This window comes from Lysobacter humi (ex Lee et al. 2017), assembly GCF_054781815.1.
On record NZ_BAAGTR010000012.1, the window covers coordinates 334,838 to 391,982 of the forward strand.

Here is a 57,145-nt window from a genome sequence, read left to right on the forward strand (position 1 = left end):
CGTACGCCCGGTAGCCCGATGTAGGGATGGAAGCCGAAGCACACGGGCACCCGCGCGCCGGCGCTCGCCAGAACGGCCGTCTCGATGGTGAGGCCGAGGCCGTCGAGCGATGCGGTCATCTCGACCTCGTGCTCGAACGGGAATACCCGCAGCAGGTCCTCGCGGTTCCAGGCGAGGCGGCTGCGCAACCGGCGCTCGCTCGCCTCGAGCACGCGCCATTCGAGCTTCGGCCACGGCACGCCGTGGATGATGATGTCGTTCCAGTCCTTCATGATCCACGGCGAGGCCGGATCGAGCGTGACCTCCTTGCCATCGAAGTCGTACTGGTCGCTGCGCAGGCGGTTGGCCCACGGGTAGTTGATCGGGATGCCGATCGACATGCCGGTGGCGAGCGCCTCGTCCATCTCGTCGAGACGCCGCAGGATCTCCTCGCCGCGATGCTTGAGCGACGTGCCGAGCATGCCCTGCTCGGGGCGGAAGACCGCGACGAGATCACCCGCGGCCATCGTGTGCGTGCGCACCCGCGATGCGCTTCGGTCGGCGCCGGCATGCGTCGCCGGTGAGCCGTGGGGCGCACTCATGCGTGGTGCTCCGCCGGCACCAGCACGCGGCCGGCGTGGCCGGAGGAACCGTACTTCGCCACGACGTCCCGACCGACGCGGCGCGCCGTGCCCGCACGGCACAGCGCCACGCAGGCGCCGCCGAAGCCCGCTCCCGTGAGCCGCGCGCCGTGCACGTCCGCATGCGCCTGCAACAGCGCGACCAGCGCATCGAGCGCGGGCACCGAGACTTCGTAGTCGTCGCGCAGGCTCGCGTGCGAGGCATTCATCAGCTCGCCGAACCGCGCGGCATCCGCGCCGTCGATCGCCTCCAGCACGCGCGCGTTCTCGCTGACGACGTGTCGCGCGCGGCGTCGCTGCGGCTCCGGCAGGCCCTCCACGTCGCCGACCGCCGTGACGTCGCGCAATGCCGGCACCCCGAGCGCACGGGCCGCGGCCTCGCATTCGGACCGTCGCACGTTGTAGGCGCTCGCCGCGAGCGAGCGGCTCAGGCCGGAGTCGATCACGAGCAGTTCGGTCGACGCGGGCATCGGCACGATCCGCCGCTCCAGCGTGCGCGTGTCGAGGAAAAGCATGCGGCTCTCGTCGGCCAGGCTCGAGGCCATCTGGTCCATGATCCCGCAGTTCACGCCGGCAAAGTCGATCTCCGCGCGCTGCGCCATCTGCGCGATGCGCACGTCGTCGATATCGAGGCCCAGCAGCTCGCGCAGCGCACGCAGCGTGGCGACCTCGAGCGCCGCGCTCGACGACAGGCCGACGCCCATGGGCACGTCCGACACCACGTGGATATCGAGCACCGGCACTTCGACGCCCAATGCCTCGACGCCCCGGACGCAGCCGTAGACGTAGCTCGCGAAATGATCGCCGGGCACCTCGTCGCGGTGGAATCGCGCCTCGCTCGCGAGCTTCTCGGCATGCACGATGAACTCACCGCCCCGGCTGGGCCGCATGGCGACGGTCGTGCGCTGCGGAATGGCGGTCGGCAGCACGAAGCCGTCGTTGTAGTCGGTGTGCTCGCCGAGCAGGTTCACGCGCCCGGGCGCGGAGGCGGTGACGGCCGGCTCGTGGCCGAAGATTTCGCGAAAGCTCATGGGGCGTCGATGTCCACGTCGATGTGCTGAAGCTCGCGCGCCTTGTCCTCCGGCAGCGCGTCCATGGCGAACCAGCCTGCGGCCAGCTCCGTGCCCGCGAGGTACTTCAGGCGGTCGCGGGTGCGGTACGGGGGATAGAACTCGGCATGCAGGTGCGATTCGGGATGCGGGCGCCCGTCGGTCGGGGCCTGGTACCAGGCCATGAGGTACGGGAACGGGCGCTCCCAGAGCGCGTCGTACTTCATCAGCACGGTCTTCAATGCACGCGCGAGGTCCGCACGCTGCGCGTCGGACAGGTCGCAGAAGGTCGCGACGGGCTCGATCGGGGCAAGCCACACTTCGTACGGGTAGCGCGCGCAGGCGGGTACGAAGGCCGCCGCATGCTCGCCCCGGTAGATCACGCGCTCCCCGGCCTCGAGTTCGGCGCGGATGTGGTCCTGCAGGACGCCACGCCCGTGCGCCTGGTAATACGTCTCGGCGACGCGCTGCATCCGCGCGGGCACCGGCGGCACCTCGGGGTAGGCATAGATCTGGCCGTGCGGATGGTGCAGCGTCACGCCGACCTCCGCACCGCGATTCTCGAACGGCAGCACGTAGTCGATCCCGTCGACAGCGGTGAGCGCAGCCGTGCGATCGGCCCAGACCTGCAGCAGCAGTTCGATGTGCGACAGCGGCAGCCGGCCGAGCGCGGACTCGCGATCCTGCGTGAACACCACGACCTCGCATTTCCCTGTGCCCGGCGCGGTATCGACGATCGACATCGGCACCTCGCCGGATTGCAGGCTGAGCGAAGGAAAGCGGTTATCGAAGACCGCGACGTCCCAGTTGCCGACTGGCAACTCGGTCGGCGCCGCGGGGTCGATCGTCACCGCGAGCGGGTTGTATTCCGGCGGCGGCAGGAAGGTGCGGTCCTGCCGGTGCGCGGCGTAGGTGATCCATTCGTCGCGCAGCGGGTGACGGCGCAGGTGCGGAGTGCGGCCGAGCGGCTCGCGGAAGGGGCTCGGGGCCTCGCCGATGCCCGACATCGGCTCGCGCGCATACAGCGTGAGTGCGCGGCCGTCGGGCTTGGTGAGCTCGAGCCGGTGCATCAGGCCGCTCCCTGGATGTGCGTGCGGGACATGCTGACCGCCTTGCGGATGGCCTCGATGGGGATCTTGGGCTGGCGGTCCTCCGTCAGCAGGCCGTTGGCTTCCTGGAAGGTGTCCGCGAACTGCGTGTAGCAGTAGCCGCTGAAGAGCGCGGTGAACGTCACCGCCTCGATAAGGTCGTGGAACTTGCGTGCGAACTCGTCGCCGGCCTCGGCGATCGAATAGCCCCAGATCTCGGCGGTATCGCCATCGACGTCGCTCGGCTTGCGCGGCCGTGTATCGAACGCGATGCCGCCGAATTCGGTGAGCATGACGGGCTGCCCGCGGTGCGGATAGCCGTCGAGCGTAAGCACGCGCCCGCCCGGACGTCGCCGGTCGAACAGCTGCTCGGTGGTGACCTCCGGCCCGTAGCGCTGCCGGATGTGCTCGATGTTCGCGTCGTAGTCGTGGATGCCGATGATGTCGGTGTCGCTGCTCTCCCAGCCGTCGTTGCCGATGACGGGGCGCGTGGGGTCGAGCGTCTTGGTGAGATGGTAGAGCGCGGCGACGGCATGCTGGTGCGCACCCACCGAGGTGAGCTCCGGTACGCCCCAGGATTCGTTGAACGGCACCCACGTGATGATGCAGGGGTGCGAGTAGTCGCGCTCGATCGCCTCGCCCCATTCCTTCACGAGCCGCTTGATCGCGGTGCGGGTGAAGCGGTAGGCCGACGGCATCTCCTCCCAGACGAGCAGGCCGAGCCGATCGGCCCAGTAGAGGTACCGCGGGCTCTCGACCTTCTGGTGCTTGCGCACGCCGTTGAAGCCCATGGCCTTCGCGAGCTCGACGTCGCGGCGCAATGCCTCGTCGTTGGGCGCCGCCAGCAACGTGTCCGGCCAGTAGCCCTGGTCGAGCACGAGCTTGAGCAGGTATGGGCGCCCGTTGAGCATGAAGCGATCACGCAGCACGCCGACCGACCGCAGCGCGGTGTACGAGTCGAACTCGTCGACCACGCGGTCGCCGTCCATGAGCCGCACGCGCACGTCGAGCAGTTGCGGCTTCTCCGGGCTCCAGAGCAATTCATTGCGGAAGTCGTCGATCCCGGGGTCCGACAGGATGATCCGGCGGTCGACCTCGTTGTCGATGACGAGGTAGCGGTCGTCTGCAAGCAGGCGCTCGCCGTGGCTGATGCGCACCTCCATCGACAGGCCCGGGCGGACGTCGCCGACGACGCGCGCCTCGAACGTGAAGGCGAAGCCTTCCACGTGCGGCGTCCAGCGGATCTTCTGGATGTAGGTCCGCGGCACGCGCTCGAGCCAGACGGTTTGCCAGATGCCGGTGGTACGCGGGTACCAGATCGAATGCGGTTCGAGTTGCCAGTCCTGCTTGCCGCGCGGTTTGTTCAGCTCGTGCGGATCGTCCTCGACATAGACGGTGACGGTCTGTGGGCCTGAAGGGTTCAGGGCATCGGTGATGTCCGCGGAAAACGGCGTGTGGCCGCCTTCGTGCGCGACAACGAATGCTCCGTTGACCCAGACGCGCGCGCTGTAGTCGACGGCGCCGAAGTGGAGGATGACGCGGCCGCCGTCCGCGTCCACATCGAAATCACGTTGGTACCAGCAAGCTTTGTGAAAGCCGCGGTCGCCGATGCCACTGGCCTGCGATTCGATCGGATACGGGACGACGATGCGATGCGTCCACTGATCGATCTGCTGCGGATGCGTGTACTGCTTCTCGTCGTCGAAGACGAAGCGCCAATCCCCGTCGAGTGAAACCCAGTGCGCACGGCGCAGCTGCGGTCGGGGATAGAACGCGTCCGCGGGATGCGGCTGGAAGGTGACAGCGTTTTTCGTCATCGAATCATGTCCGGATTTCACCCGATCGGGATGTCGTTCATTCAAGACTCATGTTTAACCAATTCAGTGAGAGCGCCATGTCAAAGGAAACCGATGCACCGAGTGCCTCCAATGCGGCTGCAGCCGCCGCGGTCGAGCCTGCGTTCGACGCCGCCGCGCTGATGGGCGTGGAGACGCTCGAGCCGACCCGGGTCGCCACGGCCGGCGATGGACGCGACGACTTCCCCATCATCGTCCACTGCCACCTGCGCTGGGACTTCGTCTGGCAGCGGCCGCAGCAGATCTTTTCGCGCCTGGCGCAGCAGCACCGCATCCTCTTCATCGAGGACCCGATCATCGCCGAGGGCGAGCCGCGCCTCGACATCAGCGAGCCGTACCCGAACATCGTCCGCATCATTCCGCAGATCCCGCAGCACCTCGCGGTCAACGCGGACAAGGACGCCGAGATCTTCCTGCCGCAGATCCGCCAGGCGCTGCGCGAGCACCCGCTGCTCGCCGGCCAGTTCGAGGATGCGATCCAGTGGTTCTACTCGCCCATGCCGGGGCCGGGCTACATGGGCCAGTTCGGCGGGCCGGGCGTGGTCTACGACTGCATGGACGAGCTCGCGAACTTCCGCTTCGCGCCGCCCGACATCGCCGACCGCGAGCGTTTCGTGATGTCGAAGGCGGACGTCGTCTTCACCGGCGGCTACCAGCTGTTCGAGTCGAAGTCGAAGCACCACGCGAACGTGCACTTCTACGGCTGCGGCGTCGATGTCGAGCACTACGGCAAGGCGCGCGCCGAGGCCACCGTCGTGCCCGAGCCCCTCGCCTCGCTGCCGCGCCCGGTGTTCGGCTACTTCGGCGTGATCGACGAGCGCCTGGACTACGAGCTGATCGCCGCGCTCGCCGAGCGCTTTCCCGAAGCGTCGGTCGCCATGGCCGGCCCGTTCGCGAAGATCGACCCGAACGACCTGCCGAAGCATATGAACATCCACTGGCTCGGCCAGCAGAAGTACGAGGACCTGCCATCGCTGGTGAAGGGCTTCGACGTCTGCCTGATGCCCTTCGCGCTCAACGAGGCGACCAAGTACATCAACCCGACGAAGACGCTCGAATACATGGCCGGCGGCAAGCCGGTGGTGTCGACGGCGATCGCCGACGTGGTGCGCAACTTCACCCCGATCGTGCAGGTCGCGAACTCGCCGCAGGAATTCGTCGACGCGGTCGAACGCGCCTGGCGGAGCCCCGATGCCGCACTGATCGCCGAAGGTATCGAGCGCGCCGAAGGCTCCTCGTGGGACGCCACGGTCGCCTCGATGCGCCGTGACATCCAGCAGGCCGTCTGGTCCCGCTCGCTCGCCCGCTCCGCCGCCAACGCCTGAAAGGACTCCCCATGAAGACTGACGTATTGATCGTAGGTGCCGGCTTCTCCGGCGCGGTCGTCGCCCAGCAGCTCGCCGATCGCGGTTACGAGGTGCTGGTGATCGACAAGCGCGAGCACATCGGCGGCAATGCCTTCGACCGCACCGACGCCCACGGCGTGCTGATCCACCCCTACGGCCCGCACATCTTCCACACCAACAGCGAGCGGATCGCGGACTACCTCTCGCAGTTCACCGAGTGGCGCCCGTACGAGCACCGCGTGCTCGCGAAGGTCGGCGAGAAGCTGGTGCCGATCCCCATCAACATCGACACCGTGAACGCGCTCTACGGCATGGACCTCGACGAGGACACCATCCAGGGCTTCTACGACTCCGTGCGCGAGCCGCGCGAGCGCATCCGCACCAGCGAGGACGTGGTCGTCAACGCCGTGGGCCAGGACCTCTACGAGAAGTTCTTCCGCGGCTATACCCGCAAGCAGTGGGGCCTGGATCCGTCCGAGCTCAATGCGTCCGTCGCCGCGCGCGTGCCGACCCGCACGAACCGCGACGACCGCTACTTCACCGACAAGTTCCAGAAGATGCCCGCCGAGGGCTACACCAAGATGTTCGAGCGCATGCTCGACCATCCGAACATCAAGGTGGACCTGGGCGTCGACTTCTTCGAGATGCGCGACCGCATCGACGCCAAGCACGTGGTCTACACGGGCCCGATCGACACGTTCTACGCGCACTGCTACGGCAAGCTGCCCTACCGCTCGCTGCGCTTCGAGCACCAGCACCTGGCGGACACCGAGTGGTACCAGTCGGTCGGCACCGTCAACTTCCCGAACGACTACGACTACACCCGCACCACCGAGTTCAAGCACCTCACGGGCCAGCGGCACCGCGGCACGTCGCTGGTGCGCGAATTCCCCACGGCAGAAGGCGACCCCTACTACCCCGTGCCGCGGCCCGAGAACGAAGCGCTGTTCAAGCGCTACGAGCGCCTCGCGGAGCAGGAGCAGGGCGTCACGTTCGTCGGCCGCCTCGCGCAGTACCGCTACTACAACATGGACCAGTGCGTGGGCGCGGCGCTGAAGTCGGTCGAGTACATCCTCGAGAAGATGGGCGCCGATGCGGAAACGGCGCCGGCCGAGCTCGTCGGCGCACAGGTGATGGGCGACGCACGCGCGCCGTTGATCGCGAAGCACTGAGCGGCGTGACGGGCGGCGGAATGATGTCAGGCAACGGAAAGCTCGAGCTCTGGGGCGGGATCGAATGCACGGTCAACCGTGTCGGTGACCAGTACATCCGGCAGCTCGAGCGCAATGCGCACGCGACGCGGATCGAGGATCTCGACCGCTTCGCGGCGCTGGGCCTGCGCGCGATGCGCTACCCGGTGCTCTGGGAACAGGTCGCGCCCGACGGCCTCGAGTCCGCCGACTGGAGCTGGCCCGACGAGCGCCTGGCGCGGCTTCGCGAACTCGCGATCCGCCCCATCGTCGGGCTGGTGCACCACGGCAGCGGCCCGATCGATACGAGCCTCGTCGACCCCGCCTTCCCGGAGAAGCTCGCGGCCTATGCGGGCGCGGTCGCCGAGCGGTACCCGTGGGTCGAGGATTACACGCCGATCAACGAGCCGCTCACGACTGCACGTTTCAGCGGCCTGTACGGCCTCTGGTATCCGCACGGCCGCGATGCGCCTACGTTCAAGGATTGCCTCTTCAACGAATGCCGCGGCGTCGTGCTGGCGATGCGCGCCATCCGTGCGGTCAACCCGGCCGCGCGTCTCGTGCAGACGGACGACCTCGGTAAGACATACAGCACGCCACGGCTGGCCTACCAGGCCGAGTTCAACAACGAGCTGCGCTGGCTCGCCTGGGACCTCGTGGCCGGCCGCGTCGGGCCCGACCACTTCCTGTGGGAATGGCTCACGGTGCACTGCCGCGCCACGCCCGCCGAGATCCTGTGGTTCCAGGACAATCCCTGTCCACCCGACCTGATCGGCGTCAACCACTACATCACCAGCGAGCGCTTCCTCGACGACGAGCCCGGGCGTTATCCGGAGCACCATCGCGGAGGCAACGGCCGGCACCGGTATGCCGACGTCGAGGCGGCGCGAGTGCTCAGCCAGCCGACCGGGGGCATCCGCCCGCTGCTGCTGGAAGCCTGGGCGCGCTACCGCATCCCGATCGCCGTCACCGAGGCACACATCGATGCCCGCCGCGAGGACCAGTTGCGCTGGCTCGCCGAGATCTGGCGCGGCGCCGAGGAAGCCGTCGCCGCGGGTGCCGATGTCCGCGCGGTCACGATCTGGGGCATGCTCGGGCTGTACGACTGGAACTGCCTGCTCACCGAGGTCCGCGACTACTACGAGTCCGGTGCCTTCGACATCCGCGGTGGCGAGCCCCGCCCCACCGCCGTCGCGCACTTCATGCGCGACCTCGCGGACGGCGGCGTGCCCGACCACCCCGTCCTGTCCGGCGCCGGCTGGTGGAAGCGGCCCGACCGCTTCTTCTCCGAGCCGGTCACCGTGCCCGGCCTCGACTTTCCCACCCGCCCGATCACCGGCATGAACGACGCGCCCATCCTCATTACCGGGGCGACCGGCACGCTGGGCCGCGCCTTCGCACGCATCTGCGCCGACCGCCAGCTCAACTGCCGCGTGCTGACCCGCGCGGAGATGGACATCGCGGATGCCGATTCGATCGAGCGCGCCCTCGAGGCGCACCGCCCATGGGCGGTGATCAACACGGCCGGCTACGTGCGCGTCGACGACGCCGAGACCGACGCCGAGCGGTGCTTCCGCGAGAACACCACCGGCCCGGCCACGCTCGCCGCCGTCTGCGCGCGCCATGCGCTGCCGCTCGTGACGTTCTCGACCGACCTCGTCTTCGACGGCGAGAACGATGCGCCGTATGTCGAGACCGACTCGACCCGCCCGCTCAACGTCTACGGCGAGAGCAAGGCGCGCGCCGAGAAACTGGTGCTCGATCGCCATCCGCAGGCGCTCGTGGTGCGCACCAGCTCGTTCTTCGGGCCGTGGGACGAGCACAACTTCATCACCCTGGCACTACGGACGCTCCGCAACGGCGAGCCCTTCCTCGCCGCGCGCGACATGACGGTCTCGCCCACCTACGTGCCCGACCTCGTCAACGCCTGCCTCGACCTGCTGATCGATCGCGAAGCCGGAATCTGGCACCTCACGAACGGTGGCGAGGTGACCTGGGCCGACCTCGCGCGTCGCGCGGCGGAGCTCGCGAGCGTCGACGTGAGCCGCCTACAGGTCTGCACCGATCACCGCCGGCACCTCGCGGCGAAGCGCCCACGCTACAGCGCGATGACCAGCCGCCGGGCCTTCCCGATGCCGTCGCTGGAGGACGCGCTCGGGCGCTACATCCGACAGGCTCCGCTGCACTAGACCGGGCGCGACGCGGAAACAAAAAGCCCCGGCAGTGCCGGGGCTTTCCGTCGACCGGAAGGGCTTGCGGGCCTTCGGTCATGGCATCAGGGCGGTTCAGTCGCCATGGGCCTACGTGGTGCCGGAAATAGGAATCGAACCTACGACCTACGCATTACGAATGCGCCGCTTCGGGCCAGCGCGAGCAATCACGATAGGCGCGCAAACGCAAAACTGGAGCGCGGTTCAGGCAGTCTATGTGTAACAGTTGCGTCCACTGGGTAACACGGGATAACGTCCCCAGCGTTACCCCGTTCGTTACCCAGGTCCCCGCCCATGCCGGTGCAGAAGTTCACGCAAAGGTGGATCGAGGCCGAGGTCCTCAAGCGGCGGGCTCGTCGAGTCGACTACTTCGACGCGACGTATCCCGGCCTATGCCTGCGACTCGGGCCGAGAGCGTCGTGCTGGTACTACTTCACACGCGTCGACGGAAAGCAGCACCGAATCAAACTCGGAGAATGGGGCGCTACTGGAATCGCAGAGGCCAGGCGACTGGCAGCCACCGTTGAAACGCAAAAGGCTCGCGGAGTTCACCCGATCGCCGAGCAGGCAAGGGAGAGAGCTGCGACGGCCGAAGCGCGCACCCTCGATCGCGCCCGCATCGTGGAGAACGTTGCTTCGTTGTGGAGTCGGACGCACCTGCCTGGTCTTGCACCCTCGACGGTTGCGGACTATCGACGGTGCTTAGCCGAATTTGTCGCCGAATTCGGGCTCGAAGACATCGGGCGAGTTCGTCGGGGCCAACTCGTCCGATTCTTGGACAGAGTGCGCGCTCGATCCCCGACCGCGGCGAATCGCACTGCCGTCGTCATCCGCCTGGTCTTCGCATTTGCCCGCGATCACCTCGATCTCGAAGTCAATGCCGCCGCGGACATCAAAAACCCGGCAAAGCAGGTGAAACGGAAACGCACTCTCGACCGCACCGAAATATGCGTGCTGTGGCACGCGTGCGAGCTCGCTGGGTACCCTTACGGCCACGCACTACGTTTCGCACTCTGTACTGGTCAGCGAATTGGCGAAGTGAGTGCCGTCAAGCGTTCTGACATCGACTCGACCGGCCACTATTGGAAACAGGAGACCAATAAGTCGGGGCGGCGCATCGATATATACCTGGCTGACCTTGCTCGCTCGGTGCTCGACGAATGCCCCGACTTAGGAAGGACTGCACCGTTCTTCAGCGCGAGCATCGATGTGCATGGACGTCCACGTCCACTCCGCTCTGATGGCTGGAACAACGCTATTCGCAGACATATCACGCCACGAATCGAGCAAGCCGCGCTCTCACTTCAACTAGACCCAATCACGCACCCATGGACGCCCCACGACCTTAGGCGAACAGTGCGCACTGCGCTTACGGGGTGGTGTGGCGTTTCGCCCGACGCGGCCGAACGAGTGCTCAATCACGCGCTCACGGGACTCCGTGAAGTCTATGACCACGCGGACTATCGTCCGCATGTCGCCGACGCGTTGGCGCGCTGGGACGCCGAGCTGAGGAGGATAACACAGCCAAAAGGCAGGCTTGAGCCTTTGCCGAGCAGGTAAGACATTCTGAGTATTAGCCGGCTTGACACGACTGTCCTCGCAAAAACCAAGGACAGATGAAACTTGCTCGAGCATCGAATGCGAGTCGCGCGCCTAGTAGAAGCGCACCGCGCCTCGCCTCGCTGTGACATCGACCATTCCGGGAAACCGCTGAGTCCTCGTATGACCGACACAGAATCAGCAGGCCGTCGCAAGCGTCCACATAAATATGATCCTTACCCCAACCTTTTGGATGGCCGCATTGGGGATGCTGCCGCGCGAATTGAGCGCCAGGAGACCTATGAAGAGTATTTACACCTGTTTGGCGAGGACCCGTGGGAAAACCCGGAGTGCATCGCACTGATGGAAGAAGACAAACGTCTATTTTGGGCGAGCATTCTGAAGGTCTTTGTTGACGCCGTTAACTCAGGGCGCACGCCCCCGAAGTCAATTCTGCGTTACCTATCGCTTCCACTCGGCCAGGTACTAGCAGGATGGCCATGGGAGCTCGCAATTCGCTTACCTGAAAGAGACACGGATCCGAGACGCCTCCCCCAGTCCGAACGCGAAATGCGGGACCGCTTGATAAGCGAACTAGTGTCCCGGAAGCGCTTCCTCTTTAGGCATCGACGAAACGCTGCGATCGAGGATGTCGCAGATGAATTTCACGTATCGGTTAAGGCGACTGAGGCCGCCTACGATAAATATCGCGACCGGGCACTCGAGTCGAAGTTGATCGCGATCCGTACCCCACCGCGTAGCGAACCCGACGATCCCAAGGGAGGGACCACCTAAAAATATGCCAAAGATTTAGGGTGACCGCGTCTGTGGATGTTCATAGCTTGGTGGTTCATTGGACCACAGGAGGCATCGAGATGAACAATTCTACACACGCTCTATTGAACGCGACTGCTGTGCGAAAGCTATTTGGCGGCATCTCGCACATGACTCTTGGCCGGTGGGTGGCGACCGGGGTTCTTCCACCACCGGTCTATATCGGCCGTTATCGATTCTGGAAATCTTCCGAGATCGAGGAAGTTGTTCGCAGCGGTTCACAGCCCCGATCGCCAGCGAACGCCCGCTAAGGGTGAGTCGTGGATGCGCAACTTCAGGCCGTTCGGCTGCCCCGGCGGCGGCGTGTAAAACACAAGGGGCGCTCGGAAGGCCGCTTCATCCGGCTCTATGCCGAACTCTTAGACTCCGACGAGTTCGGCTCGTTATCTGCGGCGGCAGTAAAGCTATTCATGGAGCTCGCTCGGCAGTACCGAGGCAAGAACAATGGCGATCTTCAAGCTGCTTGGAAGCTGATGAGGACGCGCGGCTGGCGGAGCCCCGGCACTCTCGACCGAGCCAAAAAGGAGCTAGTCGAGAGCGGCTTCGCAATTGTCACTCGTCAGGGTGGCAAGAACCGATGCTCCTTATATGCACTGACGTTTTGGCCGGTGGACGCGTGTAATGGGAAGCACGCGGAGCCACCAGGTGTTGTGCCCCTCCATTTGTGGAAAAGGCAGGCTCGTACTCCGTGATTCCTGTAGTCCAGGTTCGTATCTATTTAGTCCTCATACGTACTAGTCCGCCTGCTTTACCAGACTCCGCGCCGTGAATAGTCCAGGTTCGTACTTGTGAGACCACACCTCGGGCGCCAATTAGTCCGTATTCGTACGCCTTCTTAGATCTACATGCTGTCCGGCCTACGGCGCACCAAAGCAGCGCAGGTCGAGTAAGGAGAAAGACATGGGAACGCTCTTACGAGTTGACTATCGTCCGTCGCCAGAAGCGCAGTCCGTCCTTGAGGCATGGCATCGAAAGGGGTTCGGCTTTCACACTATGAAAGCCACGCTGGACACGATTGTGCTGGAGTGGTCGCGGCATCGAGACGCCGCAGATGAGGTGGCGCCCGGTCGAGCAACCATTTCCGGAAACGTGTCATCCCGGAAGGGGGTCTCGCATAACTTCGGTGCCAAGGATGACATCGGCCGGTACAACGGCGCTCCCACGACCGAACCCATTCGGAAGCGATGTGGGGCTAAACGACGACGGGACGGTCGACGCTGCGCTGCTCACCCGGAACCAGGACGCCGGCGGTGCCGATGGCACGGCGGGTGCTCGACCGGACCGCAAACTCCTGAAGGTCGCGCGATTGCGTTGGCGAACTTGAAGCAGAATCGTCGAAAGGACACAGCGCCGCCTACAGAGCCGCCGGCTAATTAAAGCGGTAGTCTCCGCCCTGTCAGCTCGCCTATCGGCCAGCGGTTGTGACAACTGCTTTGCAGACAGATGTCGGCGTACGCCAGGCTCGTACCCCGCCCTGCTACTGGATCGGAGCAGTCGAACTCCTCGGCCGGATACGCTACCGGGCTCGACTAGGGCCGCCCGGCGCACATCCAAAAACTCGCCCTCGGTACCACCGGACCGTCTCCCCGTTCGGAGCCGGGGGCGGTAGGAAAAGTCCTACACCCCGCGCCTTGCGTCGCCGACAGACGCCGCGGCCTCAGCCCCCGATGCTGTCCCGATGCGACAGCAACAACGTCATCTGAAGAACGCCAGAGCCGCGCTCATTGCACTCGGCATCCTGTGGGGCATCTCCAATCTGGTCGGCGCCTTTATCGTGGCAGTGACGTAGCCCTCCCCTTCCCTACCTAGGCGCCCCATGAGTAGCGTCCCCGCCGCGTTCAATGAGTTCGTCGGATCCTTCCAAGCCAGCGTTGCCTTGGCGGCAGGACTGGTCGCGCTCCTCGTAGCTGCATACAAGTTCCACCACGAGCAGATGCGTAAATTTCCCCTTGAGCACCTCAAGGCGCTTCAGGAGGCAGCCCAGGGCGACGAGCTCATAGTCCAGGGCGTGAAGTCGGCGACACACCTCGAGGTGTACCGCCAGACCTTTAAGAGGCCCGGAAGTTTGCGAGCGGCCAAGCTCATGTTCGCGCTTTTAAACAGTGGGGAGTTCTCCCTCCCGCGCCTTCGGGCCGCGGCCGCATACATCGTCGATGACGATCAAGGCGTCCGGATCTCACCGGGGGCCACCCCCAAAGTCCTCATGGGTGCATACCTGGTCGGCTTCGGTTTGACGCTCTATATGACCGCGAGCTTGGTCTTCAGGCTGTTCGAGACCGCAACCGCTGCCGGAGCACTGTGGGGGCTAGGCGTTGAAGTCATTGGACTCCTCATTGCCGGCGTGCTGATGCGCCTTGCGGCCGTCGAGTGGTGGGCTTTGGACTGCGCCGGGCGTGCCTCCAGGGTGCTCGAAACGATGGCCACCGATTCCGAAAAAAATTCCGCGGGGGTCTCGATAGAGCGACCTGACGCAACTCCCCGCATGGGGGTGGTCGAACTACTCGAACGCGAGGCCACCTCGACGGACGGGGCACTTAGCGAGACCGCGCCGACCCGTGCGGTTAACACCATTCCTTGAGATTCCGTATCGGGCGCACCGGTCGCTTCAAGCGGCCCGATGTCCGCTTCCGGCCAAAAGCGGCCGTGACAAGTCAATAAAACGCGTGTCGCTCCGATCGCCACTTCACCGCACTCGACACCGCCCACGTACCACTCCAGCTCCGTGGAGCGGCGCCGACGTGGGGGACAGCCGGGGCTAGTCGATGTTCGCTGAACGGCAGTCAAGGATTAGAGTCACCTTGATCTCGATCAAGCGACGACCGATGCCCTGCCCCTATCGTGGCATCCATGCCGCACTCTACCGCCCTCGTCGACCGGTCGCTGCTCGAGCGCTACAACCGCCCCGGGCCGCGCTACACCTCGTATCCCACCGCGCCCCAGTTCCGCGAGGCCTTCGGCGAGGCGGCACTGCGCGCGGCGATCGCCGCCAGCAATGGCGACCCGATCCCGCGGCGCCTGTCGCTTTACGTGCACGTGCCCTTTTGCGCGAGCCCGTGCTTCTACTGCGGCTGCAACCGGGTGATCACCCGCGACGCGTCGCGCGGCGAGGTCTACCTCGCGCGCCTCTACCGCGAGATCGCGCTCGTCTCCCAGTTGTTCGACCGCGACCGCGAGGTGATCCAACTGCATTTCGGCGGCGGCACCCCGAACTTCCTATCGCCCGCGCAGCTCGCTGAGTGCGTGCAGACGCTGCGTAGCCATTTCCACTTTTCCGACGACCGCGCGCGCGACATTTCGATCGAGCTCGATCCGCGCTTCGTGAGCCCAGCCGACGTCGCCGAGCTCGGCCGAATCGGCTTCAACCGCGCGAGCCTGGGGGTCCAGGATTTCGACCCCGAGGTGCAGCGCGCCGTCAACCGCATCCAGAGCGTCGAGGACACGCGCGCGGTGGTGGACGCCTGCCGCGCCGCCGGGTTCGGCTCGGTCAACCTTGACCTGATCTACGGCCTGCCCAAGCAGACGCTCGAAGGCTTTTCGCGCACGCTCGAGCAGGTGCTCGCCATGCGCCCGGACCGCCTCGCGGTCTACAGCTACGCGCACATGCCGACGCTGTTCAAGCCGCAGCGGCAGATCCAGGAGGCCGACCTGCCCACGCCGGAGGTCAAGCTCGGGCTGCTCGGCATGGCGATCACGCGCCTGACCCAGGCGGGCTACGTCTACGTCGGCATGGACCACTTCGCCCTGCCCGACGACGAGCTCGCCACCGCCCAGGCGCGCGGCGGCCTGCACCGCAACTTTATGGGCTACACCACGCATGCCGACAGCGACCTCATCGGGTTCGGGGTGAGCGCGATCAGCCACATCGGCGACACGTTCAGCCAGAACCCGCGCGACCTGCCTGCATGGGAGCACGCGCTCGACGAGGGCCGGCTGCCGGTGTTCCGCGGGCTGCACCTGTCCGAGGACGACCAGCTGCGCGCCGACCTCATCCAGGCGCTGATGTGCCAGGGCGAGATCCCCGTCGCGGCGCTCGAGCGCCGCTATGCGATCGACTTCGCCGATTACTTCGCGCCCGCGCTGGCCAAGCTCGAGCCACTGGAGGTCGACGGCCTGGTGCGTCGCGAGACCGGGCGCATCTGCGCGACCTCGCAGGGCCGCCTGCTGCTGCGTAACATCGCCATGTGCTTCGACGCCTACCTCGACCGCCCCGCCGACGTGGCCCGCCCGCGCTTCTCGCGTGCGATCTGACGCGGCCCTGGAGGCGACGCTGAGCCCGACCGCGTTCCCGCGGCAGGATCCGCGCACGCTCGCCGACGACGGCGACGCCCTGCATTTCTGCTCGACCTGCGCGTTCTCGCAGGCCTGCCTGTCGCAGGGCATGGACAAATCCGCGCTGATGGACCTGCACGTGCTGGTCGAGCACGTCGGGCCCGTGCATGCCGGCGAGCATGTCTTCCGCGAGGGCGACCGCTTCGAGGCGATCGCCGCGGTGCGCGCGGGCACCGTGAAGACGTACGTGATCGACCGGGACGGCCGCGAGCACGTGCTCGGCTTCCACCTGCCGGGCGAGGTGATCGGGCTCAATGCGATCGACACCGACCGTTATCCGTGCAATGCAGTGGCGATCGACACGGTGATGCTCTGCCGCTTCTCGTTCCCGCAGATCGAGCTGCTCGCCACGCGCGTGCCCGGCCTGCAGCGCCAGCTATTCCGGCTGATGAGCCGCGACATCGGCCGTGCCGCACTCCTCGCTGGCGACTTCACCGCCGACCAGCGCATGGCCGCCTTCCTCGTCGGCCTGTCGCGCCGGCTCGCCGCGCGCGGTTTCTCGCCGAACCGCTTCCAGCTGACGATGGCACGCACCGACATCGCGAACTACCTGCGGCTCGCGCCGGAGACGGTGAGCCGCGTGCTCAAGCGCTTCCAGACCGACGGCCTGATTGCCGTTGACCGTCGCGACCTGCAACTGCTGCAGCCGGACGAGATCGAGGCGCTCGCCGCGCCCGTTCTGCGCGATTAGGCACCGCGGCCCCGCGCTCCCGCTTCCGGGCGCTCCACGCCGGCTCTGCCCGTCGCGCGGCCTCGGCGCCACGCGTCGGACGCGTGCCGGCCGTGCCCACCCCGCCTCGGCGGCGAGCGGCATCGCAGCCGGGCCTCCGATGCGCCGCGTTTGGCGTCTGTCGACCCACATACGCGCGCGCTGTCGATCCCGTCACGTCCACGGCTGAACTCCAGCGTGGATTGATCTGGGTCAAGGTGCGCTCTTGCCCGCGAGCGGAGCATGTCGCCCAACGTTGAGGAGAAGCGACATGAGCAGTACACGCAAGCTGTGGTGGGGGCTCGCCGCCTTGCTCATCGCGTCGTTCTCGGTGCTGTTGTGGGCCGGCGGGGAGATCTTCCGCGCCGCCCCGCCGATACCGGAGCGCGTGGTGGCCGAGTCGGGCGAGGTGGTCTACACGAAGGCCGACATCCAGAAGGGCCGCCAGGTGTGGCAGTCGATGGGCGGCATGCAACTCGGCTCGATCTGGGGCCACGGCGCCTACGTCGCGCCCGACTGGTCGGCCGACTGGCTGCACCGCGAGGCCGTCGCCGTGCTCGATAGCTGGGCGCGTGCCGAAGGTGCCACCGACTACGCGGCGCTCGACGCCGAGCGGCAGGCCGCGCTGCGTGCGCGCCTGCAGCCGATGATGCGCAGGAACACCTTCGATGCCGACAGCGGCACGATCACCCTCGGTGCCGACCGCATCGCCGCGGTGAAGCAGGTGGCCGCGCACTACCAGAGCCTGTTCGGCGCGTCGCCGGAAACGCATCCGCTGCGCGAGGCGTACGCGATGAAGGACGACACCGTGCCGGATGCCGCGCACCGGCGCGCGCTGGCCGCGTTCTTCTGGTGGTCGGCCTGGGCGGCGACGACGGAACGCGCGGTGGCGCCCGATGCACCGGCGGTCGCCGGGGGCCCGGTCGACCAGGTGGTCACCTACACCAACAACTGGCCGCACGAGCCGCTGGTCGGCAACGTGCCGGCGCCCGCGCTGTGGGGCTGGTCGGTGTTCTCGGTGCTGTTCCTCATCGCCGGCATCGGCCTGCTCGGCTGGTGGTATGCGCGCAGCAAGGAAGAGCATCCGACGACGTTCCCGGCGTCAGACCCGCTCGCCATGCTGCGCATCACCCCGTCAATGCGCGCCACGGCGAAGTACTTCTGGGTCGTGCTCGCGCTGTTCCTGGTGCAGATCCTGCTCGGCGCAACCACCGCGCACTACCAGGTCGAGGGCCAGGAGGCCTACGGCTTCACGCTCGCGAACATCCTGCCCTACTCGCTCGCGCGCACCTGGCATACGCAGCTCGCGGTGCTGTGGATCGCGGTCGCGTGGCTGGGCACGGGCCTGTACATCGCGCCGGCGCTGTCCGGGCATGAGCCGAAGTTCCAGCGGCTCGGGGTGAACTTCCTGTTCGTCTCGCTGCTGGTCATCGTGATCGGCTCGTTCGCCGGCCAGTGGCTCGCGGTGATGCAGAAGCTCGGGCTGGAGAACAACTTCTGGTTCGGCCACCAGGGCTGGGAATACGCCGACATGGGCCGGTTCTGGCAGGTCTACCTGTTCATCGGCCTGCTGCTGTGGCTCACGCTGGTCGGCCGCGCGCTGTGGCCGGTGCTGCGCTCCACGAAGGACGAGACCCGTCCGATCGTGGGCCTGCTGTTCCTGTCCACCGTCTGCATCGGCCTGTTCTTCGCCTCGGCGCTGATGTGGGGCGAGCACACGCACATCAGCGAGGTCGAGTACTGGCGCTGGTGGCTGGTGCACCTGTGGGTGGAAGGGTTCTTCGAGGTCTTCGCGGCGGCGGTGATGAGCCTGATCTTCGTCAAGCTCGGCCTGCTGCGTGCCAAGCCTGCGGCCACCGCGGTGCTGTTCGCCACGGTGATCTTCCTGTCCGGTGGCGTGCTCGGCACCCTGCACCACCTATACTTCATCGGCACGCCGACGGCGGTGGTGGCGCTCGGCGCGAGCTTCTCCGCGCTCGAGGTGGTTCCGCTCGCCTTCATCGGCTTCGAGGCCTGGCACACCTACTCGATGGGCAAGGCCACGCCGTGGATGGCGCGCTACAAGTGGCCGATCCTGTTCTTCGTCGCGGTGAGCTTCTGGAACCTGGTGGGCGCGGGCCTGTTCGGCTTCCTCATCAATCCGCCGCTGTCGCTGTACTACATGCAGGGCTTGAACCTGACGGCGCTGCACGGGCACACCGCGCTGTTCGGGGTCTACGGCATGCTCGGCCTCGGCCTGCTGCTCTTCTGCATCCGCGGCCTGCGCGGGCAGATGACGTGGGACAGCCGGCCGCTGAAGATCGCGTTCTGGTCCCTCAATGGCGGGCTCGCGCTGATGTCGCTGCTCACGCTTCTGCCGATGGGCCTGCTGCAGCTGTTCGCGAGCATCGAGCACGGCTACTGGTACTCGCGCTCGGCGGAGTTCATGAACCGCCCGATCATCGACCTGCTGGTGTGGATGCGCGTGCCGGGCGACACGATCTTCAGCATCGGCGCCCTCGCACTCGCCTGGTTCGTCCTCCGGCTGTGGGTCGCCCCGCGTCGCGAGGTGGTGCCGGCGATGGCGCCCGCGCGCCGCGAGGCCTGAACCACGCAGCGCGTATCCCGACGGGGCGGCTTCGGCCGCCCCGTTTTCTTTGCGCGGATTGACGCAGGTCAGGGCCGGACGCGACGCAGGCGACGAAGCTCTCGTAACGCCGCGGATCGCCGCGTGCGACGACCGGAGACACCGCCATGCGATTCACAGTGCCCCACCTGCCCAACGCCCCCGACCTGCGCCGCGTCGAAGCCGCGCTCATCGACCTCGACCCGGCCGCGGTCGTCGACTTCGATGCGCTCGACTCCAGCCTGCGCCTGTCCACCCTGCTCGAGCCGCTGCAGGTCGCCGAGGCGCTGGGTCGCGCCGGCTTGGCGATCACGCCGGGCGACGTACGGCGCGTGCCGTCCGAATGCTGCGGCGGCTGCGGCGGCTGAGCGGGCGGCGCGGTCTGATCCAGATCAAGGCGCCGACGGCGCCTCCCGCGCAGACTGCCGCCATGCACGGTCCCGCCCTCCCCGCCCAGCCCCTGGAACGCGCTTCGCCTGCACGTCTGCTGGTCGCGCCGCACCGCCTGCTGTTCTTCGTCGGCGCGACCAACGTGCTGCTGGCGATGGCGTCGTGGACGGCCTGGCTCGGCGGCGCGCGCTTCGGGCTGCCGGTGCCGCAGCCATCCGCGCCCGCCGGTTGGCTGCATGCGTTCGTGATGCAGTACCAGATGCTGCCGAGCTTCATCTTTGGCTTCCTGCTCACCACGTTCCCGCGCTGGATGGGGCTGCCCGAGATCGACCGGTGGCGCTATGCACCGGTCGGCCTCGGCCTGTTCGGCGGGCAGCTCGCGACGCTCGCCGGCGCGCTCGGCTGCGACGTCGGCCTCACCGTCGGGCTGTGGATGACGGTCGCCGGCTGGACGGCCGGCCTCTGCACGCTCGCGCCGCTGCTGTGGCGCGAGGAAGGCGCCACGTGGCATGCGCGCTCGTGCTTCGCGGCGCTTATGCTCGGCTACCTCGGCCTGCTCGGCTGGCTGGCGTTCGTTCTCGGTCTCGCCTCGCCCACGTGGGCCTTCGCGAGCATCAAGCTCGGCGGCTTCGGCCTGCTGTTGCCGATCTACCTCACCGTCGCGCACCGGATGTTCCCGTTCTTCGCCGGCAATGCCGTGGCGGGCTACCGCGCCTGGCGCCCGCTGTGGCTGCTCGGCGTCGCCTGGCCGCTGATGCTCGCGCACCTCGGCTTGGAGCTGATGCATGCGTACGCATGGCTGTGGGTTGTCGACATGCCACTGCTCGCGCTCACCGCGGTCATGCTCGCGCGCTGGTGGCCACGCGGCCGTGCGCCGTTCCTGCTGACCGCCCTGTTCGCGGGCTTCGCGTGGCTGCCGGTCACCTTCGCCCTGTATGCGGGTCAGAGTCTCATCTACGCCCTTGACGGCGCCTTCGTGCTCGGCCGCGCGCCGGCGCATGCGATGACCGTCGGCTTCTTCGGCAGCCTGTTGGTGGCGATGGTCACCCGCGTGACGCAGGGCCATTCCGGTCGCGCGCTCGTGATGCCGAAGGTGGCGAGCTATGCCTTCGTCGCGATCAACCTGACCGCATTCGTTCGGATCGCCGCCGAAGTGCTCGCCGACCCGATGCTCGGCCACGTCGCCGCGGCGGCGCTGTGGCTCGTCGCGCTGGCGCCGTGGATCGCGCGCATCGGTCGCATCTATCTCGCGCCCCGCGTCGACGGCAAGGCCGGCTGACGCAGCGCCCCAGGAGTTCCCGATGATCGAGTTCTATCCGCAGATCAAGGCCGTCCACGTGCTCGCCGTGCTCGCGAGCGGCGCGCTGTTCGCGGTGCGCGGTGGGGGCGTGCTCGCCGGCCACCGCTGGCCCGCCGCGCTACCGGTGCGGATCGCCACCTGGACGGTCGACACCACGCTGCTGACGGCGGCGCTGATGCTGTTCACCCTGCTGCCCAAGGCGATGTTCAGCAATGGCTGGCTGCTGGCGAAGGTGCTTCTGTTGGTCGCCTACATCGGCCTCGGTACGATGGCACTCAAGCGCGCCCGCCGGGGCGGGCCGCGCGCGGCGTACTACGTCGCGGCGCTGGCTACTTTCGCCTTCATGATTTCCATCGCGCGGGCGCACCATCCGCTCGGTGCCTTCCTCGTGCTGGCGGACTGAGCCGTGAGCGCACTCATCGATGACCTGCCCGGTCTCGACGCCACGCGCGCCGAGCACGAGCGCCGCACGCTCGACGCCTGCTTCCTCGGCCCCTATGGCGAGAACGACACGCTGCTGGAGAAGCTCGTCGTCGAGTTCCTGCGCGACCACGTCTACTGGCGCCGCAACTTCCATCCCGAGGATCCGCCCGCGATCCCGACCCGCGCCGCGCAGCATCGGGCGTACCAGGCCTTCGAGGCGCGGATGCGCCGCGAGCTGCACGCGCTGTCGGCGGCGCTCAAGCAGTCGGTGCCCTTCCACAGCCCGCGCTACATCGGGCACATGGCCTCCGACCTGCTGCTGCCGGGCCTCGCGGCGCAGATGCTCACGCTGCCCTACAACCCCAACAACGTCAGCGAGGACGCCGCGCCGGTCACCGTCGACCTCGAAGTACGCGTGGGCCTGCAGCTCGCGCGCATGTTCGGCTATCCGGACGATCCCGCGCGCGAGGACTGCGCCTTCGGCCACCTCACTTCGGGCGGCACGGTCGCGAACTACCAGGCGCTGCGCCTGGCGCTCGCGCTCAAGGCCTTTCCGGTCGCGCTGCGCGCCGCCGGCGTGCCGGACATCGACCTGCCCGATGACGACTGGGCCGCGTTCAACTGCGCGCCGCAGGCGTCGGTCGCGCTGCTGACGCGCTGGCGTGCGTGGCTCGCGACGCTCCCGGCCGCGGACCAGTCACGCTGGCGAGGCCGCGTCGAGGGCGAGCGCTGCGAACACCTCGGGCTCGTCGAATTCATCGCGCGGCACCCGCAGCTGGACGTGCCGGTCGTACTCGCGCCGATCACCGCGCACTACTCGTGGAGCAAGGGGATGAAGCTGCTCGGCCTCGGGCGCGCGCAGCTGCTCGCCGTGTCCGAGGCGGGCATGCGGCTGGACGCCGGCGCGCTCGAGGCGATGCTCGACGACTGCGCACGCGCCCACCTTCCCGTGCTGGCCTGCGTCGGGGTGCTCGGCACCACGGAATACGGCACCGTCGACCCGATCGACCGCATCGTCGCGCTGCGCGACACGTACACGGCGGCAGGCTTCGGTTTCAGCGTGCACGTCGACGCCGCCTGGGGGGGCTATCTCGCCACGCTGTTCCGCGAGCCCGACGGCCGCCTGCGCCCGCGCGAGGAGGTCGCCACCGAGTACGCGCGCTTCCCGCAGCCGCACGTGCACGCCGCCTTCGCCGCGCTCGCCGACGCCGACTCGATCACCGTCGACCCGCACAAGCTCGGCTACCTGCCCTACGGCGCGGGGGCCTTCGTCTGCCGCGACCACCGCGCCGTCGCGCTGCTGGCCGAGCAGGCCGACTACGTTTTCCACGGTGACGCGCCGGCCGACTACTTCGCACTGCCTCGCCGCCTCGGGCAGGTGATCCCTGAGGGCTCGAAGTCGTGCGCCGCGGCCGCGGCGGTGTATGTCACCCATCGCGTGCTGCCGCTCGACCATGCGCACTTCGGGGCGTTGCCCCGGCAGACGATCCGTGCGGCGGAAGCGTTCGAGGCGTGCGCCATGCATTTCGCCGCGAGGTGGGCCGGGCGCGTCGCGGTGACCGTGCCGTTCGCGCCGGACAGCAACCTGGTCTGCCTCGCGCTCAATCCCGCGGGCAATACCGACGTCGCCGTCGCGAACGCCTTCGTGCGCCGCCTCCACGACGAGCTGCGCTGCGATCCGCGCCAGCCGCTGCAGACGCGACGGTTCTTCGGCTCGGCCACAACGCTGCGCCCGGACGTGCTCGGCGAGGCCGCGCTGGCACCGATCCTCGCGCGGCTCGGCTTGGACGGCACCACCTTCGGCAGCGCCGGCGACGATGACCGCCTGATGATCCTCCGCCACACGCTGATGAACCCCTACCTCATCGACGAGGAGAACGGCATCAGCTATCTGCAGCTCTACTTCGACGATCTCGGCGAGCGCATCGCGCGGCTGCTAGGCTGACCGCCTCCGCGCGAACGGGGCACCGATGGACATCGCAGGCGACGCTGCCGCGCGCGGCAGGCTCGACATCCCGAACGTGGTGCGCGCGCGCGTGCTCGCACTCGCGCCCGTGCTCGCCGCACTCACCGTCGCCTGGGCCGTCCTCGACATCCTCGTGCTGCCGCGCGGCGGGATGCTTCCGGTCCTGGGCACGCGCCTGGCGATCGCGGCCGCGCTGCTGCTCATCGCGCGCTCGCGCCAACTGCCGACCGGCCTGCTGCTGCGGGCATTCCTGTGGGTGCAGGCGCTCGGCTACGGCCTGCTGCAGGCGTTGTTCCTGCCCGATGCCGACAGTGTGCTCGCGATCGGCTACGGCCTCGCGCCGTTCGTCATCGCCGCGCAGCTCGCGCTGTTCCCGCTGCGCTGGACGGAAGTGCTGCGGCTCGGGCTGGCGCCGCTGGTGGCGCTCGGCCTGGTGCATCGCGTGCACCTGCCGGAGATCGACGCGGGCATGTGGAGCGACGCCTGGTTGCTCGTGCTGCTGCTCGGCGTCGCCGCATGGACGTCGGATGCGCAGCGCCGGCTTCTCGTCGCGCTCGTCGGCGCGCGCGAGGACGCGGGCCGCGATCCGCTGACCGGCCTCGCCAACCGGCGCATGACGCTCGCGCGACTCGGCACCGAGCGCGAGCGCGCGCGTCGCCACGACAGCCCGCTGTCGCTGCTGATGCTGGACCTCGACCGCTTCAAGGCCGTCAACGACCGCTGGGGGCACCCGGCCGGCGACGTCGTGCTGCGCACCACCGCATCGGCGATCGCCGCCGAGCTGCGGGCCTGCGACCTCGGCGCGCGCTTCGGCGGCGAGGAGTTCCTCGTGCTGCTGCCGGATACCGCGGGCGACGACGCGGCGCGCGTGGCCGAGCGCATCCGTCGGCGCATCGCCGCGCTCGAGATCGATGTCGGCGAGGCGATGCTGCAGGTCACCGTGAGCATCGGCCTGGCGACGCTGCACGGCGACGAGGCCATCGAGGCGGCGATCGGCCGTGCGGATGCGGCGCTGTATCGCGCGAAGGCCGGCGGGCGCGACCGCGTCGTCGCCGACGACGCGGTCGCGGGGCTGCCGGCCTGAATCACTTCGCCGGCGACACCCACTCCAGCATCAGCCACCACTTGCGCGTGTCGCGCGCGAATGCGTCGGCCCGGTAGTCCGCGACCTTCGCCGTGGCGCGCCAGCCCGCGCGCACCGGCATCGACAGCGCGGCGTTCGCCTCGGTGCCGTAGCGCGCGCCGCCGGCGTCGGCCCGGTAGTCGTGCCAGGCGACCGACCATTCGAGCGCGCCTGCGCCGCGGCCGCGCAGCAGCGCGCCGTTCGCGGCGAGGTAGCGGTCGTCGAGGCCCGCGGCCGGCGTCACCAGGAACTTGTCCGCCCAGCCGTTGAACGCATGCAGTGTCGCGAAGGGCGTCTGCAGCGCATGGCGGCCGTCGCCGCCGAGGTGTTCCCAGCCTGCGCGCAGCGTGACCTGCGCGAGGGCGAGCGCGGGCTCGACCAGCCAGTAGGCATGCGAGAAGCCGAGCAGGTTGTCGGCGTGGTCGACCTGCCGCGCGGCCTCGGCGGTCAGCCCGACCAGGCGCGTGCCGGGCTTGGTGGCGAGCACGTAGCGCAGGCCGAGCGTGCGCGTGGATGCGGTGCGCACCTCCTCGTCCTCCACGGCATAGGCATAGGCGGCCACGCGATGCTCGCCACGCGCCCAGGCGGCATTGAGCAGGTGCCCGGCCAGGTCGCGCTCGCGCGCCAGCGGGTCGACCGCGTCGTCGCCATTGACGCGGTGCACGCGGTCGACGAAGGCATAGGTGACCGCGATTTCCTTCATGGGTCGCACGCCGACCGCGACCGCGTCGAACGTCTGCTCGTTCTGCCGCCAGCCGACGTTGCCGACCCAGCGCTGGTTGTCGAACAGGATGCGCTGCCGACCAACCGTCGCGTCTGCACGATCGCTCTTCCAGCGCAGCCAGGCCTGGTTGAGCTCGACGCCTTCGGGATCGACCACCGCGGGATACGCGGTCCGGCGGTTCGCCGTGGAGTTGTAGTCGTCGTCGGCAGCGGCGACGCCCTCGCCTTCGACGAGCGCTTCCCAGCCCGGCGCGATGCGCCAGCGCAGGCCGGCGCGAATGCGCAGCGTGGTGGCGTCGGCATCGCGTGCGAACGCGGCATCGTCGACGTGCTCATGGCGCAGTCGCGCATTCCATTCGAACGAAACAGGCGCGGCGTCGGCGGCCACGGCGGCGAGGGGAGCCGCCGCGAGGCAGGCAGCGAGCAGGCGGACGGGGAACGTAGGCATGTCGGATGTCCTTCGGGTTCGGCATAGGCTCCGCCGGGGATCGTTGCCACGCCTTGATGCAGATCAACGGCGTGATCGCGATGCGCGAATCCCGGACCGCGTCACGGATTCGCGCGGTCGTCGTCCAACTTGATCCAGATCAGGGTGCACGCCGTGACGGCTCCGTAACTTGGACACCGAACCGAACGACACTCAAATCGGAGCCTGCTGTGAAAAAGTCTACCCTCCTTCTCGCCATCGGCCTCGCGCTCGGCGGCCTCGCGCCGACCGCGGTGCTCGCGCAGCACGATGCGCACAAGTCCAGCAACGTCGCCCCCGTGGCCGACATCGTCTTCACCCTGCGCACCGAGATCGCCGACGGGAAGCTCGTCTTCATCGGCGAGACCGGCGCGATCAAGGGCCAGGTCAATCCCGACCTGCGCGTGCCGGAAGGCAAGGTCGTGCAGATCAACCTCGTGAACGGCGACGGTGCGCTCCACGACATCGCGGTGCCGGAGTTCGGCGCCAAGTCCGACCCGCTGTCGGACAAGGGCGCGTCCACCACGATCGTCTTCCGCCCGACCAAGTCCGGCACGTTCGAGTACTTCTGCACGATCCCGGGCCACAAGGCCGCCGGAATGGTCGGCAAGCTGATCGTCGGCAATGCCGTCGCCGCGACGAGCACCGCGCGCGAGATCGCGATGGACCCGAACAAGGTCGGCACGCCGGTTGGCGATCGCGCGGCGCGCAACCTCGAGTACTCGATGACCACCCGCGAGATCGAGGGCAAGCTCTCCGACGGCAGCACCTACCGCTACTGGACCTTCGACGACCGCGTGCCCGGGCCGCTCATGCGCATCCGCGAGGGCGACACCGTCAAGATCAACCTGACCAACGCACCGGACAGCGTGAACATCCACTCCATCGACTTCCACGCGGTCACCGGCCCCGGTGGCGGCGCGGCGGTCACGCAGGTGGCGCCCGGCCAGACCAAGAGCTTCACCTTCAAGGCGCTCAACCCGGGCCTGTACGTCTATCACTGCGCCACGCCGATGGTCGCGCACCACATCTCCAACGGCATGTACGGCCTGATCCTTGTCGAACCCGAGGGCGGCCTGCCCAAGGTCGACAAGGAGTTCTACGTGATGCAGGGCGAGCTCTACACCGCGCAGAAGCACGGCTCGAGCGGCCTGCAGGAGTTCTCGCTCGACAAGCTGCTGGACGAGAACCCCGAGCACATCACGTTCAACGGCTCGATGGACGCGCTCACCAAGACCTACAAGATGGAGGCCGACGTCGGCGAGACGGTGCGCATCTTCTTCGGCGTCGGCGGCCCGAACCTGACCTCGAGCTTCCACGTGATCGGCGAGATCTTCGACCGCGTCTACGACCTCGCCTCGCTGGAGACGCCGCCGCTGCGGGACGTGCAGACCACGCTGGTGCCGCCCGGCGGCGCGACGATGGTCGAGTTCAAGGTCGACTATCCGGGCAAGTACATCCTCGTCGACCACGCGCTATCGCGGCTCGAGAAGGGTCTGGTGGGCTTCCTGCACGTGAACGGCACGAAGGACGACGCGGTCTTCAAGACCGAACAGGGGCACGACCCGAACTCGGGCCACTGAGGTCCGCGCTCTCGCCGACGGCCACGCCCCCGGGCGTGGCCGTCGTCGTTTCTGAACCGATGCAAATGGATGCCTGCCGGCGTTCGCGAACTGATCCAGATCAAGGCGTGCCGCGCGTAGACCCGGAAACTACATATCACCGAGACACGACATACATCGAACTGGAGCTGCACACATGATCCGCATCAAACACGTCGCCGGCCTGCTCGTCCTGGGCGCCCTTGCCGGCTTCACGAACACCGCCACCGCCGCCGAGTGCAAGGCGACCCTCGACTCCAACGACGCCATGCAGTTCACCACCAAGGCGATCACGGTGCCGAAGAGCTGCAAGACGTTCACCGTCACCCTGCGCCATGTCGGCAAGCTGCCGGCCACGGTCATGGGCCACAACTTCGTGCTCGGCAAGACCGCGGACATCGCCGCGATCGCGACCGACGGCATGAAGGCCGGTGTCGCGGCGAACTACGTGAAGGCGGGCGACGCCCGGGTCGTCGCGTCGAGCAAGGTGATCGGCGGCGGGCAGTCCACCACCGTCACGATCCCGGTCGCCAAGCTGAAGGCCGGCGAGTCCTACACCTACGCCTGCACGTTCCCCGGGCACTCCTCGATCATGCGCGGCACGCTAACCGTGAAGTAAGGGGTCACCGGTCCGGCGCCGCAGGCGGCGGAATGCCCCGCGGGCGGCGCCCGGACCACCCCGAACGCCCGCAGCCTGCGGGCGTTCTCATTTGTGCCCGCGAAAGGGCTTCGCAACGCGCCCACACCCCCGTCGCGCACCGGCCGTGATCCACGTCAGGGCCCCGGAGGGCGCTGCGGACGAGGCTTCGAGCGTCCTCCCGTCGAGAACCGCCATGCAGCGCCCGATCCTCGCCCTCGTTTTTCTGACGGCCCTAGCAGCGCCCCCCGGCGCGCAGGCGACACCCCTCGCATACGGGGCCGCTGCGCGACCGGCACGCGCGGACGCCGCGCTCCGCGAGGCCATGGCTCGCGTGCGCGCGGCGGTCGACGCCTTCGAGCATGCGCGCCACGGGCACTTGGGGCCGGCGCAGGTGCGTGCGCTCGCCGACCATCTCGACGCGCAGGTCGCCCGCGTGCTCGCCGAATGCCGGCTGCCGCCCGCGGACGACGCATCGCTGCATGCGGTCCTGCGCCTGCTTCGCGAGGGCAGCCGCGCGATGCGCGCGACACCGGCCGACTTAACGCCGGTGGCCGCGATGGAGCGTGCGCTCGCGGACTATGCGCGCATGTTCGACGACCCGCCGCCCGCGGGCGGCGAGCGCCCCGTCATCGATCGCTGATCCGGCGGCCGCGCACGACCGGGCGGCCGCGTTCGACGTCCGTCCAGATGGCGTACAGCGCGTCCGCCGTCGCGGCGAGCCGCGGCATGCCGGCCGCACGGCCGCGCCCGGCGAGCGTGGCCAGGCGCACCGGTGCCGAAGCGGCCTCCGCGGCGTCGACACGGGCCAACCACAGCGACTGCCCGGCCGCGTCTTCGCGCAGCCAGACCGCGCGCGTCCGGCCCCGGTGCGTTGAAACGTCGACGCGCCCAAGCACCGCGGCATCGCGCTCCAGCGTGACGGGTGCAGCGAAGCGACGCCCGGCGTCGTCGCTCAGGGCGACGCGCACTTCGGGCACGCCGTTCGCCGCCGTGTACCAGGCGACCGCGACGCGCCCGCCGTCGGCCGCCACGGCGGGGCCGTTCACCGGGCAGCCCGGCATCGTCCAGCCGTCGCGATGCACGTCGCGCGGCGCGGCCGTCCTCGGCGCCGCGAGATGCACCACGCGGATGTCGCGCACCTCGGCGTCGCTGCGGTCGCGGTAGACGAGCAGCGGGCCACTCGCCGTCATCGCGACGTCGGTGTGGCAGCAGTCGCAGACCTTCGCATCGACCGCCGACTCGCCGTGCGCGCGAAGCGCCCCATCGAAGATCGCGCTGCGCAGCATCTGCGCGCCGTCGCTATGGGCATGGCCGGCCTTCGCGCGCCCATCCAGCCATGCGACGCCGAGGCGGTCGCGGCCCACCGGCCACATCGAGACGAAGCCGTGCTCGGTCGCGGTCGCATCGCGATGCACCGGCGCGGGACGCGACCACGTGGCGCCGCCGTCGGCCGAACGCGCGATCACGACGTCGCGTGCATGGCCGCCGGACGCCCCCTTGCGCATCCAGGTCGCCCACAGTGCGCCGTCGACGGTCTGGCGCACGTGCGGCGTGTCCATCGCATTTCCGAACCAGTCGCCCTGCGCGACGGTGCGCGGCGCGCTCCAGCCCGTGCCGCGCTGCCGCGCGAAGCGGAGCCGGCGCGAGGCGCCCTCGCCGTCCACCCAGGAGAGCAGCAGCGAGCCGTCGGGCGCCGGCGCGAGGTCGACGAGTGCGCCCTCGCGCACCGGCAGCGACCAGTCGCCGCCTTCCGGTCGCGATGCGGGCGGCGCGGACTGCGCGCCGAGCGCGAGCAGCAGCGCGACGGGCAGCATCGCCGTGGCGATCCGGCGTGCACGCATGCGGTCAATAGTCATAACGCACCTCCGCGGTCCACGTGCGTTGGTTGTACGGATGGAAGTTCCAGTAGGTGCGGTCTCCGAGGTTGTCCACGCCGACCGCCCCGCTCCAGTTCGCGTCATGGCGGTAGCGCACCCGCGCGTCGACCACGAGGAACGTGCTGGTGCCGGTGTAGGCATCGGCATGGGTGTCGCTGTTGTCGAGCGTGTTGAACTGCTCGCCGCTGTAGCGCACCGCGCCGGTGACGCTCCAGCGCTCGCCCGGGTGCCAGGTCGCGACCACGTTCGCGCGCCAGCGCGGCACGCGCGGCTGGTGCCGGCCCTCGCTCTGCGGGAACGCCGGATTCGAGGCGATCTCCGAATCGGTGAAGGTCGCGCTCGCGGTCACGTCGAGGTCGTCGAGGCCCACGCCGGTGAGCTCGGTTGCGAGCTCGAGGCCGTTCGTCTCGATGCGGTCGACGTTCTGAATCGTGCTCACCGTGCCGCCGGTACCCTGCAGGGTCTGCGAATAGAGGGCGTCACGCGTGGTCTCGTGGAACAGCGTGGCGCGCACGCGGCCGAGCGGGACCGACTGGATCCACGACAGCTCCGACGTCACCGAGCGCTCGGGGCGCAGGCCCGGGTCGTTGTTCACGATCGCATTGGTGGCGATCGAACCCTGGTAGAGCTCGCTCACGGTGGGAAAGCGCACGGCGCGCCCGACCGAGGCCTTGATCGACCAGTCGCCTTCGGAGCTGTACTTGAGCGCGGCCTTCGGCGAGACGGCGTCCTGCGAGCGCGTCGGGAACGCGAGCGTGCCGGTCGCGTTGCCGATGCGGCCGTCGCGGGCCTCCCACCGCTCCAGGCGCGCACCGAGGCTCAGCGTCCAGGTCGGGTCGATCGTCCAGGTGTCCTGCGCATAGAGGCTGCGCAGTTCGGTGGTCCCGCCGAACGAGGATGCACGCGACTCCGGCGCACCGTGGCGCCAGTCGGACGTGTTGGACACCTCGGTCTCGAGGTCGAAGCGGTCGGCCTGGGCGCCGAACTCCACTACGTGCACGGCGTCGGGCTTCCAGGTGACGTGCGCGGTGGCCGTGGTCCAGCCGGTGCCTTCGCCGTCGGCGATGCGGCCCGCGCCGCCCTCGCGCGCGGCCGGCAGCGCGACCAGCGGCGAGCGCACGCGGTCGCGTGCGTAGTCGAAGCGGCTGGCGGCGAGCGTCCAGGTCCATTTGCCGCGGCCGTGCTTCTTCAGCGTGAGGCCTTGCATGCGGTGGGCGAACTCGGCCTCCTGCAGCGAGATCGCGGTCGCCGGCAGCGCGTAGCGGCGGCCGTCGATCACCACGGGGCCGCTGTAGACCGCATTGCCGGCGGCGTCGCGCAGGTAGCTCTCGGCATCGCGCGAGGCGTCGTTGTCCCAGCCGCCGAAGACGTACGACAGGCGCAGGTCATCGACGACATCAAAGGCGAGCTTCAGCGTGCCCTGCGTCTGCTGCGTGTCGACCCTGCCGCCGCTGCCGACGAGGTACCACGGCTGGCCGCGTGGATTGGCCTCGAGGATCGCGCCGGTGACGGGCGTGCCGGTGCCGGCGGTGCCGGACGCGACGGGCAGCGTGGCGAAGGTGATCGGATGGGATTCGCTGTCGAGCCGGCCGAGCGCGATGCGCGCCGCGAACCGGCCCCAGCGCTGGCCGAGCGAGACGCTCGCATGCGTGGCGTCGAAGCGGTCGCTGCGGCCGTGCAGGTCGAACTCCTCGACCGAGTAGCCGAGCTTGGCATGCGCCTCGAAGCGGTCCGGCATGCGCGTGACGTAGTCGACCACCGCGCCGACGGAATTGCCCGAGTAAGCGGCGGAGAATGGCCCGTAGAGCACGTCGACGCGCTCGATCTCCTCCGGATTCACCAGGCCCCAGCGCGGTGCGAAGGTGGCGCCGTTGCCGAGCAGGTTCGACAGCAAGATGCCGTCGGCATAGACCAGCGAGCGCGCGCTGTTGCCGGTGCCGGACGCGCGCGTGGCGAGCACGGCATGGTCGTAGTCGCCGATGTAGCGCTTGCGCACCAGCAGGCTCGGCAGGTACTTGAGCGCGTCCTGCGCATCGGTGCAGTTCACCTTATCGGCGATCTCCTGCCGGGTGATGCCTTCGAACGTGGTCGGGATGCGCGTGGGCAGCGAGGTGAGCTTGACGCCGCGCACCAGCACGCGGTCGAGCAGCCGCTCCGGGGCGGCGGCCGGATCGGGAGCGGCCCCATCGGCCGGGGACGCGGCGAGCGGCGCGTCGGCGGTGGCCGGCGGCGGGACGGCGGTGGCGTCGGCGGCGGTCGCGGCGAACGTGGCTGGGCTGGCGAGGAGCGCACCGACGAGCACGGCGAGCGGGGCGCGGCGGGGAAGAGCGGAGGTCTTGGGGTTCATGGTCGCGATTCGCGGGGACGAGCGGGCCCGCCGGGCGCGATGCGCCGGATCGGTGTCGTCGGAAAACGGATGCGGCGCGGGCCGCGGTGGGGTCTAGGCGCGGCCGGCGGCCGGCGGCCCCCGCGATCCCGCCGCGCGATGGCGCGCGGCCAGGCGCGGCATCGCCGCGCTGCGGACAGCACCGGCGCGTGGGGCGGCGACGTGGTGGATCGACGCGACCGACGCCGGCAGGTCCGCGCCCCCTAGCACGAGGCAGTAGTCGCAGTCCGCCCCGTCGTGCGAGGCCGGCATGCCGTCGTCGACGTCGTGCAGCGCATGCGAGGCCATCGCATTGGTCGCGGACGCCTGCGCGATGCGTCCTGCCGCCGGAAGCACGACGAGCAGCAGCATCGCCAGGAGGGCGAGCAGTGCGGCGCGGCGGCGGCGGCGGGACATCGTCATGGCGCCAGTTTCCGCATCCCTGCTCACCGCGCCTTGATGCGGATCAATCCGGCGGCACGGATCGCGATGTCGTGGCGCGCGTCACGCTCGCACTGCAAATGTCGCCCGCGGCCCGTACGCGCGACCGGCGCCAGACTCCCGACGACGATGCGGTGGAGCGCGCTTGAAGGCACGGGAACCGGCCGTCCACGGTCCGGCGGTGGCGCGCGGCCGCCCTGTCTAGGATGCGCGGCCCGGCCACGGCCCGAGCGTTGCCGGGCATCCGCGCCCGGCCGCAGCGCGTCGAACTTCCACGCTATTGCCTGAATCCGCCACGCCCTCCGACAGCACTTGATCTGGATCAAGTCCACGGTGAAGGCGATGTCGAGAATGGGCGCGTGGCTCCGAATCCTTCTCTCCAGGTCTCCTCCATGACCGTTCTCGATCCTGCCGTCGTTCCGGCGGCCGATGCCGCGCGCGCCGCGCCGGCCAAAAAAGCTGTGCCGGCGACCTACAACGACCGCGTGGTCCTGCAGTTCTCGCTCGCGACGGTTCTCTGGGGCATCGTCGGCATGGCGGTGGGCGCGTTCATCGCGGCGCAGCTTTACTGGCCGGCGCTGAGCTTCGACCTGCCGTGGCTGAGCTACGGCCGCATCCGGCCGCTGCACACCAATGCGGTGATCTTCGCCTTCGGCGGCTGCGCCTTGATGGCGACCAGCCTGCACGTGGTGCAGCGCACCTGCGGCGTGCGGCTGATCTCCGACCGGCTCGCCTCGTTCGTGTTCTGGGGCTGGCAGGCGGTGATCCTGTCCGCCGCGATCACGCTGCCGCTGGGCCTGACGCAGGGTAAGGAATACGCCGAGCTCGAGTGGCCGATCGACATCCTGATCACCGTCGTCTGGGTCGCGTATGCGGTGCTGTTCTTCGGCACGATCATGAAGCGCACGGTCAAGCACATCTACGTGGCCAACTGGTTCTACGGCAGCTTCATCATCGCCGTAGCGCTGCTGCACATCGTCAACAACATTGCGATCCCCGTCGGCCCGTTCAAGTCGTATCCGGTGTACTCCGGCGCGGTCGACGCGATGGTGCAGTGGTGGTACGGCCACAATGCGGTCGGCTTCTTCCTCACCGCCGGCTTCCTCGGGATGATGTACTACTTCGTGCCGAAGCAGGCCGGCCGCCCGGTGTATTCGTACCGCCTATCGATCGTGCACTTCTGGGCGCTGATCGCCGTCTACATGTGGGCCGGCCCACACCACCTGCAGTACACCGCGCTGCCGGACTGGGCGCAGTCGCTGGGCATGGTGTTCTCGCTGATCCTGCTGGCGCCCTCGTGGGGCGGCGCGATCAACGGCGTGCTGACGCTGTCGGGCGTCTGGCACAAGCTGCGCACCGATCCGATCCTGAAGTTCCTCGTCGTCTCGCTGTCGTTCTACATGATGGCGACGTTCGAGGGGCCGATGATGTCGATCAAGACGGTCAACTCGCTGAGCCACTACACCGACTGGACGGTCGGCCACGTGCACGTCGGTGCGCTGGGCTGGGTGGCGATGATCTCGATCGGCGCGATCTACGCGCTGATCCCGAAGCTGGTCGGCCACACCTCTATGCATTCGGTCAAGGCGATCGACACGCACTTCTGGCTGCATACGATGGGCGTGGTGCTCTACATCGTCGCGATGTGGATCGCCGGCGTGATGCAGGGCCTGATGTGGCGTGCCACCAACGACGACGGCACGCTGACCTACAGCTTCGTCGAAGCGCTCAATGCCACGTATCCCTACTACCTGATCCGCCTCGGCGGGGGCCTGCTGGTGGTCGCCGGCATGGTGCTCATGGGCTGGAACGTGCTGAAGACGATCGCGCCGCAGCGCGAGCCCGCGGCGGCGCCGCTGCCGGCCGCCGCGCGCGCCTGAGGATTCCGAGATGAGCAAGTCGCACGAGAAAGTCGAGAAGAACGTCGGCCTGATGGCCGTGCTGATCGCGGTGGTGGTGAGCTTCGGCGGCCTCGCCGAGATCGTGCCGCTGATGAACCAGGCCGAGGCGATCCAGCCCCTGCCGGGCGTCGAGCCGTATCCCGCGCTCGAGCTGGCGGGCCGCGACGTCTACGTGCGGGAAGGTTGCTACAACTGCCACTCGCAGATGGTGCGCACACTGCGCTTCGAGACCGAGCGCTACGGCCACTACTCGCTCGCCGGCGAGTCGGTCTACGACCGCCCCTTCCAGTGGGGCTCCAAGCGCACCGGTCCGGACCTCGCGCGCGTCGGCGGCCGCTATTCGGACGACTGGCACCGCGTGCACCTGCTCGATCCGCGCGCGGTGGTGCCGGAGTCGAACATGCCAGGCTTTCCCTACCTGGATACCGCCGAGCTCGACGGCACGCAGGTCAAGCGCCGCATGCAGGCGCTGAAGACGCTCGGCGATCCCTACACGCAGGCCGATCTCGACGGCGCCGCCAAGGCGGTCGAGGGCAAGACCGAGCTCGACGCCGTGGTCGCCTATCTGCAGGCGCTCGGCAAGCACGCGCCGCGAGGAGGCTGAGATGGTGTCGGGGATCGTGACGGGGTTGCTGCTGGTGCTGTTCGTCGGCGGCTGGATCTGGTTGTGGCGACCGGCGCGCAGGCCGGAGCTCGACGCGGCGGCGCGCCTGCCGCTGGATGAGGACGGGGAGGACGCGCGATGAGCGCCGGATGGTCGTGGTTCGTGATCGCGCTAGTGGTGCTCAACATCGCCGGCTGCGTGTGGCTGCTGTGGTGGACGGCGAAGCGCCGGCCGGGCGATCCCGCGCCGACGGACACCTCGCACATCTGGGACGAGGACCTCACCGAGTACAACAAGCCGTTGCCTAGGTGGTGGATCAACCTCTTCTACCTGACCATCGCGTTCTCGGTCGGCTACATCGTCTGGTACGGCGGGCTCGGGCACTACGACGGAACGGCGGGCTGGTCGTCGGCGAAGGAACATGCGCTCGAGAAGTCGAAGCAGGACGCGCGCTTGAAGGAGACGTTCGCGCAGTACGACGGGCAGCCGATCTCCGCGCTCGCCGGCGACACGCGTGCGGTCGCGCTCGGCCGTTCGATCTTCAACAACACCTGCGCCACCTGCCATGGCTCGGCCGCGCAGGGCGCGGTCGGCTATCCCGACCTCACCGACGACATCTGGCACTGGGGCGGCGAGCCCGAGCAGGTGCTCGCCACCGTGCTCGACGGCCGCGAAGGCCTGATGCCCGAATGGGGCAAGGTGCTGACCGGCATGGGCGGCGAGCACGCGGTCGACTTTGTTGCGAGCTACGTCATGGCGCTCGGCGATGCGAAGGCGATGGACAACAACTACATGGCCTCGCAGGGCAAGAAGCTCTACGAGGGCGTCTGCATCGCCTGCCACGGCGCCGACGGCACCGGAAATGCCGCGATGGGCGCGCCGAGCCTCGTCGATGACTACTGGCTCTACGGCGACAGCAAGCAGGCGATCGTGCAGTCCATCGCGAAGGGCCGCCACGGCGTCATGCCGGCGCACCGCGAACTGCTCGGCGAGACCCGCTCGCGCCTGGTCGCGGCCTATGTTTGGTCGCTGTCGAACGCACCGAAGGCCGGCGGCAGCGCGTCGACCGCGCCGGCCGCGCGCTGAGCCGCATGACGACGCCGCTGCCCGTGTTCGACCACCCGCCCCGCCCGATGGCGCAGCGGCTGGGCGCGATCCTGTGGCCGAGCTTCTTCGCGGCCGGCGTCTGCACGATGGTGTTCTTCGCCTACGTCGACCCGCTGGCGCTGCGCGACCTCACCTTCCCGCGGCTCGCGCTCACCCGCGAGCTCGGCTACACGGTCGGCTTCTTCGTCTTCTGGCTCGCGACCGCGTCGTCGAGCCTGTTCACCTGGATCCTGCTGCGCCCCGCGCGCCGCTCCAACCGCCCGCTCCCGGCGGGCCGCTGAGCCATGAGCCGTCGAATCCCGCTCGAGGTCGTCGAGGCCCCGACCTCGCTGTACGTCAGCGAGACGAAGATCTACCCGCGCAGCATCGCCGGCCGGCTCGCGTCGCTGCGCGTGGCGGCGGTGGTGTGGCTGCTCGGCATGTTCTACGTCGGCCCGTGGCTGCGCTGGGACGGCCGCCAGGCGGTGCTGTTCGACCTGCCCGCACGCAAGTTCCACATCCTCGGCCTGACGTTCTGGCCGCAGGACTTCCTCTTCCTCGCGCTGCTGCTGATCATCGCCGCGCTCGCGCTGTTCTTCTTCACCGCGCTGGCCGGCCGCCTGTGGTGCGGCTATGCCTGCCCGCAGACGGTGTGGACGGAAGTGTTCCTGTGGATGGAAGCCTGGGCCGAGGGCGACCGCGGCAGGCGGATGAAGCTCGATGCCGGCCCGTGGACGCGCGAGAAGCTGCTGCGCAAGGGCGCGAAGCACGCCCTGTGGGGCGCGTTCGCGCTGTGGACGGGCTTCACCTTCGTCGGCTTCTTCACGCCGATCGCCGATCTCGGCGCGCGCCTCGTCCCGTTCGGCTGGGGCGGCTGGGAGACGTTCTGGGTGCTGTTCTACGCGCTCGCCACGTGGGGCAATGCAGGCTTCTTGCGTGAGCAGGTCTGCAAGTACATGTGCCCCTATGCGCGCTTCCAGAGCTCGATGTTCGATCGCGACACCTTGATCATCGCCTACGACCCGATGCGCGGCGAGCCCCGCGGCCCGCGCCGGCGGTCGCTGCGCAGCGTGCTCGAGCGCGGCCGCGGGCTGATCGGGCAGGTCGCCGCCTACGACCTCGTGTTCCGCGCCGGCGGCCACACCACCGCGGCCGACAACCGCGCGCTCGCCATGGGCGTCGAGCCGTCCGTGCTCGAGGCCGAACGCGAGCCGCTGCCGAAGTTCGCGCCGGACGACCTCGGCGACTGCGTGGACTGCACGATCTGCGTGCAGGTCTGCCCGACCGGCATCGACATCCGCAACGGCCTGCAGTACGAGTGCATCGCCTGCGGCGCGTGCATCGACGCCTGCGACGACGTGATGGGCAAGCTCGGCTACCCGAAGGGCCTGATCCGCTACACCACGCAGAACGCGGTCGATGGCCGCCCGACTCGCGTGGTGCGCCCCCGCGTGCTGGTCTACGGCGCCGCGCTGCTCGTCCTGTGCGCGGCCTGGGGCCTCGGCGTGGCCTCGCGCGCGCCACTGATCGTGGAGGTCCTGCGCGACCGCAACGCGCTCTACCGCGTCGTCGGCGACGGCACGGAGAACACCTACACCCTCAAGATCGTCAACAAGACCGACACGCCACAGCGCTACCGCGTGCGCGTCGCCTCCGACGCGGCCGGGCTCGCGCTGCTCGGCGTCGACGCGAGTGTCGCGGTTGAGGCGCAGCAGGTGTTCGCCCTGCCGGCGACCGTGCGCGCCCCGGCGGCCGTGCGCGGCCGCGTGCCGGTGCGCTTCACCGTCGAGGCCACCGACGGCAACGCGCGCGAATCCATCGACAGCAGCTTCTTCGGACCGCCATGACCCCCGAGCACCGCTCTGCCTGGCGCGTCCCCGCCGTCTGGCTCGTCGCCGGCATCCCCGTCGCCGCGATCGTCGCCGGCGTCGGGCTGGTGATCGTCGCGATGCGCCAGCCGAACGACGCGATCGGCGACCGCGTGCAGCGCACCGCGCAGATCCAGGTCGCCGACCTCGGCGCCGACGAGCAGGCTCGGCGCACGGGCCTGCGTGCGCTGCTGCGCGTGGAGTACGGCGTCGTCGAGGCGCTGCCGATCGCCGGCGCTTTCGATCGCGGGCGGCCGCTCGTGCTCAGCCTGCGCCATCCCGCACGGGCCGCGGAGGACCGCCGCGTCGAGCTCGCGCCGACCGCGCTCGGCTGGCGCGCGCAGGCCGCGGTCGACGCCTCGCACGACTGGCTCGTGGAGCTCGCGCCGGCCGACGGTCGCTGGCGCCTGCTCGGCCGGCTGCCGAAGGGTCAGCACGCGGTCGCCCTGCAGCCGGCGCTCCAATCCGGGCGCACCGACTGAGCGCGAAGCGTCGCGCCCGCCTTCCATGGACCCCGTCATCGCCCCCACCGGCTGCTTCCACTGCGGCGAGCCACTGCCCGCGCGGCCCGCACAGGTCGAGCTCGACGGCGCGCCGCGCGCCTTCTGCTGCGACGGCTGCGCGGCGGCGGCGCGCTGGATCCGCGAGGCGGACCTCGCCGACTACTACCGGCTGCGCAGCGACACCGCGTCGCGCGTCGGCACCGCGCCCGTCGACTTCTCGGCCTGGGATCGCGAGGACGTCGTCGCCGGCCACGCGCGCGACGTCGACGGCGGGCGCGAGATCACCGTCCTCAGCGACGGCATGCGCTGCGCGGCCTGCGCCTGGCTGATCGATCGCGCGCTCTCGCGCGAGGCCGGCGTGCTCGACGTCGGCGCGAACGCCGTCACCGGCCGCATCCGGCTGACCTGGGATCCGTCGCGCACGCCGCTGTCGCGCGTCCTCGGCCGCCTGGCCTCGCTGGGCTACGCGCCCTACCTCGCGGGGGGCGAGGCGGGCGAGCAGGCCCGTCGTCGCGAGCGCGGCCGCGCGCTGCTGCGCCTCGGGATCGCGAGCCTCGGTGCGATGCAGGCGATGATGTTCGGCGAGGCGCTCTACCTCGACACCGACGGCAGCATGCCGGTCGCCACGCGCGACTTCCTGCGCTGGATCACCTTCCTCGTCTCCACGCCGGTCGTGTTCTACGCCGGCTGGCCGTTCCTCGAGGGCGCTTGGCGCGAGCTGCGCGAGCGCCGGCTCGGCATGGACGTGCTCGTCGCCACGTCGACGCTGCTCGCCTACTTCGCCAGCGTGGCCGAGACGGTGCGCGGCGGCGTGCACGTCTGGTACGACGCCGCGGTGATGTTCGTCTTCCTGCTGCTCGCGGCGCGTACGCTCGAGGAGCGCGCGCGCCGCGTCGCAAGCGCGCAGGTCGACGCGCTCGCGCGTGCGCGTCCCGTGCTGGCGACGCGCGAGCGCGACGACGGCGCGCGCGAGACGGTACCCGCGGTCGCGCTGCGTGTCGGCGACATCGCACACGTGGCCGCCGGCGAGCCGGTGCCGGCCGACGGCCAGCTGCTCGACACGTCGGCCCGCTTCGAGGAGGCGCTGCTGACCGGCGAGCCGCATGCGGTCGAGCGCGCCCCCGGGGAGACCGTCTACGCGGGCACGCTCTGCCGCGATCGCCCAGCGCGGCTGCGCGTCACGCGGATCGGCGCGGACACGCGCCTGTCGGAACTCGCGCGGCTGGTTGAGCAGGCGCAGGCCCACCGCCCTCGCCTCGCGCAGATCGCCGACCGCATCGCCGGCGTGTTCGTGATCGCGATGCTCGCGGTGGCGGTCGCCACCTACCTCGTCTGGCGCGCGTACGAGCCGTCGCGTGCGCTCGAAGTCACGCTCGCGGTCCTCGCGATCTCTTGCCCGTGCGCGCTGTCGTTGGCGATCCCGGCCGCACTCGCGGCGGTGCACGGCGCCCTCGCGCGGATCGGCCTGCTCGCGACCGGACCCGATGCGCTCGATCGCCTCGCGCGTGCCACCGACGTCGTCTTCGACAAGACCGGCACGCTGACCAATAGCCAGCCCGCACTCGGCGAGGTCGAGACCTACTGCGACCTCGATGCGGGCACCACGCTGCGGATCGCCGCGGCGCTCGAGCGCGGCAGCACGCATCCGCTCGCGGCGGCGTTCGCGGACGTTGCCGACGCGCCGTCGGCCCACGCGGTGCGGCTGGTCGCGGCGCAGGGGCTCGAGGGCCACGTCGAGGGGCGCGCATGGCGCCTCGGCCGCGCGGGGTTCGCCGCGTCGCGCGTGGACGACGAAGCGCTCTGGCTCGGCGACGGCCGCGGGCCGGCCGCGCGCTTCACGGTGCGCGAGGCGCTGCGGCCCGAAGCCGCATCGGCACTGGATGCGCTGCGCGCGCTGGGCCTGCGCCTGCACCTCGCCAGCGGTGATGCGCAGGCGCGTGTCGAACGCGTCGCCGCCGAGCTCGGCATCGCAGCGCCGCGTGCACGGCAGACGCCCGAGGACAAGCTCGCTCTCGCGCGCGCCCTGCAGGCCGAGGGCCGCGTCGTCGCGATGGTGGGCGACGGGCTCAACGATGCGCCGGTGCTGGCCGGCGCCGACGTCTCGATCGCCATCGGCAGCGGCGCCGCGCTCGCGCAGCGCGCCGCCGACTACGTGCTCGCCGCGGGCTCCCTCTCGCGCCTCGCACAGGCGGTCGACCTCGCGCGCCGCACGCGCCGGATCATCCGCCAGAACCTCGCCTGGGCGCTCGGCTACAACGTGCTCGCCCTGCCCGCGGCCGTACTGGGCCACGTGCCGCCGTGGATCGCCGCGCTCGGCATGGCGGCGTCGTCGCTGGTGGTCACGCTCAATGCGCTGCGGCTCGGCCGCCGGCCCCGCGAAAGCGCCCTGCCGCATGCGGCGTACCGCAGCGCGGAGAAGGCAGCATGAGGACGGCCCTATGCATCGCGATCATCACGCGCGACGGGCTGCCCCGTGTCCCGTGCACGCGCATGCGTATCGGCGGCGCGCAGCGATCGGCATCGTGCACGCGCCTCGTTTCGGCGCGCCGCGGTGTCTCGCGACCCCCGCTTCGCGCGCTCCATTCGACATCCGTCAGCCGTCGCAGCCTGTCGGCGAGGCGCTCCGGATGAACATCCTGCTGCTGCTCATCCCGCTGAGCCTCGTGCTGCTGGTCGTCGCGATCTGGGCGTTCTGGCGCGCCGTGAAGGGCGGCCAGTTCGACGACCTCGACACGCCGGCGATTGACGTCCTGCGCGACGATCCGCCGCGCGCGCCTCGCGAGGGCGACGATGCCGGTTGACGTCGTCACGCTGGCGGGCGCGCTGCTCACGGGTCTCGTCGGCAGCGGGCACTGCGCGGTGATGTGCGGCGGCATCGCGACCGGCTTCTCGGCGATGTCCCCAACGGCGGGCTGGCGCTACGTGATCGAGCCGAACCTCGGACGTGTGCTGGGCTACGCGGCGGCCGGCGCGATCGCCGGCGGCGTCGGCCATGCGATCGTCGACGTCGCGTCGTTGCCCTGGCTGCCGACGGCGTTGCGCGTCGCGACCGGGCTGGTGGTGCTGCTCATCGGCCTGCGCCTGTGCCTGTCCCAGACGGCGACACGCGCGACGAGCCTGCAGGGCGGCGTCTGGTCGCTACTGCGCCCGATTCAGCGCCGCCTGCTGCCGGCGAATACGTGCACCCGCCGCCTCGCGCTCGGCGCCCTGTGGGGTTGGATGCCGTGCGGCATGAGCACCGCGCTGCTCACCGCGGCCTGGCTGCAGGCCGATGCCGGCGACGGGGCGCTGACCATGGCAGCCTTCGGCCTCGGCACGCTGCCGGTCATGCTGCCGCTGACGTGGTCGGGCCAGCATGTCGGACGCCGGCTGCTGCGCGGCGGTGCGCGCCGGGCGCTCGGCGGGATCGTCATGCTCGCCGGCGCGATCACCCTCGCCGCGCCGTGGCTCGCCCAAGTGCCGGGACTGCACGATGCCCTCGTCGCACTCGGGTGCCTGCCGACGCACTGACGCGGCCTCGCGCGGTTTCGAAACCGTCTGGATCGCGAAGATTCTTTCGCCGAGAAGTGCGTGCCGCCATGGTCGACGGGCCACGAGCCTGTCGCCCGCAATCGACGTCCTAGGCCCGCGCCCTCACCCTCGCACCATGCCCGCCGTCGCCGTCACCGTCGCCGTGCGCGAGCCGCTCCAGCTCCGCCATGTCGACGATCTCGACCTTGCGCCCGTGCACGGCGATCACACCATCCTCCTGCAGGCGCGTGAAGCCGCGGCTCACCGTCTCCAGCGCGAGGCCGAGGAAGCGCGCGATGTCCTCGCGACTCATCGGCAGGCGGATCACCTCGTGCGGTTCGCCGATCGTGCGCAGCCGCTCGGATAGGCCGTGCAGGAACAGCGCGATGCGCTCGCTCGCCTGCCGGCGCACGAGGATCTCGCGGTGGTCCTGGTCGCGCCCGACGCTCTGCCCGATGACGCGCATCAGCTGGCGCTGCAGGCCGGGGATGCGCGAGGCGACCGACGCGAGTTCGCTGAACGGCACCTCGCAGACGTTCGCGCGCGTGAGCGCGACGGCCTCGCAGCGGTGCTCACCGGTGCCGAGCGCGTCGAGTCCGACCAACTCGCCCGGCAGGTGGAAGCCGATCACTTGCTCCTCGCCGGACTCGGTCACCACCACGGTCTTGAAGGCGCCGTCGCGCGCGACGAAGACCGCGCCCATCGCCTCGCCCTGCCGGAACAGCCGCTCGCCGGCTTCCACCGGCCGCTTGCGCTTGACGATGTCCTCCAGTTGCTGGAGTTCGGCGAGGCCGATCCCCGCCGGCAGGCACAGCTGCTGCAGGCTGCAGCTCGCGCAGCCTTTTCTTAGGGTGATCAGGTCGATGGGCGTCGTGTCGGGCATCGTTCGGCCGGAAGCGCTTTCGGCTCGTTATAGCCTAAGCCGACTTACCGTTGCATGAGGCGCACCAAGGCTAGGCTGGTGCATTGGGCCCGTGGCGCACCTGACCGAAGGGGTACGGTTCTAGCGTCTACCCGCATTGCTCCGCTACCCATGGATCGGTGTCGGCATCAGCAGCACCGGGCTTGCATGTGTCCAGATTGGGGGCGCAGGGGTCCCCGCCCGCAAGCGCACTGAATTGAAACGGCGGCTTTGGGTCGAGCGGACCGGTAAGCGGTGGAAAACATGAATCGGCCTTGACCTAGCAACGCCGTCTACGGTGACGGCGCGCATCTCTCGCCCGCGATCGACTGACAGTTAGCATCGCTGCACCGTCCTGCTGAAGACACGACGCCCGACCGATCCCACGGGCCCGGAGGAGTACGGCAGGCTGTGCCGCCCGCTGATGTCTGCTTTGGGTCGAAAGCGGACGCGAGAGAGCGACGAGAGCCATACCAAGCGGATTAACCGAGAACAAGGTCCAGACAGGTGGTCATGTAGGCTTTGACGCCGGACAAACGACGGGGACTGATGCGATGCGAAGCAGCGTTCGCTGCTTGGCTGCCCGCCGCCGAACCCCCGATCGCGCGTGGAGCTCGGCCTGCGTCCGCTAGAGCAGCGGTTCCGCGATAGCAAGCCCGTGGAACGCTTGGCCATACTTCTACGGCTGCCGCTTAGTTGGCATAGGCGATGGCAAAGTGGACGAATACCGCTAGCAAGTTGACGATTACGCAGATCGTCGCAAGGATTTCCGAGACGTGCCAGAGCTTCCAGGACGGCAGCCACCGCGCTCTCTTCGCCTTGATGCCTGCGATCTGAAGTTCGACGTCCGCGACCCCTGCAAGCAGCGCGAGAGGCAGGAAAATGCCAATGAGCGATGCCGCTGCCATCAGGAACCCGGCGAGGCCGGGTGGATTCTGAGGGGCGAAGGCCCAAGCGACCACGCCGGCGGTGACCAGTGCGTTCGCCGTGAGGAGCGACGTCCAGAACGCCGTTTTTGCAGCCAGGACGTTCGCAGGAATCGAGGTCAGCCCAACGCTTGAATCAGGCTGACGCCCCTTGCCCCCGTCATCCGGCTCGTTCGGCGTGCTTGCTTGTGAGGTATCCATAGGAGTCAGTTCGTCCTCGATGGAGCCAGTCCGGGCCCATAGGTGCTGCGTGGCGTCGCGTTGAGTCCATCCTGGGCCATCAGTTCCCGCACATTTCCCTTCGTGAGCGTGTAGCCCAATGCGATGTAGGCGAGCGCCTCATCCAGCGCCATCGATTGGTCCGTGGTGGTGGTTTCAGGAAACCGGTGCGTGACCCAGCTGCCAAGCCACGGTGGATTGAACTGCCAGACGAGCTCACGCAGCGACGGCGTGTTCCTGAAGCGAAGGTGAGATGCGAGGTGGAAATACATGAGGTCTGGCACGTGGACCGGCGCCGCGCGAAGGTTCTCGCATTGCCACTGCCTCGTGCCCCCCGGGCCCGTCGCTTGCGGTAGCCCCAGGCGCGTCGCGAGCGGGCTGACAACCTCCTTACGGATCCGCTCCAGCCGGGCTCGATCGGGGTCGGCGTCGTACACCTGCGCACGGAGCCACTGAGGGATCTCCATCTTGACGTAATAGACGGGCGCGACGTCGGGGCCTCGGGTCAGGGACGCACGGTAGATCCCCTGTGGGTTGCCGTCGTCCCGCTTCAGCTCCAGCTTCCCGTCTTCAGCCTTCTTCAGTCTCGCCGCCAACGTGTTCCATGCGCCGAGCTTTCCCTCGTCGTCGAATTCGCCGTCAATGACGATGTGCGCACGGGTCCCTCGGCGGAAGGCTGCGATGGCGCCCAGATTCTCGGACCAACCCCCGTCCCCGAGGAAGGTCATGTCGCCGGGTTCGGCGTCGGCGAACGGCTGGTCGAACGCGACCTTGAGGACCGGCAGCGCTGCCCCTGAGGCCCCCACAGCCCGAACCCATGGATACTCGCGATTCGCCTGCGTCCAGAGCGTGCGTCCCGGATACGGTTCGAACGCACCGTAATGCAGCGGCGTGAACTCAAACAGGTGCTGGTTCCACGTCGGTCGTCGGCCCTCGGGGTCGTTCGGCTCGACCCATGGGTACCGGGTGGTCGCGTTCACGATCAGATAGGGCACGCGGTGCTCGCGAATCAGGGGCGCCAACGCGTGGATCGGCAGATCCCCATGGGCGCCGTGGCTGCCGTCCGGCCGTTCCTGATCAAACGTTCGCTCGAGGCTGCGAACGTACATCTCGCGACTCGCAGAGAACATGCGCGGGCCATAGATCACCTGGCCCAGCATTCTCGAGTATGGAACGAAGTTCGCTTCGGCGACGACTTCGCACACGCGTTCCAGAAAGCGTTCATTGTCGAATGCGGCAGCGCCAAAGTTGCGGGATGGATCGTCGTACTGCAGGCCATACATCCAATAGCTGGCGTAGCTGCCCCCCGATACGGAGGAGACGAGATCGACCTTGTCCAAGACGCCGTCGTCGTACAGCGCCTTCAGTGCTCCGATATTGACCAGCGCAGAGCGCAGTCCGCCGCCTGACATCGACAGGCTCAGGTTGGGCTGGCGCGCCCCTTGCAGCCTGGACCGCAAGAGTTCTGCTTCCTCCTGGGTAAGCTCAGGCTTGCCTTGCGTCGCCACCGGTGGGGCCACCGAGTCCTTGACCTGTGGCAAGCAACCAACGGTGGTCATTGCCATGAACGGCAGCGCGAAAATCGGGATAGCACGACGCATCAACGCCTCCTGCATTGCATGTGAGTGAGTCAGGCGCTCCCCGCGCCTCATCCGCGATCTCCTCGGCTCGGCCACCCCTGGCCGGCCCCGCGGTGGCCGCATGTGGCCGCCTTGGCCTATATAGCGTCACGTTCTTCGCGCGTCGAGCCCTGCCTGCAACGCGAGGCAGGGGCCGGTAATCTCGCCGGCGGGAACTTGGACCCAGCCCGTCGGAGTCGCGCCATGCGTCTTTTTAAATGCGCCATTGCAGTCCTCGCGGCCGGGCTGTCGGCGTGCCAGCATGTCCCACCATTGCCGACCACCGCGGGGGTGGAAAACCCGGGTCCGCAGCCTGCCCTGTCAGTCACGTGGCTCGGTACCTCGACCGTCACCGTAAGCGATGGCACGTCGACGGTGCTGATCGATGCATTCATTTCGCGCCCCCGTAAGCTGCGCTCTTTTTTCGGAGCGATCGGTTTGCCAACGCTTCGACCGACGCCCAATGCGCTCGATGTAATCGCGCATGCAGCGCACTTCGAAGATGTCGACGCCATTTTCCTTTCACACGCGCATCATGACCATGCGCTCGATGCCGGATGGATCGCCGCCGGATCCCGGGCGCGGGTGTTCGGCTCGCTCTCGGCGGCGCGCGTCGTCGAGGGAAGTCATCCGTCGGTGCCGTTCACGGAAGTGCGCGATACAAGCGCGACGTGTGTCGGGCAGTTCCGTGTGCGCGCCATCGGGTCGCCGCACAAGTCCTCGTGGATCGCGCCCGAAGGCGACATTCTCAACCCGGTGTCGACTCCAGCGCGCATGCGTCGATTCAAGGCTGGATCGAGCTTTGCATTCCTGCTCGAGCACCCCAGAGGCCGCGTCTTGGTGATTCCAAGCGCGGTACGGCCACCCGACATACCTCCGAGGTACCCGCCGGCGGACGTCGTTCTGCTCGGAATCGGAATGCTCGGGCACGATTCGGCTGATGACATCAAATCCTATTGGGATGCCGCCGTGCACCCTGGCGTGACCCGCCGCGTACACCCCATCCACTGGGACGACTTCACGCGTTCACTTTCCAAGCCGCTGGTCCCCTTCCCTCTTGATCGTGTGAGTCATTCGATCCAAGTGCTGCGCGATAGTTCTCGCGGCGTCGCCGAGTTCTCCTATCTGCCCGCGCTCACGCCCACCAGTTTGGGTGTGTACTCGCCGCCAGCCGGGCCCGATGGGTGGTGCCCGGGCACCGCGCGACACGCGTCAATCCCTTAGCGTTTTCTCAGGTCGCCTGTGCCGCGGGCGCCGGGGTTCTGCTCGACCTGATCAAGACGTGTGCGCGCTTCGACCCGGTCGCCCCAATCGGCTATAGCGTAGTTGGAAGTAGTCGTCGGGCTCAGTCGGATCGGGTGGCGGGAACGCAGGACTGTTCCCGGTTGCGATCTCGCTACCCAGCCGCACCAAGCGCAGCCGCGCAAGGGTCCGGTTGCGCGCGGTAAGGAGCGTCAGCACGTCCCGATGCCACGCATCTTCAGCCTCTTCGAGGCTCTGGGTCAGTCGCCTTTCCTCGGCGTCGCAGAAGGCAGCACCTTGCGTCGCGTAAAACAGGGCGACGGGATAGTCGAGCGCAGTATGTGGCACCCAGGAGTAGTGGCGCGATGGGTCGATCGCAGCGTAGTCCCATTCGTTCCAGCGTTCGAAGGCGGCAGACCACAGCACAGCCTGCTGGTCCGCAGGGATATGGCTCGCGAGCTCCTGAAGCAGGCGCGCCATCGAGTACGCACGCGGATCCGAGTCGCTCAGCTCAACCTCATTCAGCAGCATGCGCCAAGCCGTCTCCCCGAGGTCTGCGAGCGCACGCGCGAACGGTAAGTCGTAGATCGACTGCCCTGTAGGGAAACGCATGAGCCTGGCCCACTCGGGCCCGCGGCCCGACGACCACGCTTGAGTCATCAAACGCACCCGCCCCTCTGCAGTGTCATCCGCTGAAGTATCAGACTCGTCTGCGGCGGCCCATCGCCGAAAAGCGAGCAGCTTGATGACCGGTGAAGACACTTCGAGAGCCAATGCCGTCGCATCATGGCGTAGGACCTCGAGCGCGACCAGCCCGGTGACAACGGTAGGTGCCCGGTCGATCGCCCGTGCGCAGGCCGCCGGATCGATCGAGTAAAGCGCCATCAGCGCCACGGCGACGTCCAGATCCCACTCGGGCTGCAGCAAAGACTCGTACTGCATAACCGTTTCGAGATTACCCGTCTCGAGCGCGTGCTCGATTGCTGCCAAGTGACTGCGAGAATCGGCCGTTCGCATCAGTTCCACGTTTGTGCCGGCGATCAATTGCTCGAGTGCACTGCGCTCGAAGCGCTCAGCAGACAAGGCCGCTGCCTCTCGAAGCGCGCGCGGTTCAGTCCCCAGCGCACCCAGGAATCGCAGCAGCACGCGAAGCTGGCGCTCGCTCCTTGCCCCTGGACGCTTGAGATTACCTAGCTCGACATGAAGGGCACGAATGGCAGCAATCCAATTGTCCTTTTGGGTCGGCGTGAGGCGGCTGCCGTGCGCAACGCCGCGAAGAAACTGGAACTCTGAGTAGATTTCCTCGGTGTAGGCGTCCAGCTCGACAGCAAGCTGCTCGTCGGTCCACGCACTGCATGCCCGGAGGGCGGTAGCGACGCTGGCCGGCAACGCTACTGGGCCCGGCTGCAGAGCTGCGGCGAACGCTTCGCGCACACGATCGATCCTGGCCTTCATGGCGACTTCCAGATCAGGTGCTCGCTCCCTGTTAGCTTGCTCCAGAGGTCATCGAAAGATCGGCGGATAAGTTCGGCATTCGCCGCCTTCTGCAGGATGTGGTGCTGCTTGCCGACGCTGTTGACCGACGTCCCCAATGACCAGGCCAGGGGCGCTCCGCCTGCATCTGGGAATATTAGAAACCGGTCGTGAAACGCCCACGTCCCTGGCCCTGTACTCATGCGGTACTCGAGGTTCAAGCCGCACAGGTTTCCCTTGCAGCCGTCGAGATCGTCGATCTGCCGCGTGCGGTAGGCATCCCGGCGCGTCCTTGCCGCCTTCTCGTCGTCGGCCTCGTAAGGACCGGCGAGCTCTTGGCATTCGGGACGACTGCAAGGCGTCCAGCCGGGCTTGCCCAGAAGCTTCCGCCTGTTCTTGCAGTCGACGCACACTGGCTCGGCGGCTGCCGTTAGCGCGCGGAGCTCGACGTCGCTATACGGGCAATAGAAGAGAGTGTCGAGCAGGTCCTGACCCCGAAGGTATGGATCCCACAACCAGGCGCCGCCTTCCCCGTGCAGGGTGATCAACGCTCGGATGTCACTAAGCGCGCGCTCCGTGTCAGCTGCCGCTCCCGCTCCATACTGAACGAACTCCCGTGTAGCGGTCAGCTTCGCGTGGGTCGCCGTGAGTCGCCTCTTGGTGCGCCACGCATGTTGGGGATCGCCACTGGCGCGCGCAAGAACGTTCTCCGATACCTGCTCGCTGAGCTGCACGGTATGCGTCGGGCCACCGGAATTCCGCTGGAAGGTGCGCACGTTATTCGGCCCACTTAGGGAAAACCGGCCGACAATGCTTCGAATGAACGTGGTCGGTGGCGATGCACCCAGGATGACCTGGTTGGCGTCGTCCCACAGGGTGTATCGCACGCTACCTGAAGGCGCGTTCAGTTCCAGGGTGCATTCCGGCGTGGCGAGGAGCATTGAGCTGTACCCGCTGATTCCGTCTGCATCCGCGACTTCCGCAGTTGCACGTATTGGGCGCGCTTGGATCGCGTGTCTCCAAGCGGAACGAAGTACGCAATCGCCGTCGACCGTTCCTCGAACTTTGGTCACAAGTTCAGTCACAGGCAGTTGGATCACAATGCTCCCCAGTCGGTCGGGCATGGCATCAAGGCCCCATGGCACTGCCCTGCTGATCAACTTGGAGAGGTCGATCTGTCGCTGCGTGTCTGCCACCAAAAACTCGAGCACGTGTTTGTCCGCGTCGAACAGCTCCAGCACGTAAGAGCCGTTCCAGAAATTATTCTTGAGGATCGAGTTCCACGGGCTGGATGTCGCCCCGTCCGGAGCGACGAATATCGGTGCCAGCGGATCCAATGCGCCAACGCCGATCTCGAACTGTCCAGGCTTCCAGACGCCGCGTGAGCTCAAGGTAGCCAGGGCAGCCGACAGCTCATGCAGCGGGATGCGGTAGCGGCTGACCCCGAACTTCCAGTGTGAGCCGAGCTGCGGAGGCGGCGTGCAGGCGTAGCGCGCGGGCCCCGGGGGCGGGCCCGGGTCGCGTCTGTCGCCAACGATTACTGTAAGGACATTGGCGGGCGGGCTCAGCTCGCCGCTCTTGTCCTTCAGCAGCACGAGCTCGGTAACTTCGAAGCTCGTATAGCGTCCTAGGATCCCCGGCGTGGCCAGGCGCTGCAGCTCCTGACAGAGCCGCGTTGAGTTCCATGCCATAGGCAGCCGTCCCCACGGCATTTTCCTCTGCAAGTTCATCAGCATATCGCGCGTGCAGGTGCGCCGCCCGCCCCCCGTCCGCAGCAGTGCCATGTCCAGCCAGTAGTGAGAGGTCATCCACGCAGGCTGTGCTCTCCGTCGCTGACTAGGTACTCTGGCTCGGTGTCCGAGCGACCGAGTCATCGTTGCTGGGCCGCCCGCGTCCTTTAGGCATAATCGGCTCCACTGTCATCGCAAACGGCCCATGACCCGATCCTTCAAGCGCGGCGTTGAATTCCCGCACGAAGGCTTCGTGCAGCTGGCGATCGAGGCGTTCTTCGAGTCGAAGGGCTATGTCGTCGACGTGGCCCAGCGCGTGGACCTACGTTGCGTCCATGCAGTGTCTGGGGAAACGTGGCACGTCGAGGCCAAGGGGGTTACGACCCAGGTGGGTCTGGACTTCCGCACCGGGCTCGGGCAACTCGTGCAAGGCATGCACGAGCCGAATGTGCACTACGGGCTTGCTGTCCCGGATACCCCGGCTTTCCGCACGCAGGTCGATAAGGTGCCTTCTATGGTTGTCTCAGCGCTTGCGCTTCATTGGCTTTTCGTCGGGCCGGACAAGACAGTCACGATCGTCCACCCCAATGGACCCGACCGTGCGGCCGTCCACGAGACGCATGGCAAAGCGCCATAAGCGAGGCTGACGGAATGGCCGGGCTACTGGAGTCGATCATTGCGAGGTTGGGCAGCACCGCCCTGTCGGCCGTAGGCAGCTACCTTCGCGCACGCTTTAAACCCCGCAGGCTCGACAGGCCGGCTGCACCACGCGACTTTTTCGAGCACTTCGGCCCGGGCGTGCCGCAGGAGCGGGTCCGTGAGCTTTTGGGGGCACCTCATCGGCAGCTCGAGCGACACTGGGGTTACGTGTTCAAGGACGCCTTGGCGCAGTTCGAGATGGATGGTGCCGGCGTCGTCGAGTCGGTGGCCCTGGCACTGACCGCCACCTCCCCCAAGACGGGGTTTCCCATACCGGGTTTGGGCATTGCGCTCGGCAAGCTGAGCCTGGATCACTTCGCGAGCGATATCGACGGAAAGTTCCAGCTGCGCGAGTCCGGCAGGACCTGGGAGCTCGTGTACCAGACGCAGCTGCCCCCGTCGCTGACGCGCGCCCACTACACCTTCGGCACGTTGTCGGTTCTGACGCCAGGGGAGCTCGACGAATCGATTTTCAGCGTCGAAACAGCCCGCAAGAGCGCCCGCCTCGCGTCAAAGGGTGTTCGCGTGAACTGGGTGGGGATCTCACGGTCACCCGAAGAGTTGTGGTTCGAGTGGTCGCTCGCGCTTCCCATTGCGGCCTGAGTTGCATTCAACGAAACAGCGCATCGATATCAGCGATCGCCGTCGGCCCGTCACCGGGTGGACGGGTCGCCACCGTCTCGCCCTGGACCGGCCAAGGGGGAGCAAGCAGGACCACGGTGTCGCGGCTTTTCGCCGGGCCATGGGCCTGGGCCTCGTGACGCGACTTGCCGTTCGAAGCGAAGATGACATAACGCTGGCCTTCAATAGGCGCAAAGTTCCCGCTCACGTCCAACTCGGTGCCATCCGGTTGCCTCCCGGACGCCTGACGGATCGCGACGACCTCGAGCGGCGCGTCGGAGCGCCAAACGCGGTGCACGCGCAGCGGAACCGTCGAGGCGAACCCATCGGCGCGTGGGTCCGCTCGATCCCACGGGCCAGCCGTGCCCATGACGACGGTGTCCGCCAAGACGGCCAGGTCCTCGTGGGTCGCCTGAGCCTGATGCAAGCGCGCGGCCGCCGGCACGAGTTGCTCGGCCCGCCTGCGAATCTCCGCATCGTCAAACCCGAGCTCTGCGAGCACGCTCATGACCTCCTGACGCGTGACCGGGCGTGCAGCGACCTTCGACGCCGGCATGGTTCTCAAGACGCGGTCGACTCCCTTGACCGCAGAGCTCGTTGTGGTCGTGTTGGTCGAAGCCGAGTTGTCGGCCTCGGGCGAGCAGGCGGCGAACATGACCACGACCGCTGACGCGAAGAACGCGTGCTTCACGGCAGTCGCCATCAACGCACCCCGTACTCGTATCGAAACTCGTTGTTATGGGCCGCGACCATTCCACGTCGGCCAGCCCATAGCCTGCGCTGAAGGCCGGCCGCCCGTTATCGGCGATGGCGACTGCGCAGCCGGACACGGTGCCGGTCATGTCGGCAAAGATCCGGTCGACGGACGCGGTGCGCGGGTCGGCGGCCGACGTCGCGCAGGGCATAGCCAGAACTAGGCAGGTCAGCAGTCGCTTCACGGTCGGGCTCCGATCGGATCGTCGTGAAGATACATCGTGCCGTGGAGCCTTCCTGGATCAGCCATGTCCGCTATCGGCCAGCAGGAGACGTCGTGGATAGGAAATGCCGACACCACCCGCGAGGACCTCGTCAAAGGCTGCGGGGGTGTCGTGGTCTCGGGCGAGCGGAAGATCGGGCTCCTGCCCTTACCGCCTGACTCCACCCCGCTTCCTTCGGGGCTTGGCCGGCCTGGTCACGCCCGGGACGGAGATAGAATGCCGCGCCTGAGCAGCCGTAGCTGTCCGGCGTAGCCCTGCTGGTGGGTCGGATTTTTCTGAGCTGTAGGCGCATCGGGGGGCGATCAATGCTGAGATTGAGAGCAGCTGCAGTGACTCTGGTCTTGGCGCTGCTCACCGGCTGCCTGCCGCTCCCGCACCGTGAGCCTCTGATCCCCCGGATCGAAGGATCGCTCATTTCCGCATCAGGTCCCCTTGCGGGCGTACGCGTCGTGGCAAGAAACGGGTCTGCGAAAGTCGTGGTCCTTACGAAAGCCGATGGCTCGTTTGAGATCCAAGAGGCCGTCTACATCATTCCGTTCACGACCGTCCGCATACCGGATTACGAGCTGTGGCTCCATGCGCAGATCGACGGTGTCAGCCGCGAGCTCTTTTGGGAGCGCAGCACTGGGTATGCGCCGCGCAATGCCTACCGAGTCCAGTGCATGGTGAAGCAAAGCCGCGCAACGAAATGCGCGATCTACGCCGGATCGCCTCGCGGCGAATTCCATGGGCAGCGGATTCACTGACTGAGCGTTGCATTGCCCTTAGTCAAAAAGGCTGCCGACTAGTCCGGCCGCCCCCGCAGAGGCTTTGCGATGGGCGTAACCCCATATGCACACCGCTGGACCTTTCACGCGTGCCGACCTGCGAAGTAGGCCAAGACGCCACGTACATTCTCACGGTCGCGATGGATCGAGTTCGACGCCTCGGCTACGAGTGACTGGCACCGTTGGACCAACCAGTCACCCTCCCGCAAGGCTTCTGCGCTAGCGCCCCGTGCGTCCCCTAGCCAGGCTTCGACCCAACCGTCGCCCTTCTGATAGCGCTGATTCCGATGCGGCTTCACTCGGGCCAGTAACCGTCTGGCTAAGTTCCCAAGGTGCCGCGGTAGATATGCGGGTCTACGAAGTGCGCACTGCCGCGACGACAGCCGGCGAGCAATCCGCCGACCTGCAGCTCCCGCTGGCCCCTCTCACTTCCGAGCGCACGCTCAAATTCCGCCCAGCGTGTGCGGGTGACGAGGACCAGCCCTTCATTGGGACGAGTGCGATACATCCCGCCATTCTCGACAGCGCCGTCTCACCGCCTGAGCCGTCGGCTCGACCCAAAGCCTCGGCACTAGGCCGCTTAGCAGACTTGCCTACAGCGGGACAGGAAAAAGTCTGACATCCACATACACGTGATCCGACAGACACAGGGATGGCTTCACCGGATCGTAGGTGCGTGGGGAGCCCGATCACGCGTTCGCGGCTTTTGACCACCTGTCACGTGAAAGGACTCAGCCATGTACCCTCCATTCTCCTTGGCCCGTTTGTCGGTGGCGACGTGCGGCGCGGCTGCCCTCGCCCTTGCCTTCACTGCCTTTGCTGGACCGGGCGGTGTTGCAGTCCCGAAAGGCCCTGTCGGTAAGTTGCAGCCAACACGGCTCCCGATCACCGATATCCAGCTCGGCGGCAACTGCCGCCAGCAATCTCAGACGCTCACGATCCTTCCGGTCTCTCCGTGCTCGCCGCCAATTCCGACGGCACCAAAGCGACCGGTGAGTGGATCGATGGAAAGCTCGTGCCGAAGGCGCCTTTCCTCCGCGCCGGTAACGGCGGCCCGAACTTGGTCACGGAGGACTACAAGGGCGATTACATCCGCCAGTGGGTCGCAATTACGAACAGTGTGCTAGCGGGCTCGGGCGCGGGATTCCGCCTCGACAGCAATATCGTGTTTGTCGAAGAGAAGAATTCGACCCTCAATGCGGCGACCGACGGCGACGCGATCAATGCATTCTTCAAGGGCAAGCGCGCGGACACTACGGCGTCCAATCCCTATGCCAAGCGGCTCATCATGCTGTTCGCGTGGGGGACGGGTGACCAGCCATCCGGTGGCGGCGCATCAGACATTCGCGCCTCATATGTGCTCATGCCCGCCAAGGTCGACGGCGGGACGCAGATCCAGGGCGAGCCTGTACCCGGCTGGTACATGATGGCCCACGAACTGGGGCACCACCTGGGTCTTCGGCATACGTTTGCCGATGGGCCGCGCGACATCTTCGAACAGCTCGCCCAGGGCCGCACGCTCACGGGGCTGAGCGCGGTGGCCGACGGAGGCGTCGTACCTACCTGGGGCCCGGTTCCGGCAGCGGCGGACTACGGTCCGCACACGCCCAGCGCTGCGACCAAAAAGCTCGTTGACGAGTACTACAACAAGTGGCCCTACAGCTTCGATCAGGACCAGTTCGATGTCGTGGACGAGGTCAGCGGCGAAGTGCTCGCGCGCGGCGTCAAAGACACGGGTATCGATCTCGGGCTTGGGCTCGCCCCGTACCTGTCCAAGGGTTCATGCGAAGCGGTCAGCAATGTCTCCATCGGGCCGCTGACGGGCATCGACAACTCGGTCAATCGCCGCAATCCGATGAGCTACACGCTGTGCCCCGCGTCCCAGCTCTCGTTCTCGCCTGACCAGGTCACGGTGATGACGGAAACCTTGGCTCGCCCGAGCCATAAGGTCTTCGTCACCACGAAGACAACCAAGTCGTGGAAATGCAGCCCGCCGCAGTGGAACACGGGGCCCGGTCGGGTCAAGCCCGGTGAGCCGGTGATGAAGCGCCGTCTACCGGGACCGGTGTGGCCTGAGCGTCAGCGCTCCAGTCGCTGAGGCGGGCCTTGGGCCGGCCCGCAAGGGCCGGCTCGGGCGGCACGTCGCACCTCAGGCGGCCAGGCGATGCTCGTAATAAGGGCGGTCGCGATCGTCGAGGATCGCGTACAGGTCCTCCAGCCGTGTTGACGGCTGGAGCCACGCGTCGAGGTTCTCGGGCCGAATCGGGATGATGCAGCGATCATGGCCCGCTGCCGCCACTTCTGGCGCGGGCTCGTCGGTGATCGCGGCGAAGGACAGCAGGTCCGGCTCGCCGGGCGCCGACCATCTCGACCAGAGGCAGGCCACCAGCATGTCGTGCCGGGGCCGGGGCCGGAATTCAAGGATGACGCTCTCCTCGACTTCGCCCTCTCGCAGCTCACGACCCTCGGCCGCGTGCCGTGCAACGTGCTCGTAGAACGACGTGGCGAGCACGATCCCATGCGTCATGCCGAACTGACCGCGCCAGAAGCCTTCAAGATTGTCGCGGCGCGCGTTGTAGGTGCCCGGGTACTTGCGGTCATACGTGGCCGGTTTTCCGCACGGCCGGCACTGGTAGCGCATCGGCTTGATGACCCGTTCCCCACCTTCGATCACAAGCACCGGCGCATAGACACCGGGATAGATGCGCGCATCGCCCTCCTTGGGCGTGGTCCGCTCAAGGTCGGCCAGTCGGGCCTTGGCGCGGGTGATCTTGTCGGTCGCGATCCGGGCGCTTTCGGTCGCCGCTTTCGTGGTCTTCCCCTGCAGCTTGCGCTGCGCATCCGTCAGGCGCTTGATCTGGGCGAACAGCTCCTGCTGCAGCCGGTGCGCCTCCTGCGCCCGGTATGCGCTGATCAGGTCGCGAATCTGGCGTTCGGCCTCGCTACGCGGCGACATGAACGCGTCGTCCATCGCCTTCGGGGTCTTGTGAGGCGCGCCTTGGCTGCGCTCCCAGAACAGGCGGACATAGTCGTCAATGGAGATCTTGGCGCCGAACTTGCGCTCGTAGTCCCGGTGCTCGGCCCGGACCATGGCGGAGTAGCACATGGAGCAGCCTCCCGATGGGCAGGCCTCGATGCTAGCCCGATCCCCGTCTTATCGGACGGCCAAGGCAAACGCCCCGAGGAGGCTCAGCAGCCCGAACAGGGCAATAGCGGGAGTGAGACGGCGCGGTCGCATGACGGAGTCCAGGGAAGAGAAGCCCCGGATGGCGAAAGCGGCGGGCTCATCGGGGCTTCCGTTCCCGATTCCGCAGGCCGCCCATCCGGGGCACCCCTAGGCTCTCAAACCGACGCGTGTCGTGTCGGTCTGTAGGGCTTCTCCGCATTGCAGGGTCGTCCTACCTCGTCACGCTTCCGTCTGCTCGGCCATCTCCAGAGCGTCTTCCACCTCGATGCCCAGGTATCGCACGGTGCTCTCCAGCTTGGTGTGGCCCAGCAGGATCTGCACGGCGCGGAGATTCTTTGTCCGCCGGTAGATCAAGGACGCTTTGGTGCGTCGCATGCTGTGGGTGCCGTAGGTGTGTCGATCGAGCCCCAGGGCCTGGATCCATGACCCGACGATCCGGGCGTACTGCCGGGTTGAGAGGTGTATTGCAGCGCCGCCTCGGCCCGGGAATAGGTAGGCGGCATGCCCCAACGCTCCCACGCGGATCCAATCCGCCACCGCCGTCCGGGTGAGATCGGAGATCTCGAACTGGACAGGTCGTCCGGTCTTGCGCTGCAGGACGATCGCCCTTCGCGCAACGGAT

Annotated in this window: 49 protein-coding genes (2 of these 49 cut by a window edge); 33 read left to right on the forward strand and 16 right to left on the reverse strand. The window is 68.0% G+C overall.

The annotated features are described in order from the left end of the window. The 4 genes in view from ACYVJJ_RS12615 to ACYVJJ_RS12630 are tightly spaced (each overlapping or abutting the next) and all read right to left on the reverse strand, a layout consistent with a single transcriptional unit that may run on beyond the window. Window positions 1–581 carry the 5' portion of an aldose epimerase family protein gene (locus ACYVJJ_RS12615; RefSeq protein ID WP_460834050.1) on the reverse strand. Its footprint begins 388 nt before the window's first position, so 581 of the gene's 969 nt are visible here — the first part of the coding sequence; the start codon lies at window positions 579–581; its stop codon lies off the left edge, out of view. Continuing rightward, a complete protein-coding gene (galK, locus tag ACYVJJ_RS12620) occupies window positions 578–1,651 on the reverse strand; it encodes a galactokinase (protein ID WP_460834052.1) in 1,074 nt (357 codons plus the stop codon). Before galK ends, ACYVJJ_RS12615 begins: the two co-directional genes overlap by 4 nt. Continuing rightward, entirely contained in the window at window positions 1,648–2,739 is a 1,092-nt protein-coding gene (gene galT / locus ACYVJJ_RS12625; protein WP_460834054.1) for a galactose-1-phosphate uridylyltransferase, read from the reverse strand. The genes galK and galT overlap by 4 nt, the downstream gene beginning before the upstream one ends. After that, complete coding sequence (locus tag ACYVJJ_RS12630; RefSeq protein WP_460834056.1) at window positions 2,739–4,574, reverse strand: glycoside hydrolase family 2 protein; 1,836 nt, start codon at window positions 4,572–4,574, stop codon at window positions 2,739–2,741. Before ACYVJJ_RS12630 ends, galT begins: the two co-directional genes overlap by 1 nt. A gap of 77 nt (window positions 4,575–4,651) precedes the next feature. Here ACYVJJ_RS12630 and ACYVJJ_RS12635 point away from each other — a divergent pair, with 77 nt between their 5' ends. The 15 genes from ACYVJJ_RS12635 to ACYVJJ_RS12705 all read left to right on the forward strand — a co-directional run bounded on the left by ACYVJJ_RS12635 (window position 4,652) and on the right by ACYVJJ_RS12705 (window position 24,538). Next, the gene (locus tag ACYVJJ_RS12635) at window positions 4,652–5,938 is read left to right on the forward strand and encodes a glycosyltransferase (protein ID WP_460834057.1); all 1,287 of its coding nucleotides are present in this window, start codon (window positions 4,652–4,654) and stop codon (window positions 5,936–5,938) included. A gap of 11 nt (window positions 5,939–5,949) precedes the next feature. After that, on the forward strand, window positions 5,950–7,131 hold the full coding sequence (gene glf, locus ACYVJJ_RS12640) for a UDP-galactopyranose mutase (RefSeq protein ID WP_460834059.1): 1,182 nt from the start codon (window positions 5,950–5,952) through the stop codon (window positions 7,129–7,131). Window positions 7,132–7,154: 23 nt separating this feature from the next. Continuing rightward, window positions 7,155–9,338 (forward strand): dTDP-4-dehydrorhamnose reductase, encoded by a 2,184-nt coding sequence (rfbD, locus tag ACYVJJ_RS12645; protein ID WP_460834061.1) that lies wholly within the window; start codon window positions 7,155–7,157, stop codon window positions 9,336–9,338. A 315-nt stretch (window positions 9,339–9,653) separates the two neighbouring features. Next, complete coding sequence (locus tag ACYVJJ_RS12650) at window positions 9,654–10,919, forward strand: tyrosine-type recombinase/integrase (protein ID WP_460834063.1); 1,266 nt, start codon at window positions 9,654–9,656, stop codon at window positions 10,917–10,919. A 162-nt stretch (window positions 10,920–11,081) separates the two neighbouring features. Beyond that, window positions 11,082–11,693 carry a hypothetical protein gene (locus ACYVJJ_RS12655; protein ID WP_460834065.1) on the forward strand — a complete coding sequence of 204 codons (612 nt, stop codon included), beginning with the start codon at window positions 11,082–11,084 and terminating at the stop codon, window positions 11,691–11,693. A 1,032-nt stretch (window positions 11,694–12,725) separates the two neighbouring features. Next, complete coding sequence (locus ACYVJJ_RS12660; protein WP_460834686.1) at window positions 12,726–13,109, forward strand: HGGxSTG domain-containing protein; 384 nt, start codon at window positions 12,726–12,728, stop codon at window positions 13,107–13,109. A 439-nt stretch (window positions 13,110–13,548) separates the two neighbouring features. Continuing rightward, window positions 13,549–14,310 carry a hypothetical protein gene (locus ACYVJJ_RS12665; protein ID WP_460834067.1) on the forward strand — a complete coding sequence of 254 codons (762 nt, stop codon included), beginning with the start codon at window positions 13,549–13,551 and terminating at the stop codon, window positions 14,308–14,310. A gap of 269 nt (window positions 14,311–14,579) precedes the next feature. Then, window positions 14,580–15,980, forward strand: coding sequence for an oxygen-independent coproporphyrinogen III oxidase (hemN, locus tag ACYVJJ_RS12670; protein WP_460834068.1), 1,401 nt, complete (start codon window positions 14,580–14,582; stop codon window positions 15,978–15,980). Between the two features lie 19 nt (window positions 15,981–15,999). Continuing rightward, complete coding sequence (locus tag ACYVJJ_RS12675) at window positions 16,000–16,752, forward strand: helix-turn-helix domain-containing protein (RefSeq protein WP_460834687.1); 753 nt, start codon at window positions 16,000–16,002, stop codon at window positions 16,750–16,752. 289 nt (window positions 16,753–17,041) lie between these two features. Then, window positions 17,042–19,357 (forward strand): nitric-oxide reductase large subunit, encoded by a 2,316-nt coding sequence (locus ACYVJJ_RS12680; protein WP_460834069.1) that lies wholly within the window; start codon window positions 17,042–17,044, stop codon window positions 19,355–19,357. A gap of 146 nt (window positions 19,358–19,503) precedes the next feature. After that, window positions 19,504–19,743 carry a hypothetical protein gene (locus tag ACYVJJ_RS12685; RefSeq protein ID WP_460834071.1) on the forward strand — a complete coding sequence of 80 codons (240 nt, stop codon included), beginning with the start codon at window positions 19,504–19,506 and terminating at the stop codon, window positions 19,741–19,743. A gap of 62 nt (window positions 19,744–19,805) precedes the next feature. Next, complete coding sequence (locus tag ACYVJJ_RS12690) at window positions 19,806–21,044, forward strand: NnrS family protein (protein ID WP_460834072.1); 1,239 nt, start codon at window positions 19,806–19,808, stop codon at window positions 21,042–21,044. 22 nt (window positions 21,045–21,066) lie between these two features. Then, the gene (locus ACYVJJ_RS12695; protein WP_460834074.1) at window positions 21,067–21,468 is read left to right on the forward strand and encodes a SirB2 family protein; all 402 of its coding nucleotides are present in this window, start codon (window positions 21,067–21,069) and stop codon (window positions 21,466–21,468) included. A gap of 3 nt (window positions 21,469–21,471) precedes the next feature. Next, entirely contained in the window at window positions 21,472–23,433 is a 1,962-nt protein-coding gene (locus ACYVJJ_RS12700) for a pyridoxal phosphate-dependent decarboxylase family protein (RefSeq protein WP_460834076.1), read from the forward strand. A gap of 25 nt (window positions 23,434–23,458) precedes the next feature. Further along, complete coding sequence (locus ACYVJJ_RS12705; RefSeq protein ID WP_460834078.1) at window positions 23,459–24,538, forward strand: GGDEF domain-containing protein; 1,080 nt, start codon at window positions 23,459–23,461, stop codon at window positions 24,536–24,538. A gap of 1 nt (window position 24,539) precedes the next feature. Here ACYVJJ_RS12705 and ACYVJJ_RS12710 read toward each other — a convergent pair whose 3' ends face one another. After that, window positions 24,540–25,748 (reverse strand): alginate export family protein, encoded by a 1,209-nt coding sequence (locus ACYVJJ_RS12710; protein WP_460834080.1) that lies wholly within the window; start codon window positions 25,746–25,748, stop codon window positions 24,540–24,542. 209 nt (window positions 25,749–25,957) lie between these two features. Here ACYVJJ_RS12710 and nirK point away from each other — a divergent pair, with 209 nt between their 5' ends. The 3 genes from nirK (at window position 25,958) to ACYVJJ_RS12725 (ending at window position 28,647) form a co-directional block, all read left to right on the forward strand. Then, entirely contained in the window at window positions 25,958–27,349 is a 1,392-nt protein-coding gene (nirK, locus tag ACYVJJ_RS12715) for a copper-containing nitrite reductase (protein WP_460834081.1), read from the forward strand. Window positions 27,350–27,524: 175 nt separating this feature from the next. Further along, a complete protein-coding gene (azu, locus tag ACYVJJ_RS12720) occupies window positions 27,525–27,986 on the forward strand; it encodes an azurin (protein WP_460834083.1) in 462 nt (153 codons plus the stop codon). A gap of 343 nt (window positions 27,987–28,329) precedes the next feature. After that, window positions 28,330–28,647, forward strand: a complete 318-nt coding sequence (locus ACYVJJ_RS12725) for a hypothetical protein (RefSeq protein WP_460834084.1) — start codon at window positions 28,330–28,332, stop codon at window positions 28,645–28,647. Here ACYVJJ_RS12725 and ACYVJJ_RS12730 read toward each other — a convergent pair. The 3 genes from ACYVJJ_RS12730 to ACYVJJ_RS12740 form a co-directional block, all read right to left on the reverse strand. Further along, a complete protein-coding gene (locus ACYVJJ_RS12730) occupies window positions 28,634–29,863 on the reverse strand; it encodes a hypothetical protein (RefSeq protein WP_460834085.1) in 1,230 nt (409 codons plus the stop codon). The two genes, ACYVJJ_RS12725 and ACYVJJ_RS12730, sit on opposite strands and share 14 nt — an antisense overlap. Then, complete coding sequence (locus ACYVJJ_RS12735) at window positions 29,853–32,231, reverse strand: TonB-dependent receptor (RefSeq protein ID WP_460834086.1); 2,379 nt, start codon at window positions 32,229–32,231, stop codon at window positions 29,853–29,855. Before ACYVJJ_RS12735 ends, ACYVJJ_RS12730 begins: the two co-directional genes overlap by 11 nt. A 93-nt stretch (window positions 32,232–32,324) precedes the next feature. Continuing rightward, window positions 32,325–32,672, reverse strand: coding sequence for a DUF2946 family protein (locus ACYVJJ_RS12740; protein ID WP_460834088.1), 348 nt, complete (start codon window positions 32,670–32,672; stop codon window positions 32,325–32,327). Between the two features lie 479 nt (window positions 32,673–33,151). Here ACYVJJ_RS12740 and ccoN point away from each other — a divergent pair, with 479 nt between their 5' ends. The 10 genes from ccoN (at window position 33,152) to ACYVJJ_RS12790 (ending at window position 42,162) form a co-directional block, all read left to right on the forward strand. After that, entirely contained in the window at window positions 33,152–34,570 is a 1,419-nt protein-coding gene (gene ccoN / locus ACYVJJ_RS12745; RefSeq protein ID WP_460834689.1) for a cytochrome-c oxidase, cbb3-type subunit I, read from the forward strand. A 10-nt stretch (window positions 34,571–34,580) separates the two neighbouring features. Next, window positions 34,581–35,195 (forward strand): cytochrome-c oxidase, cbb3-type subunit II, encoded by a 615-nt coding sequence (ccoO, locus tag ACYVJJ_RS12750; protein ID WP_460834089.1) that lies wholly within the window; start codon window positions 34,581–34,583, stop codon window positions 35,193–35,195. Window position 35,196: 1 nt separating this feature from the next. Further along, a complete protein-coding gene (locus ACYVJJ_RS12755; RefSeq protein ID WP_460834091.1) occupies window positions 35,197–35,337 on the forward strand; it encodes a cbb3-type cytochrome oxidase subunit 3 in 141 nt (46 codons plus the stop codon). Further along, window positions 35,334–36,281: a cytochrome-c oxidase, cbb3-type subunit III gene (ccoP, locus tag ACYVJJ_RS12760; protein WP_460834092.1), complete on the forward strand. Its 948-nt coding sequence runs from the start codon at window positions 35,334–35,336 to the stop codon at window positions 36,279–36,281. The genes ACYVJJ_RS12755 and ccoP overlap by 4 nt, the downstream gene beginning before the upstream one ends. 5 nt (window positions 36,282–36,286) lie before the next feature. Beyond that, on the forward strand, window positions 36,287–36,583 hold the full coding sequence (locus ACYVJJ_RS12765) for a hypothetical protein (RefSeq protein ID WP_460834093.1): 297 nt from the start codon (window positions 36,287–36,289) through the stop codon (window positions 36,581–36,583). A gap of 3 nt (window positions 36,584–36,586) precedes the next feature. Then, window positions 36,587–38,128, forward strand: coding sequence for a 4Fe-4S dicluster domain-containing protein (locus tag ACYVJJ_RS12770; RefSeq protein WP_460834095.1), 1,542 nt, complete (start codon window positions 36,587–36,589; stop codon window positions 38,126–38,128). Next, window positions 38,125–38,631 carry a FixH family protein gene (locus ACYVJJ_RS12775; protein ID WP_460834096.1) on the forward strand — a complete coding sequence of 169 codons (507 nt, stop codon included), beginning with the start codon at window positions 38,125–38,127 and terminating at the stop codon, window positions 38,629–38,631. Before ACYVJJ_RS12770 ends, ACYVJJ_RS12775 begins: the two co-directional genes overlap by 4 nt. Before the next feature lie 25 nt (window positions 38,632–38,656). After that, window positions 38,657–41,080, forward strand: coding sequence for a heavy metal translocating P-type ATPase (locus ACYVJJ_RS12780; protein ID WP_460834097.1), 2,424 nt, complete (start codon window positions 38,657–38,659; stop codon window positions 41,078–41,080). A gap of 199 nt (window positions 41,081–41,279) precedes the next feature. After that, the gene (gene ccoS / locus ACYVJJ_RS12785) at window positions 41,280–41,453 is read left to right on the forward strand and encodes a cbb3-type cytochrome oxidase assembly protein CcoS (RefSeq protein ID WP_460834099.1); all 174 of its coding nucleotides are present in this window, start codon (window positions 41,280–41,282) and stop codon (window positions 41,451–41,453) included. Beyond that, window positions 41,443–42,162, forward strand: coding sequence for a sulfite exporter TauE/SafE family protein (locus tag ACYVJJ_RS12790; RefSeq protein ID WP_460834100.1), 720 nt, complete (start codon window positions 41,443–41,445; stop codon window positions 42,160–42,162). The genes ccoS and ACYVJJ_RS12790 overlap by 11 nt, the downstream gene beginning before the upstream one ends. A gap of 109 nt (window positions 42,163–42,271) precedes the next feature. Here the strand turns inward: ACYVJJ_RS12790 and ACYVJJ_RS12795 are convergent, their stop codons facing one another. From ACYVJJ_RS12795 to ACYVJJ_RS12805, 3 genes are all read right to left on the reverse strand, one after another. Then, the gene (locus ACYVJJ_RS12795) at window positions 42,272–43,045 is read right to left on the reverse strand and encodes a helix-turn-helix domain-containing protein (protein ID WP_460834101.1); all 774 of its coding nucleotides are present in this window, start codon (window positions 43,043–43,045) and stop codon (window positions 42,272–42,274) included. Between the two features lie 710 nt (window positions 43,046–43,755). Next, the gene (locus tag ACYVJJ_RS12800) at window positions 43,756–44,190 is read right to left on the reverse strand and encodes a hypothetical protein (RefSeq protein ID WP_460834103.1); all 435 of its coding nucleotides are present in this window, start codon (window positions 44,188–44,190) and stop codon (window positions 43,756–43,758) included. Window positions 44,191–44,195: 5 nt separating this feature from the next. Then, on the reverse strand, window positions 44,196–45,809 hold the full coding sequence (locus tag ACYVJJ_RS12805) for a patatin-like phospholipase family protein (protein ID WP_460834105.1): 1,614 nt from the start codon (window positions 45,807–45,809) through the stop codon (window positions 44,196–44,198). Window positions 45,810–46,031: 222 nt separating this feature from the next. Between ACYVJJ_RS12805 and ACYVJJ_RS12810 the strand changes: the two genes are divergently transcribed. Continuing rightward, complete coding sequence (locus ACYVJJ_RS12810; RefSeq protein WP_460834107.1) at window positions 46,032–47,051, forward strand: MBL fold metallo-hydrolase; 1,020 nt, start codon at window positions 46,032–46,034, stop codon at window positions 47,049–47,051. Between the two features lie 51 nt (window positions 47,052–47,102). Here ACYVJJ_RS12810 and ACYVJJ_RS12815 read toward each other — a convergent pair whose 3' ends face one another. Then, window positions 47,103–48,524, reverse strand: a complete 1,422-nt coding sequence (locus tag ACYVJJ_RS12815; RefSeq protein WP_460834108.1) for a hypothetical protein — start codon at window positions 48,522–48,524, stop codon at window positions 47,103–47,105. Next, window positions 48,521–50,350, reverse strand: a complete 1,830-nt coding sequence (locus ACYVJJ_RS12820; protein ID WP_460834109.1) for a VPA1262 family N-terminal domain-containing protein — start codon at window positions 50,348–50,350, stop codon at window positions 48,521–48,523. The genes ACYVJJ_RS12815 and ACYVJJ_RS12820 overlap by 4 nt, the downstream gene beginning before the upstream one ends. 127 nt (window positions 50,351–50,477) lie before the next feature. Between ACYVJJ_RS12820 and ACYVJJ_RS12825 the strand changes: the two genes are divergently transcribed. Together ACYVJJ_RS12825 and ACYVJJ_RS12830 are read left to right on the forward strand one after the other, a co-directional pair. Further along, entirely contained in the window at window positions 50,478–50,909 is a 432-nt protein-coding gene (locus ACYVJJ_RS12825) for a hypothetical protein (RefSeq protein WP_460834111.1), read from the forward strand. Window positions 50,910–50,923: 14 nt separating this feature from the next. Beyond that, complete coding sequence (locus ACYVJJ_RS12830; protein ID WP_460834112.1) at window positions 50,924–51,574, forward strand: hypothetical protein; 651 nt, start codon at window positions 50,924–50,926, stop codon at window positions 51,572–51,574. 7 nt (window positions 51,575–51,581) lie between these two features. On the opposite strand, the gene ACYVJJ_RS12835 is transcribed toward ACYVJJ_RS12830, so the two are convergent. After that, window positions 51,582–52,283 carry a hypothetical protein gene (locus ACYVJJ_RS12835; protein WP_460834114.1) on the reverse strand — a complete coding sequence of 234 codons (702 nt, stop codon included), beginning with the start codon at window positions 52,281–52,283 and terminating at the stop codon, window positions 51,582–51,584. 627 nt (window positions 52,284–52,910) lie between these two features. On the opposite strand from ACYVJJ_RS12835, the gene ACYVJJ_RS12840 reads away from it, so the two are divergent. Then, on the forward strand, window positions 52,911–53,315 hold the full coding sequence (locus ACYVJJ_RS12840) for a hypothetical protein (RefSeq protein WP_460834115.1): 405 nt from the start codon (window positions 52,911–52,913) through the stop codon (window positions 53,313–53,315). A gap of 976 nt (window positions 53,316–54,291) precedes the next feature. Then, window positions 54,292–55,434 (forward strand): zinc metalloprotease, encoded by a 1,143-nt coding sequence (locus ACYVJJ_RS12845; protein WP_460834116.1) that lies wholly within the window; start codon window positions 54,292–54,294, stop codon window positions 55,432–55,434. 51 nt (window positions 55,435–55,485) lie between these two features. Here the strand turns inward: ACYVJJ_RS12845 and ACYVJJ_RS12850 are convergent, their stop codons facing one another. Beyond that, a complete protein-coding gene (locus ACYVJJ_RS12850) occupies window positions 55,486–56,442 on the reverse strand; it encodes an SOS response-associated peptidase family protein (RefSeq protein ID WP_460834118.1) in 957 nt (318 codons plus the stop codon). A gap of 300 nt (window positions 56,443–56,742) precedes the next feature. After that, window positions 56,743–57,145 carry the 3' portion of a tyrosine-type recombinase/integrase gene (locus ACYVJJ_RS12855; protein WP_460834120.1) on the reverse strand. The gene runs 206 nt beyond the window's last position, so 403 of the gene's 609 nt are visible here — the last part of the coding sequence; its start codon lies off the right edge, out of view; the stop codon is at window positions 56,743–56,745.

What these genes read in the sequence shown, in the direction of transcription:
- galK (WP_460834052.1), bottom strand. Translation starts at nt 1,651, where the DNA reads ATGAGCTTTCGCGAAATCTTCGGCCACGAGCCGGCCGTCACCGCCTCC.
- galT (WP_460834054.1), bottom strand. Translation starts at nt 2,739, where the DNA reads ATGCACCGGCTCGAGCTCACCAAGCCCGACGGCCGCGCACTCACGCTG.
- ACYVJJ_RS12630 (WP_460834056.1), bottom strand. Translation starts at nt 4,574, where the DNA reads ATGACGAAAAACGCTGTCACCTTCCAGCCGCATCCCGCGGACGCGTTC.
- ACYVJJ_RS12635 (WP_460834057.1), top strand. Translation starts at nt 4,652, where the DNA reads ATGTCAAAGGAAACCGATGCACCGAGTGCCTCCAATGCGGCTGCAGCC.
- glf (WP_460834059.1), top strand. Translation starts at nt 5,950, where the DNA reads ATGAAGACTGACGTATTGATCGTAGGTGCCGGCTTCTCCGGCGCGGTC.
- rfbD (WP_460834061.1), top strand. Translation starts at nt 7,155, where the DNA reads ATGTCAGGCAACGGAAAGCTCGAGCTCTGGGGCGGGATCGAATGCACG.
- ACYVJJ_RS12650 (WP_460834063.1), top strand. Translation starts at nt 9,654, where the DNA reads ATGCCGGTGCAGAAGTTCACGCAAAGGTGGATCGAGGCCGAGGTCCTC.
- ACYVJJ_RS12655 (WP_460834065.1), top strand. Translation starts at nt 11,082, where the DNA reads ATGACCGACACAGAATCAGCAGGCCGTCGCAAGCGTCCACATAAATAT.
- ACYVJJ_RS12660 (WP_460834686.1), top strand. Translation starts at nt 12,726, where the DNA reads ATGAAAGCCACGCTGGACACGATTGTGCTGGAGTGGTCGCGGCATCGA.
- ACYVJJ_RS12665 (WP_460834067.1), top strand. Translation starts at nt 13,549, where the DNA reads ATGAGTAGCGTCCCCGCCGCGTTCAATGAGTTCGTCGGATCCTTCCAA.
- hemN (WP_460834068.1), top strand. Translation starts at nt 14,580, where the DNA reads ATGCCGCACTCTACCGCCCTCGTCGACCGGTCGCTGCTCGAGCGCTAC.
- ACYVJJ_RS12680 (WP_460834069.1), top strand. Translation starts at nt 17,042, where the DNA reads ATGAGCAGTACACGCAAGCTGTGGTGGGGGCTCGCCGCCTTGCTCATC.
- ACYVJJ_RS12685 (WP_460834071.1), top strand. Translation starts at nt 19,504, where the DNA reads ATGCGATTCACAGTGCCCCACCTGCCCAACGCCCCCGACCTGCGCCGC.
- ACYVJJ_RS12690 (WP_460834072.1), top strand. Translation starts at nt 19,806, where the DNA reads ATGCACGGTCCCGCCCTCCCCGCCCAGCCCCTGGAACGCGCTTCGCCT.
- ACYVJJ_RS12695 (WP_460834074.1), top strand. Translation starts at nt 21,067, where the DNA reads ATGATCGAGTTCTATCCGCAGATCAAGGCCGTCCACGTGCTCGCCGTG.
- ACYVJJ_RS12705 (WP_460834078.1), top strand. Translation starts at nt 23,459, where the DNA reads ATGGACATCGCAGGCGACGCTGCCGCGCGCGGCAGGCTCGACATCCCG.
- ACYVJJ_RS12710 (WP_460834080.1), bottom strand. Translation starts at nt 25,748, where the DNA reads ATGCCTACGTTCCCCGTCCGCCTGCTCGCTGCCTGCCTCGCGGCGGCT.
- azu (WP_460834083.1), top strand. Translation starts at nt 27,525, where the DNA reads ATGATCCGCATCAAACACGTCGCCGGCCTGCTCGTCCTGGGCGCCCTT.
- ACYVJJ_RS12725 (WP_460834084.1), top strand. Translation starts at nt 28,330, where the DNA reads ATGGCTCGCGTGCGCGCGGCGGTCGACGCCTTCGAGCATGCGCGCCAC.
- ACYVJJ_RS12730 (WP_460834085.1), bottom strand. Translation starts at nt 29,863, where the DNA reads ATGACTATTGACCGCATGCGTGCACGCCGGATCGCCACGGCGATGCTG.
- ACYVJJ_RS12735 (WP_460834086.1), bottom strand. Translation starts at nt 32,231, where the DNA reads ATGAACCCCAAGACCTCCGCTCTTCCCCGCCGCGCCCCGCTCGCCGTG.
- ACYVJJ_RS12740 (WP_460834088.1), bottom strand. Translation starts at nt 32,672, where the DNA reads ATGACGATGTCCCGCCGCCGCCGCCGCGCCGCACTGCTCGCCCTCCTG.
- ccoO (WP_460834089.1), top strand. Translation starts at nt 34,581, where the DNA reads ATGAGCAAGTCGCACGAGAAAGTCGAGAAGAACGTCGGCCTGATGGCC.
- ACYVJJ_RS12755 (WP_460834091.1), top strand. Translation starts at nt 35,197, where the DNA reads ATGGTGTCGGGGATCGTGACGGGGTTGCTGCTGGTGCTGTTCGTCGGC.
- ccoP (WP_460834092.1), top strand. Translation starts at nt 35,334, where the DNA reads ATGAGCGCCGGATGGTCGTGGTTCGTGATCGCGCTAGTGGTGCTCAAC.
- ACYVJJ_RS12765 (WP_460834093.1), top strand. Translation starts at nt 36,287, where the DNA reads ATGACGACGCCGCTGCCCGTGTTCGACCACCCGCCCCGCCCGATGGCG.
- ACYVJJ_RS12770 (WP_460834095.1), top strand. Translation starts at nt 36,587, where the DNA reads ATGAGCCGTCGAATCCCGCTCGAGGTCGTCGAGGCCCCGACCTCGCTG.
- ACYVJJ_RS12775 (WP_460834096.1), top strand. Translation starts at nt 38,125, where the DNA reads ATGACCCCCGAGCACCGCTCTGCCTGGCGCGTCCCCGCCGTCTGGCTC.
- ACYVJJ_RS12780 (WP_460834097.1), top strand. Translation starts at nt 38,657, where the DNA reads ATGGACCCCGTCATCGCCCCCACCGGCTGCTTCCACTGCGGCGAGCCA.
- ccoS (WP_460834099.1), top strand. Translation starts at nt 41,280, where the DNA reads ATGAACATCCTGCTGCTGCTCATCCCGCTGAGCCTCGTGCTGCTGGTC.
- ACYVJJ_RS12790 (WP_460834100.1), top strand. Translation starts at nt 41,443, where the DNA reads ATGCCGGTTGACGTCGTCACGCTGGCGGGCGCGCTGCTCACGGGTCTC.
- ACYVJJ_RS12795 (WP_460834101.1), bottom strand. Translation starts at nt 43,045, where the DNA reads ATGCCCGACACGACGCCCATCGACCTGATCACCCTAAGAAAAGGCTGC.
- ACYVJJ_RS12800 (WP_460834103.1), bottom strand. Translation starts at nt 44,190, where the DNA reads ATGGATACCTCACAAGCAAGCACGCCGAACGAGCCGGATGACGGGGGC.
- ACYVJJ_RS12805 (WP_460834105.1), bottom strand. Translation starts at nt 45,809, where the DNA reads ATGCGTCGTGCTATCCCGATTTTCGCGCTGCCGTTCATGGCAATGACC.
- ACYVJJ_RS12810 (WP_460834107.1), top strand. Translation starts at nt 46,032, where the DNA reads ATGCGTCTTTTTAAATGCGCCATTGCAGTCCTCGCGGCCGGGCTGTCG.
- ACYVJJ_RS12815 (WP_460834108.1), bottom strand. Translation starts at nt 48,524, where the DNA reads ATGAAGGCCAGGATCGATCGTGTGCGCGAAGCGTTCGCCGCAGCTCTG.
- ACYVJJ_RS12820 (WP_460834109.1), bottom strand. Translation starts at nt 50,350, where the DNA reads ATGACCTCTCACTACTGGCTGGACATGGCACTGCTGCGGACGGGGGGC.
- ACYVJJ_RS12825 (WP_460834111.1), top strand. Translation starts at nt 50,478, where the DNA reads ATGACCCGATCCTTCAAGCGCGGCGTTGAATTCCCGCACGAAGGCTTC.
- ACYVJJ_RS12830 (WP_460834112.1), top strand. Translation starts at nt 50,924, where the DNA reads ATGGCCGGGCTACTGGAGTCGATCATTGCGAGGTTGGGCAGCACCGCC.
- ACYVJJ_RS12850 (WP_460834118.1), bottom strand. Translation starts at nt 56,442, where the DNA reads ATGTGCTACTCCGCCATGGTCCGGGCCGAGCACCGGGACTACGAGCGC.